We start from the raw sequence: 53,093 nt of genomic DNA, 5'->3' as shown, positions 1-53,093 counted from the left end.
ACCAGCCGGCCCACCACCCCGCCCAAAAGGACCAGGCCCAGGAGGTTGGGGAGGGCCATGAGGCCGTTTAGGGTGTCGGAGATGGCCAGGAAGGCCTCGAGGCCCCCAAGGGGCCCCACGAAGGCGAGGGTGGCGAAGGCGAGCCGGTAGGGCCAGCGCACCCCCTCCCCCAGGAGGAAGGCCGCCGCCTCCTCCCCGTAAAACCCCCAGGAGACCATGGTGCCCAAGGCGAAGACCGCCACAGTGAGGGCGAGGACCACCCCGCCCAAGGGGTGGGACTGGAAGAGGGCCTGGGCGGCCTCGGCGGCGCCACCTCCCTGGCGCCAAAGCCCGGAGGCGAGGAAGGCGAGGGCGGTGAGGGAGGTCACCAAAAAGCTCACGAGCATCTCCGCCACCCCCCAGAACCCCTGGCGCACGGGGTGGTCCACCTGGGCCTGGGCGTGGGCGATGGCCGCCGAGCCCAGCCCCGCCTCGTTGGCGAAGATGCCCCGGCCAAGCCCGGCGTTGAGGGCGGCGAAGAGGCTATAGCCCGCCGCCCCCCCCAAGGCCGCCTCCGGGGTGAAGGCCGCCTGAAAGACCAGGGCCAAGGCCTGGGGGATCTGCCCGCCGTAGAGGATCAAAAGCGGCCCGACGGCCACCAGGAAAAGGAGGAGCTTCAAGGGCACCACCACCTGGGCGAAGCGGGCCACCCAGACGATCCCCCCGCCCAGGACCACCCCCACCAGAAGGGCCAGGAAGAGGCCCACCAGGGCGGGCGGCGCCCCCAAGGGGGCCAAGGCCCCGCCCACCGCCCCCGCCTGGGAGAGGTTGCCGATGCCGAAGGCGGCGATGGCGGCGAAGAAGGCGAAGAGGTGGCCCAAAAAACGAAGCCGGGGAAGCCCCCGGGAAAGGTAGTACATGGGCCCGCCGGAGACCGAGCCGTCAGCGAAGCGGCGGCGGAAGTGGACCGCCAGGGTGGCCTCGGCGAACTTGGTCCCGGTGCCGAAGAAGTACCCCATCCACATCCAGAAGACCGCCCCCGGCCCCCCCAAAAGCACCGCCGAAAGCATCCCCAAAAGGTGGCCCGTGCCCAAGGTGGCGGAGAGGGCCACCATGGTGGCCTGGTAGGGGGTGATCTGGCCCCCAAAGGCATAGGCCCGCTCCCGCAAAGCCCCGAAGGTCTCGCTAAAGGTCACCCGCATCATCCGGAGGGGAGCGTGGAACCAGCGGATCTGGAAAACAACCAGATAAATCCCCACCAGAAGGTAAACAAGCTTCGCAGGAAAACCATAGACAACCCGGTTAAGGTGCTCGTTGAGCGCCAGGATATCCATGCTAGACCTCCGGCACCACCCTTACCCTATCCCCCCGCCGCAGGCGGAGGCGCCTCAGGTCCTCCTCCAAAAGGCCAAGCCGCCCCGGGATCTGGGGCCTGGGGCGGACCTCGATGCCCACCTCCTTGTCCAAAAGCTTAAGGCGGAAGGCGTGGCGGATCGCCCGGGCCCACTCCCCGTAGAGGCCCTCGTCCACGTAGGCCACCCCGGAACCCGCCCCGTAGATGGGAAGGACGAGGAGCTCCGTTGGCGGAAGGTCCACCTTGGGAACCGCCTCCAAAGCCCCCATCTGCAAAAGGGTGTGCAGGACCCGGGCCAGGCGCAAGACCCCGGGGGCCACCAGGACCTCGGCGATGCGCTTCCCCTCCACCTGGGTGAGGACCCCCAAGGACTCGGCGCCCAGCTCCACCTCCTTCCCCTCCCGGGGAAGCCTAAGGGCATACCCCCAGTCTGGCGGCAAGGCCAGGCCCTCCCACGCCGACTGGGCCTGGGCCAAGCGGGCGGGCACGGCGAGGCCCCCAAGGAGGGTGGCGTGGGGGGGAAGGACCTCGGGCTCAAAGGCGAAGGGGGCCCGCTTGAGGCCCACCAGAAGGTCCAGGGCCTCCTCGCCCTCCAGGGAACGCCCCCCAGTCCGCACCGCGGCGTGGACCACCTGCCCCCCCTGCAGGTACACCTCGGCCTCCAGAAAAAGGGGGGTTATCCTAAGCCGCCCGGTGCGCCCGGCGTTCATCAAAGCGCCCACAAGGGAGGGGAAAGGAAACTCGGCGAGGTTTCCCGCAAGCATTCCCCTCCTTTTTATCACGCCTCCCCCAGGCCGTCCAGGCAGGGTATTTTGGGGTATGCACCTCCTGCTCCTGCACGGCTTCACCTCCCACCCCGTCCTCACCCTGGGCCCCCTGCCCGGGGTCCTAAGGGAAGCGGGCTTTTCCGTGGTCCAGCCCGCCCTGCCCGGCCACGGCACGAGGCCCGAGGACCTCCTCGAGGTGCGCTTTGAAGACTGGCTCCGGGTAGCGGAAAAGGCCTACCTGGATCTTCCCGAGCCCCGGGGGGTGGTGGGGCTTTCCATGGGGGGGCTACTGGCCGCCCACCTGGCGGCCCGCCACCCCACCAAGGCCCTGGTGGCTCTGGCCCCCGCCTTCGCCCTGAAAAACCCCCTGGCCCCCTTAGCGCCCTACCTTTACTGGCTCATCCCCCGCTTCCCCGGCCCCCCGTCCATTGAGGACCCGGCCCTCCGGCGGCAAAACCCCAACTACCCCTACTTCCCCACCCGGGCCGTCCGGGAACTCCTCGCCCTCATCCACCAAACCCCGGAGGTCCTCCCCCGGGTAAAGGCCCCGGCCCTGGTGGTGGAGGCAGGGAAGGACCGGGTGGTGAAGGGGGTGCGCCGCTACTACGAGCTTCTCGGAAGCCCGAAGAAGGCCTACCGGGTCTTCCCCCAAAGCGGCCACGACCTCCTCCTGGACCGGGACCGGGAGGCGGTGGCCCAGGCGGTGCGCGACTGGCTTATTGCAACCAGTAATCACTTGCAATAAGATGGAAGGGGTATGGAGGCCTTACCCGTCTCCCCCTTTAGCGTTTTCCTCTACGCCCTGCTCACCGCGGTGGCCACCGGGCTAGGGGCCCTTCCCTTCCTCTTCACCCGGGGAATTCCCCGGAGGTACCTGGGCCTGGCCAACGCCGCCGCTGCCGGGCTCATGGTGGCCGCAAGCTTCGGCCTCATCTACGAGGGGGTGGGCTATAGCCTCGGGCGCACCCTCCTCGGGGTGGGGCTAGGCCTCGCCTTCATCCTCCTTTCCCACCGGTATTTGGAGGGCCGGGAGGTAAGCTTCGGCGACCTCAAAGGCCTGGACGCCCGCAAGGCCCTCATGATCGTGGGCATCATGACCCTCCACTCCTTCGCCGAGGGCGTGGGGGTGGGGGTGGCCTTCGGGGGGGGTGAGGCTTTGGGAGTCTTCATCACCCTGGCCATCGCCGTGCACAACATCCCCGAGGGGCTCGCCATTAGCCTCGTCCTCATCCCCCGGGGGGTGAGCGTGGCGGGGGCCGCTTTTTGGAGCGTCTTCTCCAGCCTGCCCCAGCCCCTCATGGCCGTGCCCGCCTTCTTGTTGGTGGAGCTCTTTAAGCCCGTCCTCCCCGTGGGGCTCGGTTTCGCCGCCGGGGCCATGATCTGGATGGCGGTGGCCGAGATCCTGCCCGACGCTCTAAAAGAGGCCGAGGCGGACAGGGTGGCCACGGTGCTCACCCTAGCCGCCGCCCTGATGGTGGCCTTCCAGATCCTCCTCGGGGGGTAGCCAGACCCAGGGCAAGGGGGCTTCCACCGCCAAGGCCTCCAAGGATGGCCGCACCCGGAAGGCAAGAAGCCTAACCCCCGCCCCTTCCGCCTCCCGGGCCGCCTGGTAGAGGGCGCGATCCTTAGGGTCCAGGGCGAAGGCCTCGGCCAGGGGGTGCTGCACCAACCAGACGGCGTAGGCCCCGTAGCCCTCCCGGGCCAGGGCGGCGAGAAGCCGGAGGTGGCGCGCCCCCCTTGGGGTGGGGGCGTCGGGGAAAAGGGCTAAGGTGCCCTCCAATCGGTTGGCGTTTTTGGCCTCCAGGAAGGCTTCCCTTCCCCCAAGCCGGGCCCAGAAGTCTAGCCTCTCCCCCCCGATCCGCACCTCCCGCCTAAGCTCCTGGCAGGGTCCCAAGACCCCCTCCCGCAGGAGGAGCTCCAAAAGGGGGCCCGCCAGGCCCGCGTCCACCCCCACCCAGACCCCCCGGCTTTCCACCAGGAGGAGGCGCCCCAGGGTCTTGGGGGTGGGCTTGGGGTGGTACCAGCAAAAGGCCCCGGGCCGGAGGAGCTCCGTTAGGCGCCCGGAGTTGGCGAGGTGCAAGGGCCCCACGTCCGCTTCCACCAAAAAGCGGTTCTTGCGCCTTAGGAAGCGGCAGGGCCTCGAGGGGGGCAAGGGAAGGGCGATCACGGGAAAAGGATACGCCCGGCCCTTAGGCCGGGCCCTTGGCGGAGAGGGCGGGATTCGAACCCGCGGCACCGGTTATCCCGGTGCAACACCTTAGCAGGGTGCCGCCTTAGACCACTCGGCCACCTCTCCAAGCCCTTGGCGGAGGGTGAGGGATTCGAACCCCCGGTGGGCCCAAAGCCCACAGCGGTTTTCAAGACCGCCGCCTTCAACCGCTCGGCCAACCCTCCAAGGTATGGCCGCAAGCCTTACTATGCGGCAAAGCCCCCTTTCTGTCAAGGCCGAAGCCAAAACAAGATCAACCGCTCCACCCAAGCCTCCATGGCGGGCACCACCGCGTGGTGCAGGTCGGGGAAAAGGATCAGGTGGTCCTCCCCCCAAGGGCCAAACCCAGTGGGCCGAAGGCAGGCCCGCCCCTTGGTGAGGGGCCCTGTCCAGGGGGTCCCCTCCCGGGTCAAGGCCACCTGGTAGACCCGGCGCCCCGCCCCTTCCCGCACGTCCCTGAGGCGGCAGGCCTGGTCCGGGGGGATCAGGGGGTCGTTGCCCGCCTGGAAGACCCACAGGGGGGCCCGCAGGCGGGCGGCCTCCGGCAGGGGGCTTTGACGGGCGTAGCAGGCGGGGCACTCCTCGGGCAGACCGCCGAAGACCTCCCGCCAGCGCTCCAGGGCCTCGGGGCGGCTTCGCCGGAGAAGGGCTACCTGCTCGGCGAAATCCACGGGGCCGATGACGAAGGCCACACCCCGGGACGCCCCTTCCCGGGCCGCCGCCTTCAGGGCCACGCAGGCCCCCAAGGAATAGCCGGCGTAGGCGTGCCGAACCACCCCCAGGCGGGGCAGAAGGCGGGCCAGCTGGGCCACGTCCTCCGCCTCTTCCAGGCAGCCCGTGACCCTTCCCCCGCTCTTCCCCCGGCCCCGCAGGTGGGGCACCGCGGCCAGGAGGCCCTTGGCCGCATACCGGCGGCACCGCTCCCTCATGCTCCCCGTGGGCGGGCCAAACCCCCCCGGCACCAGGAGCACCGCCGCCCGGGCCGCGCCCTGGGGACGGCAAAGCTCGGCGTAAAGGGGCACCCCATCCCGGAGGTACCGGATGCCCGAGCCCTCGAGGCGGAAGGAAGGGGCTTCCCCAAGCCCCAGCACCCCGAGAAAAAGGAGGAGCCAAAGCCGCCTCATCGCCCGAAGACCCACCGGGAAGCGCCTACCCGGGAAAGGAAGTGGGCCAGGAAAAGGGGCAGGGCCAGGGCCAAGAGGTAGTAGGCCAAAAAGGCAGGTTTGAGGCCCAAGGGCTCGGGGAAATCAGGGTACTTCTCCAAAAGCCGCACCACCATGGGGTGGACCAGGTAGATCTGCAAGGAATAGCGTCCCAGAAAGGCCAGGAAAGGCCGGAGGCGGCTTTGGTCCAGCCGGCGGGCGAGGAGGAAGAGGAGAAAGGCCATCCCCGAGGTGTAGATCCAGTGGAAGGCCTGGTAGTGGAAGGTGTCTACCCGAAGGCCCTGGAGGACGGCCAGGGCCAAGGGCAGATACCCCCCAAGCCCCACCCCCACGAGGAGGAGGGAAAGGGGCCAAAGGCGGAGGATCTGGGGAAGGCGTTCCAGGCGGCTTGCCAGGTAAAGCCCGAGGGCGATGGCGGGAAGGTACCAAAGGACAAAGCTTCCCGGGTAGGGCAGGAAGCGGTAGGCCCGGTTCAGGAAGTAAAGGGCCAGGGTCCCCCCCACGCCCAAGAGGAGGAACCAGGCCCCGTGGGGCCGCCTGAAGAGAAGGGGGCGGAAAAGGGGAAGGAGGAGGGCGAGCTGCAGGGCTACGGCCAAAAAGTAAAGGTGGAAGTAGGCCTTCCCCCAAAGGAGCTGGTGAGGAAGGCGCTCCGGCTGGAAGGCCCCCGTGTCCCAGTAGCGGAAAAGGAGGTAGATCCCGCTCCAGAGGAGGTAGGGCCAAAGGAGCCTTAGGGCGCGGTTTTCCAGGTAGCGCCCCAAGCGAAACTCCCGGTAGAAGCTCGCCCCGATCACGAAGGCGGTGAGGAAGAGAAAGGCGGGGACGGCGAAGTGGAGGGTCCGGTTCACCGCCGCAAGGAAGAGCCACTCGGGGCTTCCCTGGGGCAACTCCCGCAGGAAGCGGCCCGAGACGTGGTGCAGGACCACCTCGAGGATGGCAAGCCCCCGGAAGACCTCCACCCAGGAGAAGCGCTCCACCCCCCCATTCTTACCCAAGCAAGGGGGAAAGCTCCTCCTTTAGGGTGTACCGCCTAGGGTAGGCCCGGACCAAGCCCCAGGCCGCCTCCCGGGCCGCCTTGGGGTCCAGGCGGGCCGCCCTTTGCAAAAGCTCCGCCGCCTCCCGGTAGCGGGCCCTCCCCCCCGCCTCCACGAGCCCCTCCGCCGCCCGGAGGTAAAGGCGCAAGGCCTCCTGGGGAAGCTTTTCCTCCAGGACCTCGGCGAGGGCGGGGTAGGCCCAAGGGGGGGCCCGTTTGAGGAGGCGGTCCAAGGCCTTCCAGTCTTCCTCCAGGAGGTGGATGCGGGCGAGGAGCACGGGGTCTTGCACCTGGCGGAGAAGCCCCGGCCTCTCCTCGGCGAAGCCCCGGCCCAGCTTGGCCTTGAGGGCCAGATAGTCCTCGAGGTTCGGCCATAGGCGAAAGCGGGCCCGGTGGTCCTCCACCCTACCCCGGTGGGCCACGAGGAGGTCCAGGAGGGGAAGGAGCCTCGGGTCCTTGCCGAACCAGGCCACGGCCTCCTCGGCGTAGCGGAGGGCCTCTTCCGTGCACCCCAAGGCCAAAAGGCGCTCCACGAAGGCCAGGTAGTCCTCCACCCCTTCAAGCCCCTCCCGCAAGACCCCTAGGGCCTCCTCCACCCGCCCGAGCCGGAAGAGGAGCTCGGCCTTTAGGCCCCGCTTCAGGGGGTCCTTTCCCCCAAGGAGGGCGAGGGCCTTTTCCGGCTCCTTTTCCCCCAGGGCCAAGAAGGCCTCCCCCAGGGCCTCAAAGGGGTGGCGGAGGTAAAGCTTGAGGAGGAAGGAAAGGTCTCCCCCAAGGGCCCTATAGCGCTCCAAGACCGGGCCCAGGTAAGGCCCGGGGTCAAAGGGGGCCTCGAGGAGGGCCTTCAAGAGGGCCTCCACCTCCTCCTTCCCCGCCTGGGGAAGCCTGAGGAGAAGGCCTTTTAGCTCCTCCTCCCCCCCGCCCAGGCGGAAGGCCTGCGCTAGGCGCCTCACCCCCTCCAAAAAGGCCTCCTTGGGGGCAAGGAGTTCCTTGAGGAGGAAGGCCACCTCGGGGAGGGTAGCAAGCCGCAGGAGAAACTCCTTGGCCTCCTCGGGGGAAAGGGCCTCGAGGCGCGGCCTAAGGTCCTCGGGGCGCCTTTCCAAATAGGCGTAGAGGAGGGCGGCGGCGTGCTTGCAGGGGAAGGCGGGGTAGGGGCAGTCGCACCGCCCGCTAAGCCCGGGCCCCACCTCCACCCGGTAGGGCCTGGGTTCCGAGCCCTGCACCTCCCCAAGAAGCCTCTCCCCCACCCGGAAGACCCGCCTTACCCGCCCCTCCCTTGCGTAGGCCAGGCCCCGGCGCAGGACCTCCTCGGGGAAATAGGGGGCGAAGTCCTCCTCGGACCGGGGAGGGAAAGGGGCCACGGGTCCAGTCTAGGCCACGGCCTTCCGGAGTAGAAGCCTTGGGAAAGCCCACCCAAGCGCCCCAAAGAGGGTCCTGGGGCGGGACCTCGGCGAGGGCGACGCCTAAAGCCGCAAGAGGGGGCGGAACCAGGGAATGGAAAGGAGGAGGGCAAGAAGGGCCAGGGCGAAAAGAAGCCGCGCCCTGGGCTTTTGCCTGCGGGCCTGGGCGAGCCCGGCGTGGGCCAGCCCCAGGGCCACAAGCCCCCCCACCCAGTGCTCCGCCACGAAGAAGCGGGCCTCGCCCCCCGCCCGCATGGCCTCCCCCATGGCGGAAAGGAGGCCCTGGAAAAAGGGGCTCACGAAGGCGAGAAGGACCCCAAGCCCCACCTGCAGGGTGAGGGTGTGGGCGAAGAAAGCCCCGGGCCGGGCCTCGGGCCTAAGGAGGGCCCAAAGGCCGAAGAGGAGCACCAGCCAACGCACCCAGCTGTGGAGGAAAAGGAGGGCCTCGTACATGGGGAAAGCCTACCGGCCGGGCCGGGGAGGTTCAAGAAACGGATCACAAAAGGGCCAGGGCCTCCCTCAGGTCCCTCACCTCCAGGTGGGCGGGGTAGCGGGGGTCGGGCTCGCGGAAGCCCCGGTCCACGAAGACCGCCCTAAGTCCCGCCTCCAAGGCCCCCCGGATGTCCCTTTGGGGGTTGTCCCCCACCATGACCGCCGCCTCCGGCCCCGCGCCAAAGGGGCAGAGGGCCATGCGGAAGAGCCTGGGGTCGGGCTTGCCCAGGCCCACCTCCCCGGAGACCAGGGTGAGGTCAAAGGCCTCTGAAAGCCCCGCCCCCGCAAGCTTCTCCCGCTGCAGGTCCGGCACCCCGTTGGTGAGGAGGACCAGGTGGGCCCCCTTTTCCCGCAAGGCCTCCAAAAAGTCCGGTACCTCGGGGAAGAGGGGAAAGCGGCGCCGCTCGGAAAAGAAGGCCTCGGCCAGGGCCCGCGCCCGCTCTATAGGGCCCCCCAGAAGGGCCAGGGCCTCCCGGAAGACCCGCTCCCGGAAGGGCCAGGCCCAGTCCGCCAGGGCCTCGAGGCCCGGGGTGGAGTACCGGGCCCAGAGGGCCTCCAGGGCCGAGTGGCCGATCCTTTCCGCCCACGGGTAGAAGGGGGCCTCCCGGAAGAGGGCCTCGGCCCGCTCCCGCACCGCCAGGAAAAGCCCCTCCACCCCCACTTCCCTTCCCAAGGCCTCCAGGACCTCCCGGCTCACCCCGTGGTCCATAAGGAGGGTGTCGTCCAGGTCTAAAAGCCAGACCCTCGCCCCCACCTACCCCTCCCGCACCAAAACCGGGTTCTCCCCCGGGTCAAAGAGGAGGAGGAAGTCCTCGGCCTCCCGGAAGGCCAGGCCGTACTTGGCCAGGCGGAGCTTCTCGTGGTCCAGGCTTTCCACCCAAAGGACGAGCCGCCCTTCCTCCCAGGAAAGCCGGGCGAAACCCTGGCCCTCGGGGCGGGGCCGGGAAGGCCCCTTTTCCACACCCCCCCCACCGGGCTTGAGGAGAAGGAGGGGGCCTTCCATAGGGGCCAAGAGGGCCTCCTTCCCGGGGATGAGCTCCTCCAGGAAAAGGCCCAGGGCCTGGTAGAAGCTCGCCCCCTGGCCCAGGTCCGGCACGTAGACCAAAAGGGTCTCCCTCATAGGCTCCTTAGGAAGCGGCGCAGGTCCTCCTCGTCGGCCACCACCTGGAGGAGGGCCAGGTCCTCGGGGGCGATCTCCCCGTGGGCCTTGAGTAGATCAAGCCAGTAGGGGTCCACGGCCAGGGGCCTTCCCAGGCCCCGCCTCAGGTAAAGGAGGTTCCAGGCCAAAAGGAGCTCGGCCAGGGTCCCCACCCCCCCGGGCAGGGCCAGGTACCCCGCCCCCAGGTCCAAAAGGCGGCCGATCCGCTCGGGGAGGCTATGGGAGGGAAGCTCCAGGTCCACGTAAGGGTTCGGGCCCTTCCGCTCGGGGAAGAGGGCGGGGGCGGTCACCCCCACCACCAGCCCCCCCTTGGCCTTCACCCCCTTGGCCAGGGCCTCCATCCCCCCCTGGTACCCCCCCGAGGCCAAGCCAAACCCCTCCTCGGCCAGCACCTCTCCGTAGCGGACAAGCCGGGCGTAAAGGGGATCCCCCGGGGAGAGACGCGAGGAGACGAAGACGCTAAGAAAGCGCATCTAGCGGCAGCGCACCACCAGGACGGGGACGGAGACCCGGTGCAAGACCCCTTCCGTCACCGAGCCCAAGAGGAGCTTATCCAGGCCCGTCCGCCCGTGGGTGCCCATGACCACCAGGTCAAAACCCCGGGCGGCCTCCACGATGGTGGGAATGGGGGTCCCCTCCTTCACCTCCCCCGTGGCCTCCACGCCCTTCTTCCGGGCCAGCTCCAAGGCCTTCCCGATGGCCTCCTCCCCCGCCTTCCTGAGGTCTTCCAAAAGCTCCAGGCCGTAGGGAACGCTCTCCGGGGCGATCCAGATGGCCTGGGCGGGGTTTTCCAGGACGTAGAGGAAGTGGACCTTGGCCCCTAGGGCCTTGGCCAGGTCCAGGCCGTGTTCCAGGGCCTGGAAGCTACAGGGGCTCCCGTCCGTGGGCATGAGGATCCGCTGGTACATACAAGGCCTCCTTCCCCCTCATCATAAGGCGTAGACTCGGGCCATGTGGATCTACGGGAGGAACCCGGTCCTCGAGGCCGTCCGGGAAGGCCGGGCCCAAAGGGTCCTGGTGGCCAAGGGGGTGGAGGCCTGGCTCATCCGGGAGCTGGAGCGGCTTGGGGCCCCCTTGGAACTGGTCCCCCGGATCGCCCTGGACACCCTCCTCCGCACCACCCACCACCAGGGGGTGGCGGCGGAGGTGGAAGAACCCCCTTACGCCACCTTAGAAGACGCCCTGGCCCTGGCGGAAGCCCGCAAGGAGGCGCCCCTCCTCGTGGCCCTGGACGGGATCACCGACCCCCGGAACTACGGGGCCATGATCCGGAGCGCCCTGGCCCTGGGGGCCCACGGGGTGGTCTCGGAGGAACGGCGGGCCGCCCCCCTTTCCCCCCTGGCCTTAAAGGCCAGCGCCGGGGCCGCCCTGAAGCTTCCCTTGGTCAAGGTGAAGAACCTGCCCCGGGCCCTAAAGGAGCTGAAGGAGCGGGGGCTTTGGGTCTACGGCCTGGACGTCCGCGGGGAGAAGGCCCCTTGGGAGCTGGACTTCAAGCGGCCCCTGGTCCTGGTGGTGGGCTCGGAAGGAGAAGGGATGCGGAGGCTCGTCCGGGAAAGCTGCGACGAGCTTTTCCGGATCCCCATCCGGCCCGAGGCCGAGTCCCTGAACGCCTCCGTGGCCCTGGGGATCGCCCTCTACCAGGCCGGGCTCCTTCGGGGTGTAGGATAGGGGCGTGGACTGGGTAAGGCTCCTTTCCCGCCTCCTCCAGGCGGAAAGCCTCCCCGGGCAGGAAGGGGAGGCGGCCGCCCTCCTCCTCGAGGCCTTAAAGGGCCTCGGGCTTCCCGCCTGGCTGGACGAGGCGGGCAACGTGGAGGCCCTCCTCGGGGAGCGGGAGCCCGAGGTGGTCCTGGCGGGCCACCTGGACGTGGTCCCCGTGGGGGACCTAAGCCACTGGCCTTACCCCCAGGGCCACCTGGCCCAAGGGGCCCTCTGGGGCCGGGGGGCGGTGGACATGAAAGGCCCCCTGGTGGCCATGCTCCTGGCCCTGGAAGCGCTTTCCCAAAAGCCCCTCAAGGGCCGGGTGCGCTTTTTGGCGGCGGTGCAGGAGGAGGTGGGGGGCCTGGGAAGCCGCTTCGCCGCCGAAAGGCTTTCCCCCCTGGCCTTCGTCCTGGGGGAGCCCTCTGGGGGGAGGCTCATGCGGGGGCACCGGGGCCGGGCCGAGGTCTGGGTGGACCTGGAGGGGGAGGAGGCCCACGCCGCCCTCGCCGGGCCGGAAAACCCCCTCTTTGACCTGGGGGAGTACCTCCTCGCCCTAAGGGACCTTCCCGTGGGCCCGGGCCTCAAGCTCACCCCCACCCGGGTGGCCAGTTACCCCGCCGCCACCAACCAGACCCCGGGGGTGGTGCGGCTTTACCTGGACGTGCGCTACGAGCCCGAGGCGGACCTCGAGGCCCTTTTGGAACGGCTCAAGACCCTGGGCCCCGCCTCGGTCTACATCCCCGAGGAGGAGCGGGCCTCGGGGGAGGTGCGCCTTAGGATCCCCGCCCTCTGGCCCCCCTACCGCCTCCCCGAGGACCACCCCCTCTTGCGGGTGGCCCTAAAGGCCTTGGGCCAGGAAAGGGCGGGCCTATGGCCCTTCACCACCGACGCCCCCTACCTGGGGACCAAGGCCCCGGTCCTGGGCTACGGGCCGGGGGACCCCGCCTTGGCCCACACCCCCAAGGAGCACATCCCCCTGGCCGAGGTGGAGGCCGCGGGAAAGGCCTATGCCCAGCTGGTGGAGGCCCTATGGAACGCCGCTTAGTGGCCGGAACTCTCTACCGCAGGCTCCTCACCGCCCCCAGGCCCGTGGCCGAGGGGCTCAAGGCGCGCCTTATGGCCCGGGGCATCCCCGTCCTTCTGGAAAGCCCCTTCGGGGAGCTTCCCGAGGCCGCCTTGGGCACCTACATGGGGGACGTGAGCCTCTTCGTGCCCGAGGCCTTTTGGGGCGAGGCGGAGGCAGTTTTGGAGGAGGAGGTGCCATGAGGGTGGTGGGCCTGGACCTGGGCGGCACCAAGATCGCCGCCGGGGTTTTTGACGGGGAAAGGCTCCTTTCCAAGGTGGTCCTCCCCACCCCCAAGGAGGGGGGGAGGGCGGTGGTGGAGGCCCTGGCGGAGGCCGCCAAGCGGGCCGAGGCAGAGGCCGGGGTGGAGGCCCAGGCCATCGGCCTCGGGACCCCGGGGCCTTTGGACTTCCGCCAAGGGGTCATCCGCTTCACCCCCAACATCCCGGGCCTCGAGGACTTCCCCATCCAAAGGCTTCTAGAGGAGGCCACGGGAAAGCCCGTCTACCTGGAAAACGACGCCAACGCCGCTGCCCTAGCGGAGCACCACCTGGGGGCGGCCAAGGGGGAGAGGAGTTCCCTCTACCTCACGGTCTCCACCGGGATCGGAGGGGGCGTGGTCCTCTGGGGAAGGGTGCTAAGGGGGGAGCGGGGGCAAGGAGGGGAGCTGGGCCACATGACCCTGCTCCCCGGGGGGCCCGCCTGCGGGTGCGGGCTGGAGGGGTGCCTCGAGGCCCTGGCGGCGGGGCGGGCCCTGGAGAGGGAGGCGGCCTACGCCTTCCAGCGCCCCGTCTCCACCCAGGAGCTCTTCCGCCTTTTCCAGGAGGGGGACCCCAAGGCCCGGCGCATCCTCCTCCAGGGGGCGCGGTACGTGGGCGTGGGCCTCGCCAGCCTGGTCAAGGCCTTTGACCCGGGGGCGGTGGTGGTGGGGGGAGGCCTGGCCCTAAACGCCCCCGAGGCCTACTGGCAGGCGCTGGAAGAGGCCTTTCGCCACTACCTCGAGGGCTGGGAACGCCCCCCTTTGCGCAAGGCCCTCCTGGGGGGCGAGGCCGGGCTTTTGGGGGCGGCCCTCACCGCCTTTTTGGAGGTGCGGGATGGAGGTGGGTAAACTTCTCCTCTACCTGGGGCTTTTCCTGGCGGTCCTGGGGCTTCTCCTCCTCTTTTTCCCCAAGCTCTTCGCCTGGTTCGGCCACCTGCCGGGGGATATCCGCATAGAGCGGGAGGGGCTTAGGGTGTACATCCCCATCACCTCGGCCCTCCTCCTCTCCTTGCTCCTCTCCCTTCTCTTAAACCTTTTGGGCCTCCTCCTCAGGCGGTAAGGCCCAAAGGGCCTCCTCTCCCTCCTCCAGCCGGTAGGCGCCAAGGGTGAACTCCACCACCCCGAGGCCCCTGAAGCCGAGCCGGAAAGGCCCCGCAGGCACCCGGAGCCTTAGGGCGAAGGCCCCTTCTCCCAAGGCCAGCCAACCCTCCCGCCCCCCGGACCTAAGGCCCAGGTAAAGCGCCCCGTCCTCCGGGGCCCAGGCCTCTCCCCGGACCTCCCAAAGGGCCTCCTCGCCCAAGGAAGGCACCGCAAGCCAAGGGTTCTCTCCCGGGTTCAGGAGGGCCACCGCCCACCCCTCCCCCAAGGGGTCCACCCCCTTCCCTTCCGGGGGGAGGGAAGCCCGTTCCCGTCCCCGCCTCCCCCGGAGGAGCACCAGGGAGGGCCTGGGAAGGGCGCCTCGAGGAAGCAAGCCTTGAAGCCTCTCCCAGACCCGCTCCCTTTCCCCAGGGGGCAAGGCGGTGGCCAGAAGGCGCCTTTCCGCCTCCTGGGCGAAACGGTACCCGCGGCCCGGGTCGTAGACCAACCACCCCTTGCGCTCCAAAGCGGCCAGATGGGGTGCGGCCTCCAAAGCCTCCGCCACCTCCCGGGAAAAGAAGCCCGGCACCTGGGCCAACCGCTCCAGGGCCTCCCGGGCGGGCTTAGGGAGGAGCCGGGCGAAAAGCTCCAGCTGGGCCAAGGGACGCCTTGGGGTCTTGGGGGCGCTTAGGAACTCGGGAAGCCACTCGGGCTGGCCGCCGGAGAGGAAGTAGGCCCCGGCGGCCTGGGAAAAAGGGAGGCCTTGCAACCAGGCCTTCCGGGCCTCGGCCCAGGTGAGGGGGGGAAGGTCCACCACCCAGGTCCGCTCCGCCCCGTACCGGGCCCTGAGTTCCAGGAAAAAGCGGGGCTCCTCCCCCGGCAGGAGCCAGAGGACCAAAAGGGCCCGGCCCCGCAAAAGGGTTTCCAGATCCTCCTCGGGATAGGGGGGCTCCAGGTAAACAAGCCCCGTGGAATGAGGTCTCGGGCGGTAGGGAAGGTCCCGCCTCCGGGCCAGCTCCTGGGCCACCCCCTGCGCCCCCGAGCCCAGCCTCCCCCGGAGGACGAGAAGCCCCGGGGGGGCCATGCCCTCCAAGGCCTCCAAAAGGGCCTCCCGCCCGCAGGGCTTGGGGGCCTCCAGGGCCATCCTCACCCCCTGGACCCACTCCTCCAGGCCCCCCACGGCCTCCAGGCCCCCAAGCGCCTCCCCCTGCCCCTCCTTCAGGAGGAGGATCCAGGGGGGCAGGACCAAGGGGTCCTGGCCTTTGGGAAAGGGGGGGCGGCCCAAGGCCTGGGCCAGGCGGTGGAGTTCCACCCGGAGGTTCTGCAAAGAGGCGGCGTGGCCATAAAGGAGATCCGCCAGCCGCATGCGGGAGGTGGGCCCCTCGAGGGCCAGGTAGTAAAGCAGGGCCAACCCCTTCCGAGAAAGGGGCACCTCCTTCCCCTCGCCAAGCAACCGGGCCTTTCCAAAAAGGGGGAGGACGTAACGGGGATCGTTAAGGGGACGTTTCCACCCGTTACCCACGATGGCTTAAGCTTAGCGCAGGTTCCTTTTTTTTGGAAGAGCCAAGGCCCTGGGTTGTAACGCCGCCGCAACGCCCCCCTGGCTAGGGTGAGAGGGTCCTAAGAGGCCACCACCTCTGGGCTTGCCTTGCAAAGGTCAGGAGGATGGGTGTATATCTCCCTCCTGATGGGCAAGCGAGGCTTTGCTCGCAGGGAGGCAAGCCCCAAGGAGGTCCTGGAACACGGCCTGCGCCTGGCCCGGGAGGTGGCCCCTCCCACCCCCAAAGGCAAGCGGGGCCGCCCCTGGCGCCACGACTACGCCCGCAAGGCGTTCTCCTGACGGGGAAAGAGTTATCTAGCCACCTTCCTCCCACCTTCCTCAAGTGGAGGTGCGGCCGGTGATCTGGCTTCGTGGCGCGGGCGCTTTTGGAGCTCATCGCCTACGGCCTTAGGGTTCTTCTCTCCCTCCTCCCGCCCCCTCCGGGGTACAAGGCGATTTGCTAGGCAAGCCCACCACCTCTTGGGGCGGATTAAAGGAGGCCCATATGCGTAAAGGAATTACGGCAGCAGTAACCTTGGCCGCGGCGTCCTTGGCACTAGCCCAGGCGCCCACCGTGGCCCCCACCCGGGGCAACGGCCCCGACGCCTACGCCAAGGGCGCGGATTCGGCGGCGGTCAACCAGACCATTGAGCTCATCCTGCCCAAGGCCACGGCCCTCCACCTGGACGTGACCACCCTGACCTTTGACCTCACGGGCCTGGACGGGGCCAGCTGGCCCAACTCCACCCCGGACTTCGGCGGGCAGATGGTGTGCGTCTACGGCGATAGAGACCAGGATGTGAAGACCCAGCTGGGGAACAACTTCTACAACCAGGTGCAGACCCTGCCCCTGGGCACCAGCTACAGCGTGGCCACCTGGCCCAACGTCACCATCAACGGGGGCAGTGCGGTGACCGCCTACCCGCCCATCAAGCTGGACAATGATGGCGAGCTGGTCCCGGGTAGCAAGAACTACTTCGTCTGCTACCGCAGCTTCATCCTGCAGAAGTTCTCCAACGGCAAGCAGTGGCACCTCACCGTGAACCGCAACGACCCCGAGAGCGCCCAAGGGATCCAGCACCTCTACATCCAGGACAACCCTTGCGACACCTTTGGCGCGGCCACGGGTCTTTTCGAGCTGCCCAACGGAGCCAGCCTGGAACTGGTACCCCGGAACCTGCAGGCGGGCCCCACGGGAACCCGCTCCGGCAACAACCCCGAGCGCTGCGGCTACAAGAGCTGGCTGGACGACCTGGTGGTGGTGGCCGTCAAGGTCAACAGCGACCTCTGGGGCAAGAGCACCGCTAACCTCACCTACACCCTCGCCACCACCGCCTGGTAAGCGGTCTTTGGGCCCGGCCCTAGGGCCGGGCCCTTCCCTTTTGGGGTGAACCATGAAACGGCTTTTTCCCCTCCTTCTCTTTCCGGCCCTCGGCGCCCTGGCCCAAAGCACCCTAGGGGTGGAACCCCCGGTCCTCCTCAAGGAGGCCAACCCCGGGACGGTCCTCACCCAAACGCTACAGGTCTACAACGTGGGTACCCGCCCCGTTCGGGTTAGGGCCAGCCTGGGGGACTGGACCTACGACCCCATGGGGAAGATCCAGTTTCTTCCCCCAGGGAGCCTGAAGGAAAGCGCAAGCCCCTGGGCCACCTTTTCCCCTGCGGAGTTTGTGCTGGAACCCAAGCAAAACCGCCCCCTTACCTACTCCCTCACCGTCCCCCCAAACGCCACCCCCGGCACCCACTGGGGTGTCCTCTTCCTGGAATCCGAGGACCCCAACCCGCCTCCCGGGGTACCCCTGGCCACCTTCCGGGTCCGCATGGCCCATGTCTTTTACGTGAACGTGCCCCCCTTGCAACCCGGGGGGCGCATCGCCGGCATCGTCCCCAGCGCCCCCAAAGACCCCAAGGACCCCTACCGCTTCGCCGTGCAGTACCAGAACACGGGCAACGCCGCGCAGAAGCTTTCCGGGCGCTTTGAGGTGCGGGACGGCCAAGGCCGCAAGGTGGCGGAGGTGGCCATAGAAGAGGTGGTGGTGTTACCGGGCCAGGTGCGCCTTCTGCCCATCGCCCTGGTGGGCCCCCTCCCCGCCGGGGCCTACACCGCCTTGGCCATTTTGAACTATGGCGACGCCAGCAAGGACGTGGCGGCGGACCTCCCCTTCACCCTACGCACCCCCCTGGCGGCCCCACCCGAACCACCCCCTCAAGAGGGGGAAAAAGGAGGTTCCCCGTGAGAAACCTACTGGCTGCCCTGGCGCTTACCCTGGCCCCGGCCCTGGCCCAAGCCACCTGGGTCCTCCAGACCCTGATCCCGGAAACCGTGGCCCTCCGCACCCCCACCACGGAGATCGCCTTTGACCTGAAGGACTACCCCCCCAAGGCCTTTCCTGCCACCTTCCCGGCCAGCAACCTGGAGGGAGGTTTTCTTCCCGTACAGGTCTTTGCCAACGCCCCCGGGGTCTGGAGCCTTTTGCTCCAGATCCCCGACCTCAAGGACGAAACCGGGGCCATCCTGATCCCCGCACGGCAAGTGCTCTACCGGGTGAACGGGGGCCTGTGGCTTAGGGCCGACGGCACGCCCCAGATCGTCTACACCCAGTCGGGCCCCACGGGGGATTGGCTGGAAATCCGCCTGGAGTTCGCCCTGGAGCTCCTGGGCACGGAGCGGGCGGGAAGGTACGTGGTCCAGGCCCTGGTCACCGCCCTGAGGCAACCCTAGCGATGCGAAGCCTCCTGGCCCTCTGCCTCTTCCTGAGCCTGGCTTGGGCCCAGGTGCGCCTCCTTTCCCCCCCAAGCCTCGCCGGCATCCCCGGGGAGTACCTGACCCTGAGCCTAGAGGTGGAGGGCCAGGGCCCGCTTGTCCTCCGCCTTTTCCCTCCCGAAGGCTGGCAAGCCCTCTCCCAAGAGCGAAAGGCGGGGCTAGAGGGCGGGCGGGAAACCGTAAGCTTCACCCTGCGGGTGCCTTTCCTCCCCGCTGGCACCCAGAGCAAGGCGGAGGTGGTGGCCTACCTGGGGGAGAAGGAAGCGGCCCGCGCCGAAGTGGCGCTTTCCGTGCTCCCCTTGGTGCAGATCGCCCTCTCCGCGCCCGCCACCCTCGAGGCCCAGCTGGGAGGCCCCTTTGAGTTCCCCGCCTACGTGCAAAACCGCTCCAACCAGCGGGCAAAAGTGCTCCTGGAAGCCGAGGCCGCCATGTTCCAGGTTTTCCTAAACCCCCAGGGTCTAGAGCTGGCCCCCGGGGAGACGGGGGTGGTCCGGGTCTTGGTCAATCCCCAAGGGGAGATCTCCGCCGGCTACCGCTTTTACCTAAAGCTACGGGCCACCCCGGAGGGGAAGGCCGAGGCGCGGAAGGAGGCGGGGGTCATCGTCCTCTTTCAGGAAACCCTGGGGGCTAAAACCCAAGGTAAGGACCCGAGCCTAACCCTCAACCTGGGCCTGGGCCTCAGCCTCGGGGCCAACCTGGAGCGGGGGCAGCTTACCGGGCAGGTGGGCTACCTGCTGGCCCCAAGCCTCACCGGGGCCCTTTCCGATTACGTGAACCTCACCGCTACCCCTAGCCCCCTCACGGAGAGCCTCTCGGATCCCTGGCCCTCGCCCCAGACCCTGGCCCTAAGCCTCAAGGGGGAAGGGTGGGAAGCCCGGGCCCAAGGGGGAGGGGGTGGCCTTAGCGCCGGGGGAACCTTCCGCCTGGGCGATGCCCGGCTTGGGTTGGAAGGAAGCTACCGCCCCCAGGCCCTAAGCCTCCGGGCCAGCGCCGCCAGTCTGGACAGCAACCTGGACCTGCAAGGGAGCCTCTCCACCCAGCTCACCCCCGCCGGGCGCCAGGACAACCTGAACCTGCGCTACCGCCTCCCCCTGGAAAGCGGGCTCACCCTGGGCCTGGGCACCGACCTCGCCGGGCAGACCCAGGGAGCCTACGGCCTCTCCTTGGGCTTGAGCCAGAACCTCACCTGGCAGACCCAGGAACTGGATCTAGTGCAAAGCTATGCCGGCGTACCCTTGGCGGGCCTCCACGTTCTCGGCCTCACGGGGGGAACCCGCAGCCTCTACCCCTTGGGCCTCCGGGGGAGCACCAGCCTGCAGTTGGGATCCCTTCCCGCCTTGTGGCAGAACCAGGCCAGCCTCTATTACCAACCCTGGTCCGGGACCTTTCTCAGCCTGACCCTGAGCTACCGCCAGCAAGGGGAAGACCGGGGTCTGGGCCTAAACCCAGGCCTAGCCACCGCTTTCGGAGAACCCGGGGTCTATGCGGGAAGCTTGAGCCTGGGCTACGGCCTCCAACGCGCCCTATCCGGCCAGGCCCCGGAAAGCCAAAGCTACCAGGGTAGTCTTTCCTTGGGCACCAAGGATCTCAGCTTTTCCGGCTTTTTGCGCTACCTCCACCAGGCCCAGCCCTACCTGGAAGGCAACCTCCTCCTCCGCCTGGTCCTCCCGGCAGGGAGCCTCGAGGGCTCCTACCTGGTCAAGCAGGGCAACGACCAGCCCCTCACCCTCTACGGGGCCGCCTGGAACCAGCTCTGGCCAGGAAGCCTGCAAAGCCGCCTCTTCTACGAGTACCGCCAGGAGGCTTCGCCCAGCCAACGCCTGGGGCTTGGCCTCTACCGGCGCAACTTCCTGGAGCCGGGTCTCTCCCTGGGGGCCTCCTACACCCTGATCCTCCAGGCCGGGGAGGCCCGCCACGCCTTTGGCCTCACCCTCTACTACGCCCAGGCCCTCAGCTTCGCCACGCCCCGGGAGGTGGTGGACCTCTTCGGGGGACGCAAGGGGGGCGAGGTGATGGGCCAGGCCTTTCTGGACCCCAACCTAAACGGCCGCCTGGACCCCGGGGAGTCCCCCTTGGCCGACCTCAAGGTCTGCCTGGGCCAGGTCTGCGAGGCCACAGACGCCCAGGGACGCTACCGCCTGGTGGCCGCCTCCGGGGCAGGAACCCTCCGGTTCCTGGGGCTTCCCGCCACCTTGGCCCTGGTGGGCGAGGCGGGGGTGGATGTTCCCCTAAACGCCCGGCTGGAGAAAAACCTCCCCTTTGCCCCGGCCACCACCTTGACGGTACGGGTCCTGGACGGGGAGAAGGGGTCCGGTCTGGCCTACGCCGGGGTCTGCGCCGAGGGGCCGGTAGGGCGCTGCACCCGGGCGGACGTCAACGGCAACGCCCTGCTGGGCGACCTCTTCCCGGGCACCTACCGCCTCTACCCCGACCCCCGCTACCTGCCCGAAGGCTACCGGGCGGAAAAGGAGGCCCAGGTCCGGGTGGAGCTGAAGCCCCTCGAGGCCCCCCCTCTGGTGGTCCTCCCCCCCAAAAGGGAGGTAGTGGTCACCTACACCGCCGAGCGCCTCAGCCTGGTGGCCACCGCCGATCCCCCCACGGCCCTCGCCGGGGCCGAGGTGGAGGTGAAGGCTTTGGTCCAGGGGCAACCGGAGCGCCTCTGGCTAGACCTCCCTTCGGGCCCCGTATCCCTCCAGCCCCAGGAGGACAACTACTACGCCATCCGGATCCGCCTCCACCTGCCCCCCGGCCTCCACGCCCTACGGGTACGGGCCAGCGCCCAAGGCCAGGAGGCCGAAGCACCCCTTTGGCTCCAGGTGGTCCCCGGGGCCCTCTTTGAGCCCCAGGTCGTCAACAGTCCTAAGGTCCACCTCACCCTGCGTTTCCGGGCTACCCAGGTCACCCTTCAGGCGGAAGGGCAGGCCTTCCCCCTGCAAAGCCAAGACGGCTACACCTGGACCGGGGAAGTCCCTTTGGGCCCCGGCCAGCACACGCTTTTGGTGTTCGCGGACGGCGAAGCTTTAGGCCCGGTGCGCCTAGACCTTCCCTCCGAGAGCGCAACCCAGTAGGGAGGTGTTTTATGCGGTATTGGTACGGAGTTCTTTTGACGGCAAGCCTCTTGGCCGCCTGCTCCCAGGCTCCCCAAGGGGTCACCCCCCAAGCGGTGGTAACCCCCGAACCCTCGGTGGTGGTCACCAAAACAGCGATGCCTACCTTCAAGCGGGTCTACCGCTGGACAATCCAGAAAAAGGCAACAGACCCAGGAAACGGTACCCTCACCCTCGCGGCAGGGCAGAGCTACACGGTGAAGTACGCGGTGAGCCTGGTGGGTACCCCAACAGGCCAGGACTTCAAGGTAGAAGGGGAGGTGCGCATCCAAAACACCGGCGACATCCCTGTGGTGTTGCAGGCCCCTACCGACACCCTCTCCACCGGGGAGAACGTGGCCCTAAACTGTGGGGTCAGCTTCCCCTACACCCTGGCGGAAGGTGCAAGCCTGACCTGTTCCTACAGCCAAACCTTGCCCGACGGGCGGGCCCGGACCAACGCCGTTGCCGTGACTTGGACCTCGGGGGAACAAAGCGGCACCGTCACCGCTCAGCAGGGCTTCACCTTCACCACCCCTACCCAGGTGGTGGATGGAGCGGTCACCGTGGAAGACCCTTCGGCCATGTTGACCAATGCGATCAGCGGCATAGACCCCCAAGGCGTGATCTCCCAAACCTACTTCTTTGAGCGGCTGGTCCGCTTTGACCAGTGCGGCACCTACCAGGTGGAGAACACCGCCACCTTCACCACCAACGATACCAAGACCCAAGGAAGCGCCTCGGCCAGGGTAGCGGTGAACGTGCCCTGCCAAGGGTGTACCCTGACCCAGGGCTACTGGAAGACCCACTCTCGCTACGGCCCTGCTCCTTACGACGACACCTGGGCCCAGATCGGAGAGGACACGGCCTTCTACCTTTCCGGTCAGAGCTACCACCAGGTGCTTTGGACCTCCCCTAGCGGAGGAAACGCCTACTACATCCTGGCCCACCAGTTCATCGCCGCCAAGCTGAACCTTCTAAACGGAGCCGCCTCCACCCCCACCGTGGACGCGGCCTTGGCCTGGGCGGCCAGCTTCTTCGCCACCTACACGCCGAGCACCATCCCTAAGAGCACGGCCAGCCAGGCTAAGGGCTACGCCGCCATCTTGGACGACTACAACAACGGCCGCGTGGGTCCGGGCCACTGTTCCAAGTAGGCCGCTTAAAGGTCCCATGGAGAAAGACATGAAACGCACCCTTTGGCTTTTTCTGCTGGCCCTCGCCGCCTGCTCCGCTCCCCAGGGCATCCGCACCACGGGAAGCCTGCGCATCCAGTCGGTGCAGCCGGACGTGGTGGCGGGCTGCGTGGTCCGGGCCGGGGACTGGATGGCCCTTAAGGGCAACACCTTTGGCACCCAGGCGGCGTGGGATGCGGGCACCAACCACGCCCTCTTTCCCCCGGGTATCCCCGCCCAAGAACCCGAGATCACCCAGCCCCAAGACCCTGCCACCCTCTTGTTCCGAGTACCCCAAGGGGCGGAAAGCGGCCTCCTCCGCCTCCACGTGGAAGGGGTGGGGGATGCGGAGATCCCCATAACGGTGGCCCCGCTGACCCCCCAGATGGCCGTGCCTACGTGCGAAGCCCCTTTACCCCCTAAGCCGGAGTAGCCGGAAGGCCAGGCCTCCCCGCCCCAGGCGGGGAGGTTTACTTGAGGTGGCTCAAAAACTCCTCCCGGGTCTTCTGGCTCTCCCGGAAGACCCCCAGCATGGCGCTTGTGATGGTGCGGGAGTGCTGCTTCTCCACCCCCCGCATCATCATGCAAAGGTGGACCCCCTCCACCACCACCCCCACCCCCTGGGGCTCCAAAACCTCCTGGATGGCCTCGGCGATCTGGACCGCCAGGCGCTCCTGCACCTGGAGGCGGCGGGCGAACATGTCCACGATGCGGGCGAACTTGGAAAGGCCCAGGATCTTACCGTCGGGGATGTAGCCGATGTGGACCTGGCCGAAGAAGGGAAGGAGGTGGTGCTCGCACAGGGAGTAGAACTCAATCCCCTTCACCACCACCATCTCGCTCCCCTCCGCCTGGAAGACCGCCCCGTTGACGATGGCCTTTAGGTCCTGGCGGTAGCCCCGGGTGAGGAAGGCCCAGGCCTTGGCCACCCGCTCCGGGGTCTTCAAGAGGCCCTCCCGCTTGGGGTCCTCGCCGATGGCCAAAAGCCAGTCCGCCGCCAGAGCCTGGAGGCGGCCCAGGTCCAGCTCGGTTTCAAAGGAAAGCCCGGTCTCCTCTATCTCCACCATCTTGCGCTCCATCTTGCCCCCCTTACCCCCCGCCTTCTGTGGCCCCGGGCTCACTCGGGGGCGATGAGGCCCTCCTCCAAGAGGGGTCTCGCCTCCTCCGGGGCCAAGGGGAACCCCTGGGCCACCCGGCGGAGGTGCTCCAGGGCCTCCTTGCGCCCCCGCTTCAGGCTCAGGTGGAGCTCGCTAAAGGGGTTCAGGGCGTCCTGGCCCCGCAAGGTGAGGCGGTAGCGCCGGGGCGGGTCCAAGGGGAAAAGGCCCTTTTGGTAGCGCGCCGCTAAGGCCCGGTAGCGGGGGGCGTTCCCGGGGGGGTCTATGGGGCGCACCACCCGGGCCGGGACCCCTAAGGCCAGCATCCCCTCGGGGACCTCCATCCCCGCCGGCACCACCGCCCCCGCCCCCACCACGGCGTTTTTGCCGATCCTAGCCCCGTTTAGCACCACCGCCCCCATGCCGATCAAGGCCCCCTCCTCCACCACCGCCCCGTGGACCACCGCCCGGTGCCCCACGGTGACGGAGGGCCCGAGGAGGCAGGGAAAGCCGGGGTCGGCGTGCAGGACGGCCCCGTCCTGGACGTTGGTCCCGGGGCCCACCACCACCCTTTCCAGGTCCCCCCGCACCACGGCGCCGAACCAGATGGAAGCCCCCTCCCCCACCTCCACCGCCCCCACCACGTAGGCCCCGGGAGCGAGGAAGGCGGTGGGGTGCACCTTGGGGGCCTTGTCCTCAAAGCGGTAGGCGCTCAAGGGCCACCTCCAAAAGCCCCAGGTCCTCGGGGAAGGCGAGGAGGGCCCGGGCCTCCTCGAGGGCAAACCACCCCGCCCCGCTCATCCCCGCCTCGAGCCTGGGCTCTCCCTCGCCCCGCATGAGGAACCAGTGCACCTCCCGCTCCACCCCCTTGGGGTTCACGTAGCGGGTGGGGTAGAGGGGGGCGAGGATCTCGGCCCTAATCCCCGTCTCCTCGTAGACCTCCCGCACCGCCGCCTCCTCGAGGCTTTCCCCCGCCTCGGGGTGGCCCTTGGGGAAGACCCAGAAGCCCATGCGGTCGCGAAGGAGGAGGACCTCCCGTTTGGCGTTGAAGACCACGCCCCCAGCCCCTAGCTCCATCCATACCTCCCTTTGAGGTAGGCCAAGGTGGCCTCGTCCACCTCCGGCCCCCCTTGGTAGCGCTCCTCCAGGTTCTCCATGCCCACGAGGGCCAAAAAGGCACGCTCCGTCTCGGGGTCAAAGCGGCCGTGGACCTCTCCCCCGTAAAGGCCAAGCCCCTTAAGCACCCCTTGCAACCAGCGCACCTCCTCCTCCCTTAAGGGGCGCTTCGCCTTGGGCCTTTCAAAGAGGAGGCGGTGGAGGGCAAGGAGCCGGAAAAGCTCCTCTATGGGCTCGGGGTGGTCGTCCACCCGCTTGCTGGCCACGGCCACGCCCAGGTCCCCCGTGTCCGGGTCCTGGGCCACCAGGGAGAAGGTGGCCACCATGCCCTTATGCTACGGGGCACGGCGAAAAAAAGGAGGGGGAAACCCCCCTCTCCTTTGGGCTTGGCCTACTCCTCTTCCCGCTCGCCGTAGGTTTCCATGGCCTCCTGCCAGGCCTCGCTGATGGCTTTCCCTTGCTCCATGGGGCACCTCCTTAGCCTCCAAGGTAGGGAAAACCCAGGGCCCGGCGGTGGCTCTAAGGGGAAAACCCGTACACCCCTTGTCGGTGTAGGAACATGGTGGCTACACCGCTGAGCGGCCGCTTTTGGGGCCCCCGCCGCTGGGGGTACTTAAGCCTGGAGCAGGGCCTCCGCCTCGAGGCGGGCCAGAACCCGCTCCAGGCTCCCTCCCCGCCACCGCTCCACGGCGTAGGCGGCCAGGGGAAACCGCTCCCTCAAGCGGCGCAAAAGCCCGGCGGCGTCCTCCGCCCGCCCCCCCTGGAGGACCAGGAGGTAGCCCCCCTCCAGCCGAAAGGCCAAGTCTCCCCGGCGAAGCTCCCCCAAAAGGCGCTCGGGGGGCACGGGGGAAGCCAGAAAGACCAAGACCAGCTCCCGCCTCAGGGCAAGCCCCTCCAAGGCCCCGGAAAGCCGCCTAAGGTCCTCCCGGCTTCCCACCCCCTCCAAGGCGGGGAGCAAGGGGGCCTCCCGCCCGGTGCCCAGGAGGAAGACCACCCCCAGGGCCAAGGCCCCCAGAAGCCCCCCCAAGGCGACGTACCCGGGGGCCTCCGCCCCGGTGAGGAGGAAGGCGGCCTCGAGGGCGAACTGGAAGGCGAGAAGCCCAAGGCCCAAGACCAGGGCCAGCTGCACCCGAAAGCCCACGGGGAACCGGGAGTAGAGGCTCGCCACCCCGGCGAGGACCACCCCCACGAGGAGGAGCCCCATCCCCCGGCCCACCGCGCCCCCTAAGGGGGAAAGGAGGGCCAAGGGGGAAAGCCCAAGGAGGAAGAGGCCCCAGGGCAAAAGGAAAAGCCCCCGCATTCCCCCCTAGGCTACCACGGGCGTAGCATGGGAGGCGTGGAACCCCTGGCGGAACGCCTCCGCCCCCGAAGCCTGGACGAGGTCTTGGGCCAGCCCCACCTCACCGGGGAAAGGGGCCTCCTCCGGCGCATGCTGGCCGAGGGGCGCCTGAGCTCCATGGTCCTCTTCGGCCCCCCGGGGACGGGCAAGACCACCTTGGCCCGCCTCCTGGCGGAAGGGGTGGGGAGGCCCTTCCTAAAGCTTTCGGCGGTGGAGGCGGGGCTTAAGGAGGTGCGGCAGGCGGTGGAGGAAGCCCGGGCAAAGGGCGGCCTCGTCCTCTTCCTGGACGAGATCCACCGCTTCAACAAGGCCCAGCAGGACGCCCTCCTCCCCCACCTGGAGTCGGGCCTCCTCACCCTCATCGGGGCCACGGCGGAAAACCCCGCCTTCCACCTCACCCCCGCCCTCCGCTCCCGCCTCCGCCTCCTGCCCCTGCGGCCCCTGGGCGAAGAGAACCTCCTCGCCCTCCTCCGGCGGGCCCTCACCGACCCCCGGGGCCTCCCGGGCACCCCCTACGAGGAGGAGGCCCTGCGGCTTTTGGCCCAGGCGGCGGGGGGCGACGCCCGCTTCGCCCTGAACACCCTGGAGCTGGCCGCCGCCTTCGGCAAGGTGGACCCCAAGAGCGTCCGGGAGGCCTTGGGCGCCGAGCGCTACGCCATGGACCGGGCGGGGGACCGTTTTTACGACCTGGTCTCCGCCCTCCACAAGTCCCTGCGGGGAAGCCACGTGGACGCCGCCCTTTACTACCTGGCGAGGCTCCTTGAGGGCGGGGCCGACCCCCTTTACCTGGCCCGGCGCCTCATCCGGGTGGCCCTGGAGGACGTGGGCCTCGCCGATCCCCTAGCCCTCCGCCTCGCTGTGGCCGCCAAGGAGGCCTACGAGGCTTTGGGGAGCCCGGAAGGGGAGCTCGCCCTGGTGGAGGCGGCGGTCTACCTGGCCTTGGCTCCCAAGAGCAACAGCCTCTACACCGCTTGGAAAAAAGCCCAGGAGGCAGCCAAGGCCCACCCCGAGGCCGAGGTCCCCCTGAACCTGAGGAACGCTCCCACCAGCCTCGCCCGCGCCCTGGGCCACGGGAAGGGGTACGCCTACTACCACGAGGACAAGGAGGGAAGCTTCGCCCAAAGGTACCTGCCGGAGGGCCTCGAGGGCCTAAGGCTCTTTGAAGCCACGGGAGAAGGCTGGGAGGAGCGGGTCCGGGAGCGGCTTAAAGCCCTCAGGGAGCGGTTCCGGGAAGGCTAGCCCTTAAGCCCCTCCTCAAAGGTGGCCACCACCCGCCTTTCAAAGAGGAGGTAAAGGAGGGCGACGGGAAGGACGCTCAAAAGGGCCGCCGCCGAAAGGAGGCCCCAGTCTGTGGGGTACTTGCGCTGGAGGTCGGTGAGCCAGGTCTGGATGGTCCAGAAGCGGGGGTCGGAGACCATGACCCGGGGGTAAAGGACCAGGTTCCAGTGGGCGGCGAAGGCCAAAACCCCGGCCGCCACCAGGGTGGGCCGGATAAGGGGGAGAAGGATGCGGAAAAGGAGCACCCCATGCCCCGCCCCGTCCAGCTTGGCCGCCTCCAAAAGCTCCTCCGGCACCCCCCGCATGGCCTGGTAGACCAGGTAGACGATGAAGGGGCTTGCGGCGAAGGGCAGGACCAGGGCCCAGAAGGTGTCTAGAAAGGAAAGGCTCTTAAGGATCCCGTAAAGGGGCACCAACAAGAGCTCGGCGGGGATGGCCATGAGCACCAGGTAAAAGGGCAGGAGCCCGAGGCCCACCCGCAAGGGGTAAGCGGCTAAAAGGGCCGTGAAGAGCTGGAGAAAGGCCACAAAGGCGGAAAGCCCCAAGGAAAAGCCGAGCCTCCCCCAAAAGCCCTCCCGCCCCAAGGCCCGGACGTTCTCCAGGCTGAGCCCGAAGGCGAAGAGCTCCCCCGCAAACACCGCCTCCTTGGGAAGAAAGGCGGCGTAGGCCATCCAGAGGAAGGGCAGGGCCACGAAGAGGAGGACCCCAAAGACCACGAGGTGCCGGAGGAAGCGCCCCACGCCCCCACTATAAGGGGTTAGGATAGCCCCCATGGAACCCCTTGCCGGCATCCAGGTCCTGGACCTCTCCCGGGTACTGGCGGGCCCCCTCTGCACCCTGATCCTGGCCGACCTGGGGGCCGAGGTCATCAAGGTGGAACCCCCTTGGGGGGATGAGACCCGGGGCTGGGGGCCGCCCTTCGTGGAGGGGGAAAGCGCCTACTTCCTGGCGGTGAACCGGGGAAAGAAAAGCGTGGCCCTGGACCTCAAGCGCCCGGAGGGCCAGGAGGCGGTGCGCCGCCTTGCCCAGAGGGCCGATGTCCTTGTGGAGAACTTCAAGACGGGGGACCTCAGGCGCTACGGCCTAGACTACGAAAGCCTAAGGGCCCTAAACCCCCGTCTGGTCTACCTCTCCATCACCGGCTTCGGCCACACCGGCCCCCGGGCCCAGGAACCCGGCTACGACGCCGCCCTTCAGGGCTACACCGGGATCATGTCCGTGACCGGGGAGCCCGAAGGCCCCCCCATGAAGGTGGGGGTGGCCTGGATTGACGTGATGACGGGGATGATGGGGGCCTTGGCCGTCCTCGCCGCCCTTTGGGAGCGGGAACGGAGCGGGCTTGGCCAGCACATAGACCTCTCCCTCTTTGACGTGGGGCTTTTCGCCCTGGCGAACCTGGGGGAAAGCTTTCTCCTAACGGGCAAGCCCCCCAGAAGGCTCGGCAACGCCCACCCCCAGATCGTCCCCTACGGGGCCTTTCCCGCAGAGGACGGCTGGCTCATCCTGGCGGTGGGCAACGACGAGCAGTTCCGGAGGCTTTGCCAGGTGGTAGGGCTTCCCGACCTCGCCCTGCGCTTTCCCACGAACGCCCTCCGGGTGGAACACCGCAAGGAGGTGGTGGAGGCCCTGGCCCAGGTCCTCAAGGCCCGCCCCCGGGCCTACTGGCTTGCAAGGCTCAAGGAGGCGGGCGTCCCCGCGGCCCCCGTGAACGACCTGGCCGAGGCCTTCCAGGACCCCCAGGCGAGGGCCCGGGAAGCGGTCTGGACCCTGGAGCACCCTCTTCTTGGGGCGCTTCCCACCCTGGCCAACCCCTTGCGCTTCCTCTCCCGCACCCCCGCAAGGCCCTCGGCCCCCCCGCCCCTTTTGGGGGAGCACACGGAGGAGGTTCTGCGGGAGGCGGGCTTCCCGGAGGAGGCGGTGCGGGCCCTTGTGGAAAAGGGCGTGGCCAAGGTCCGTCCCCGTGAAGGGACGAGATAGGAAAAACGCCCTTCTAGAGGGCGCTTCGGCGGAAGAGCGGCTTGGGTAGGGCCTCGAGGGCCTGTGGATAACCCTGTGGATAACTAACCCCCGGCTACCCAGCATCGCCCGGACCGTGGCGCTTAGGGCTGCTTCCTTCCGGACCTGACCCGGTTCACGCCCGGCCCGCCGCGCTGGACCGGGGGCTTAGGTAGTATAGCATCCATGGAAGCCCTAAGGCTAGAGGGCCTCGGCAAGCGCTACGGGCGCAAGCCCGTGCTCCAGGGGGTGAGCCTTTCCGTGAGGCCAGGGGAGGTCTACGCCTTGGCGGGGCCCAACGGGAGCGGCAAGACCACCCTGATCCGCCTGATTACCGGTCTCGCCTTCCCCACCGAGGGGAGGGCCCTCCTCCTGGGGGAGGACGTGCACAAGAGCCCCAAGGCCCGGCGCCACCTGGGGGCTTTGGTGGAGGCCCCCGCCGCCTTCTACCCCTACCTCACCGGCCGGGAGAACCTTAGGATGCAGGCCTTTTTGGCCGGGGTGCGGGAAGAAGGCCGCATCGGGGAGGTCTTAGCCCGCCTCAAGCTCCTCTCGGTGGCGGACCAGAAGGTGGGAAGCTACTCCCTGGGACAGAGACAGCGCCTGGGCCTCGCCGCCGCCATCCTCCACCGCCCCAAGGTCTTGGTCCTGGACGAGCCCACCTCGGGCCTGGACCCCGAGGGGGTGGCCCTGGTCCACGGGCTTCTCCAGGAACTGGCCCAAGAAGGCGTGGCGGTCCTCCTCTCCACCCACCACCTCCAGGAGGTGAGCCCCTACGCCCACAAGGTGGGGATTCTGGGCGGGGGGCGGCTTCTGGACGAGGTGGCCCTTTCCGGGCGGGAGGTCTTCCGCCTCGAGGCCCACCCCCCGGAAGGAGCCCTGGCCCTCCTCAAGGGCCTCCCCCAGGTGGCCTCGGCGCGGCTCCAAGGCGAGGCCATCCTCTTTGAGGGAAACCCGGAGGCGGTCCTGGAGGCCCTCCTCAAGGAGGGGTACCGGGTGAAGGCCCTCCACCCGGAGCGGTTTGACCTCCTAAGCTACTACCAGGAACGGGTGAGGCATGCTTAGGCTCTTCTTCTTTGAGTTCTACAAGCTTTTCCGGCTTCGCTCCGTGGGGCTTGGTCTCCTCTTCGCCTTTCTCCTCCCCTTCCTCTGGGCTTTGGCCCCCGGGCTTAAGAAGGTCTACGGCCTGGTCCTGGCCTCGGGGTGGCAGGTGATCTCCCTAAGCCTCCTCGCCGGGATGGAGTTCCTCTTCCCCTTCCTGGTGGTCATGGCCGCCAGCGAGGCCTTGGGCAGCGAGGTGGCCCAGGGCACCCTGAAGACCCTCCTCTTAAGGCCCCTGCCCCGAAGCCTCCTCCTTCTGGCGAAGCTCTTCGCCCTCCTCCTCTACCCCTTCCTCCTCCTCTCGGTGAGCTTCCTGGGCGGGCTTTTGGCGGGCCTTCCCCATGGCCTCGGCCCCTTCTACGGGGGGACGGGGCTCGGGGAAGGGGGGTTTGCCGGGACCGGCCTCCTGCCCCCAGGCACCGCCTTGGCCGAGCTCCTAAGGGCCCACCTTCTGGCGGGGGCGGTGCTCCTGCCCCTTTCCGCCCTGGCCCTCCTCTACGGGGTGCTCTTCCTCTCCACCACGGCGGCGGCCCTGGCGGCGGTGGCCACCCTCCTCCTCATGCGCCTCCTGGTGGCCTTCCCCGCCCTCACCCCCTTTCTCCTCACCACCTATTTGGACCTCCACCTGCGGCCGCAGGCGGCGGGGCTTGGGCTTTCTCTCCTCCTCATCTACACGCTCGGCTTCGCCCTCCTGGCGGCCTTGGTCTTTGAGCGCAAGGACCTCTAGACGAAACGCCCCTCCACCAAAAGGGGCTCATCGTCCACAAGGAGCCTCCCCTCCCTCAGGGAAAGCACCAGATCCCAGTGGAGGGCGCTTTCGTTTTTCCCGCCGGTTTCCGGGTAGCTTCGGCCCAGGGCCAGGTGGACCGTCCCCCCCATCTTCTCGTCCAGGAGGATGAGGCCCGTGGGCCTATTTAGGCCAAAGTTGGTGCCGATCCCCACCTCCCCAAGCCGCCTGGCCCCCGCGTCGGTGGAAAGGGCCTCCTTCAGGTAGTCCTCCCCCACTGCCGCCCGGGCCTCCACCACCTCCCCCCGGTGGAAGCGGAGGTAGACCCCTTCCACCCGCCCGCCCCCCACGAAGGCGGGCAGGTTGAAGCGCACCTCCCCCTCGGCCGAGTCTTCCAGGGGGCCGGTGAAGACCTCCCCCGAGGGCATGTTGCGCCGGCCGTCGGAGTTCACCCAGGTGCGCCCCTCCACGGAAAGCCGTAGGTCGGTCCCCGGGGCCAGGATGCGGAGCTCCTTCCCCTGGGAAAGCCTCCGGATGAGGCTTTCCTGGAACGCGGAAAGCGCCCTCCAGGCGGCCACGGGGTCCTCTTGGTCCAGGAAGAGGGCCCTTTCCAGGTAGGCCCGGAACGCCTCCGTCCCCATCCCCGCCCCCACGGCGTAGCCCGCCGTGGGGTAGAGGGTGAGGGTCCAGCGCTTCCTGAGCCGGATCTCCTGGAGGGGGCGCCAGGCCCGCTGGTGCTTGAGGAGAAGAGCGGGGTCCAAGGAGGCCGTCTCCAAGGGGTTTTCCGCCGAGAGGATGCGCAGGAACTTGTCCGCCTTCTCATAGAGGGCCCGCTCCGCCTCGGGGACCTCCTCCAGCCAGCGGCCTCCAAAAAGGAGGAAGTCCCGCCCCTCCCCGGGGTAGCTCAAGCGGAAAAGGGGGTAAGCCCCCCGCGCCAAAAGGGCCCGCTTCAGGTGGGGAAGGAGGGGGAGGGCCGTGGTTTCCGCCTCCACCAGAACCGTCTCGCCGGGGCCTGCCTCGAGGCAATAGCCTGCCAAAAGCTCCGCAAACCGCGCCTCCACCCTGCTATCATAGGGCCAAGATGGAAGAACCCAAAATCACGCCCCTCGCCCGGCGCTTGGCCGAGGAAAACGGCATAGACTGGCGCCAACTCCAAGGCACGGGCCCCGACGGGACCATCGTGGAGCGGGACATCCTGGCCTACCTGGCCAAGGTGATGGCCGGGGAGGTGGACCTCCCCCCCATGCCGGAAGCCCCCCCGCCCCTCCCCCCGGAGGCAGAGCTCAAGCGCGCCCAGGAGGTCCTGGGCCGGGAGGGGGTGGACCTGGAGGAGCTCATCCCCAAGCCCCAGGAGGCGCCGGCCCCGGGGGACTTGGCCCTGGAGGAGGACCTGGTCCTGGAGGAGGAGGCCTTGGTCCTAGAGGAGGACCTGGCCCTAGAAGAGGACCTTGCGGTCTTGGAGGAGGACCTGAGCCTGGAAGAGGCGCCGGTCCAGGAAGGCCCCGCCCCGGAGGCGCCCCTTTGGGCGGAGGCCGAGGCACCCCCCACCCCCCAAGAGGAACCCCCCCTCCTGGAGGACTGGGCGGAGGACCTCCTGGAAAGGCCTGGGGAAGAGGCCCCACAGGAAGCGCCGCTTCCGCCCCCCACCCCCGCCTTAGGCCTCACCCCGGCCCCCCTCGAGGCGGCGGGGGTTCGGGTCTTCCGGAAAAGGCTTTCCTTGGACGCCTTGGAAGAGGCCCTGGAGCGCTTCCAGGAGGTCCACGGGGTGCCCCCAAACCCCCTCCCCTTCCTCCTCCGGGCGGCGGAAAGGGCCCTAGGGGAGCTCGGCCTGCCCTATAGGGCCCTCCTCGGCCGGATGGAGGGGGAAAAGCCCCTGGGCCTCAGGCCTGTCGCAAGCTTCCTCGCCCTCTTCCGCCAGGAAGGGGGGGAGGAGGAAGAGGGCCTCCTCTGCTTCTACGGGGAGGAGGAGTTTCACACGGGCCGGCCAAGCCTCTTCCTCTCCCCGGAAGGGGTCCTGGCGGCCTCGGGGCTTCCCCCGGAAGCCGCCAAGGGGCTTCTGGAGCGGGTGGCCCGCTACCTGGAAAGCCCCGTCCTCCTCCTCGCCTGAGGGCGCGCGCTTTAGGGCCCCCGCCGCGGCTTTCGCTGCGGTGGGGTCTTCACCGCTTTTTCCGCTTCCGCCGCCCCCCGGGGATGGGCTCGGGGGTGTTCACGCCCTGGAGGCGGGCCTCCAGGGCCCTTAGCTCGTCCCGAAGCCTCGCCGCCCGCTCAAAGTCCAAGGCTTCCGCCGCCTGCCACATGAGAAGTTCCAGCTCGGCGATCCTCTCCTTCAGGTCCTCCCGGGAAAGCTCGGCCTCGAGGGGGGCCTCCCCGTACCCCTCGGGGCGGATCACCGCCCGCACTCCCTTCTTTACCGTCTCCGGGGTGATGCCGTGTTCCCGGTTATAGGCCTCCTGGAGGGCCCGCCGCCTCCTGGTCTCGGCGATGGCCCGCTCCATGGCCTCGGAGACCCGGTCGGCGTAGAGCCAGACCTCGCCCCGGGCGTTCCTCGCCGCCCGGCCGATGGTCTGGATGAGGCTCCGTTCGCTCCGCAAGAAGCCCTCCTTGTCGGCGTCCAAAATGACCACCAGGGAGACCTCGGGGATGTCCAGGCCCTCCCTCAAGAGGTTGATCCCCACCAAGCAGTCGTAGTGGCCAAGCCTTAGGTCCCGGATCAGGGCCTGGCGCTCAAAGGCGTCCAGCTCGTGGTGGAGGTAGCGGGCCCGGATCCCGTGCTCCACCAAAAAACTTGTGAGCTCCTCCGCCATGCGCACGGTGAGGACGGTGACCAGGGTGCGCTCGCCCCTTTGGGCCCTTTCCCTTATCCCTTCCATGAGGTCCAGGACCTGGTTCTCCGTGGGCTTCACCACCACCAGGGGGTCCAGAAGCCCCGTGGGGCGGATGATCTGCTCCACGATGCGGCCCGAGTGTTCTAGCTCAAAGGGCCCCGGGGTGGCGGAGACGAAGACCACCTGGGAGACCCGCTCCAAGAACTCCTCAAAGCGAAGGGGCCGGTTGTCCAGGGCCGAGGGCAGGCGGAAGCCGTAGTCCACCAGGGTCTTCTTGCGGGCGTAGTCCCCCCGGTACATCCCCTGAAGCTGGGGCACGGTGACGTGGGACTCGTCTATGAAGACCAGGAAGTCCTCGGGGAAGTAGTCCAAGAGGGTGTAGGGGGGTTCCCCGGGGGCCTTCCCCGTGAAGTAGCGGGCGTAGTTTTCCACCCCCGGGCAGGTGCCCATCACCCTTAGCATCTCCAGGTCGTAGAGGGTGCGCTCCTTAAGGCGCTGGGCGTAGAGGATTTCGCCCCGTTCCTCAAAGTAGCGGACCCTTTCCCAGAGTTCCTTCTCTATCTCCTTGAGGATTTCCTCAAGGCCTTCCGGGCTTAGGTAGTGGGTGGCGGGGAAGAGGACGAAGCCGGGAAGCTCCCTTAGCCTTTCCCCGGTAATGGGGTGGACCTGGAGGATGCGCTCCACCTCGTCGCCGAAAAGCTCCACCCTAAGGGGCTCGGTCTCGTAGGCGGGGAAGATCTCCAGGACCTCCCCCCTCGCCCGGAAGCGGCCCGGGGCGAGGTCTATCTCGTTTCGCTCGTAGCCGAGCTCCAAAAGCCTCTCCAAAAGGGCCTCCCGGGGGTAGCGGCTTCCCCTTTCCACCACCAGGTTCCTGGCCCGGTACTCCCTCGGGTCCCCGAGGCCGTAGATGGCGGAGACCGAGGCCACCACGATCACGTCCCGCCGGGTGAGGAGGCTTCGGGTGGTGGAGTGGCGTAGGCGCTCAATCTCGGGGTTGATGGAGGCGTCCTTCTCAATGTAGAGGTCCTTCCCCGGCACGTAGGCCTCGGGCTGGTAGTAATCGTAGTAGCTGATGAAGTACTCCACGGCGTTTTCCGGGAAAAGCTCCCTAAACTCCGCCGCAAGCTGGGCCGCCAGGATCTTGTTGGGGGCGAGGACCAAGGCGGGCCTTCCCAGGGCCTCTATGACCTTGGCCATGGTCACCGTCTTCCCCGTGCCCGTGGCCCCGAGGAGGGTGACGAAGCGCTCCCCGTCCCCCAGGGCCTCCACGAGCTCCCGGATGGCCTTGGGCTGGTCCCCCTTGGGGCTTGGCCCCCGGTAGCAGAAGGTCATCCCTTTAGTCTAGCTCAAAGGAAAACCCCCCGCCTTTGGGCGGGGGGAAGGCCCTAAGGAGCCTTAGAACTTCAGGTCGTAGCTCACCTTGAAGGCCCGGCCGTAGGACAGGACGTTGTTTGCGCCGTCCAGGAGCACGGCATCCAGGTAGGCCACGGTGAAGTCGTAGTACTTGGCCTCTACGTAGATGCCGTCCACGCCGCCGGAGCGGACGTTGCCCGTAGCGGTGAGGTTCCAGGGGAACTGGACCTCGCCGGGGTAGGTGAAGAGGCGGTCGGTGGTAGCGCTCAAGGAGAAGTCGCCGAAGCCGCGGTTGACGGAGGTGAAGGGGGCACCGTCGGGGTTGGCCACGTTCTCGCCCCGGTAGCGGGCGTAGCCCACCTTGACGCTGGCGCCGGGGGCCAGGAACTCGTTCAGGGCGAGGCCCACCCGCCAGTAGGTCTCCTTGGGATCGTTGTTGCCGGTGTAGGGGGAACCACCAGGAGCACGGGTGATGTCCGTGGAGCGGGCGGCGTAGACCCCTTCCAGGCTGGGCTTCAGGGGGATGGCCAAGGGATCGGTGGCCACCTTCACCCCGTACTTGAGGGTGGTGTAGTCGTAGGTGGTCCTACCAGAAGCAATGCTTTGCGGATCGCCGTAAACGTCGGGCCCACCAGGGTTAGTGTCCTTGAAGCTGTGGTAGCGGACGTAGGGGCTCAGGCTCAGGGGGCCGAGCTTGAGGTCGTAGGTGGCGTAGGCCACGAGGTCCTGGAGGTTGTAGGCCCCGCTGGAGTCGGCGAAGACCTGGTAGCCCACGGTGAGGCCGAGGCCGGGGATGAGGGCGTTTTGGGCCTTGGCGTCGTGGGTGAGCTTGACCCCCAGGCTGGAGGAGTAGCGGCTGTCCTGGATGTTGTAGATGTAGTAGCTGTAGTTGTAGTTGGCGATGCCGTAGCTAGCAGAGCCCCGGGTATCCCCTTCTGCGCTATTGCTGAAGAAGAGCTGGTTCCAGTAAGGGTTCAGGGCAAAGCCGCGGAAGAGTTTGAGGGTGGCCCCCACGCCGTAGGCCTGCTGCTGGTAGCCGCCATTGGCATTCAGCTTGACGCCGTTGTAGTCATGGGCGTTCTCGTAGTAGCCCCGGACCTCGAGGCCCTCCAAAAGCCCCAGGTTCACCTTGGCGTCCACGCCAAAGCCCCGGTTGTCGGGGGCGTAAGGCGCGGTGCCGTTGCCGCCCACGCCGAAGTAGTAGTAGGCGTAGTTGGCGGAAAGGCCCGCCACGCCGTCTTCGTAGTCCGGGTCAATGGCCCGGTAGTTGGCGGAGAGGGTGAGAGGGCCAAGAACAGCCTCGCCCTTGACGTAGTAGGCCCAGTCGGAGAGGGTGCTGTCAAAGAGATCGGAGACGGGCTGGCCCCAGGGCTTGGTGGTGTCAAAGACACCCGTGAGCTTCACCGGGCCCACAGAGGCGGAGAGGTCGGCGCCCACGCCGTAGCGGATCCCCTCGGCCCGGACGTAGTTCAGGCCCAGGGTGATGCCCTCCAGGGGCTTGAGGGCGGTGCGGATGCCGAAGTAGTCGGCTGTAGCAGCCCCAAAGGGCTGGGAGCCTGCGGGGTTACCGTTGTCCGTAGCCTGTCCCGCCACCACGGTCACCTCGGGAGCGAGGGGGAACTTGGTGGCGGAGAGGGTGGCCACCACGCCCCGGCGGGAGACCGCCTCGTCGTCGTCCTTGTTGTTGGCGAAGAGGTAGTCGTTGAAGAAGAACTTGCTGTTGGACTCGCTGTAGACCACGCTGAAGGGCTGGCCGTCCACGTTGCCCTTAAGGGTGGCGCTCTCCAGGTTGAGGCTGATGGAGGGGAAAGTGTCGGCGTAGAGGGTGACGCTGGCCTCGGAGACGTTCACGCCCTGCTGGCCGGGCTCGGCCACCTTCACGCCGAAGGTGAGGTTGGCGGAGCCTCCGGTGAAGGTCTGGCCGAAGTCACCCCGCCGCTGGGCCACGCGCTTGCGGTAGGGATTCCCACCATAGTCCTGCTGGTCGGCCCCGGAGGAGACGGCGTTGCCCGGGAAGAGGCGGTCAATGTCAAAGTCCTGGCCCGTAGCGGTCGCGGTGCCGTAGGTGGCGGAGAGGCTACCGGAGATGGAGTAGCGCACCTTGTTGAGCTCGGCCACCTGGCCCTCCAGCTTGGTGACCTTCTCGGAGAGGCCCACCAGGTCGGAGCGGAGGGCGGCGGCGAACTCCTGGACGGCGGCCACGTCCTCCTTGGTGGCAAACTGCGCCAGGTCGGGAAGCTCCTGGCCGCCCGAGACCAGCTTCTCCAGGTTGGTCACCCGGTCCTGAAGGGCCAGGACGTCCTGGTTCAGGAGGGCAGCGAGCTCGTTGAGGGCCTGGATGGCCTCGGCGTTGGCCTCCACCTGGGTCTGGAGGCCAGCCACGTCCTGGGAGAGGGCCTGGAGCTGCTCGGCAAGCTGCTGGGCCTGGGCCAAGGCGGTGTCGGCGGCCACGGAGGCGGCCTCCACCCGGTCGGCGAGGTCCTTAAGGGCGGCCTGGTCCATGCCGGGCTCGCCCACGGGCTTCTTCAGCTCTTCAATGGCCGCCTCGAGGCGGGCAATGTCCTCCTTGGTGGCGGCGCTGTCCTCCAGGGCGGAGACCCGCACGCCCAGGGCGGCGAGCTCAGCGGCCAGCTCCTGGACGGCGTTCTTCAGGGCCTCGAGGTCCTCGGCGGACAGGGCCTCCATGGTGGGAGAGGTGCCCTTGGCCTTCAGCTCCTCCTGAATCTGCTGCAAAAGCCGGTAGATGAAGAGGGCCGCCTGGTAGCGGGTGAGGTTCTCGTTGCCCCGGTAGGTGCCGTCCGGGAAGCCTACGATGATGCCCTTGGCCGCCAGGCTCTCCACGGCCTCCTTGGCCCAGTGCCCGGCGGGCACGTCGGAGAACTGGGCCAGACCGAACCCCATGGAGAGGACGGTCAAGAGCCCTGCCAGTAGCGCCACAAGCCTTTTCTTCATACGCCTTCACACCCCCTTCTAGGGTTTTGGGGGCCATGGGCGGGCGAGTTGCCGCGTTTCCTCTCCGCTTAGACCCCCTGGATGCCCGGCAAGGCGCCAAAAGCCCAGTTGCCCGGACATCCGGGGCTATCATAGAAGCCTCACACAGGGCTTGTCAAGGGCCTGGGCCTTTAGATTTGCTATACTCCCCCCGGGGGAGGTGGGACGGCGGAAAAAACATCGGTCGGGATGGCGGGAAGCGCAGGGGGCCTTTGGCCTCACGAGGTGGCGGACCCCGCAAAGGGGATAACCGGCTTGGGCCGGGAAAGATCGAGGGATCCGCGGATGCCGCCCGGGGTGTGCCCGCCCCGCCCGCCTGCGAAAAGCCCCAAGGGAAAGCCGCCCCCGCAAGGGGGGGACAACCAAGGGGCAGGGCGTCTTTAAGGGACAAAACAAGCTCGGAAAGGGAACCGCATGTGCGGCATCGTGGGGTATATCGGCTTTAGAAACGCCACGGACGTGCTCTTAGACGGTCTAAGGCGGCTGGAGTACCGGGGGTACGACTCCGCCGGGGTGGCGGTGAGGACCCCGGAGGGGCTAAGGGTGGTGAAGCGCTCGGGGAAGCTTTCCGTCCTGGAGCAGGCCCTAAGGACGGAGCCCTTGGCGGGGCACCTGGGGGTGGGGCACACCCGCTGGGCCACCCACGGGGCCCCCACGGACCCCAACGCCCACCCCCACGCCACCGAGGACGGAAAGCTGGTGGTGATCCACAACGGGATCTTTGAAAACTACCTGGAGCTCAAGGAAGCCCTCCTGGCCCGGGGCCACCGCTTCGCCTCGGAGACGGATAGCGAGGTCTTAGCCCATCTCCTGGAAGAAAAGTACCAGGGGGACCTCTTCCAGGCCCTCAGGGAGGCTCTAAGGGAGGTGCGGGGGGCCTACGCCGTGGTGGTGGCCCACCAGGACCACGAGGAGATCGTGGCCGCCCGCACGGTGAGCCCCCTGGTGGTGGGCCTTGGGGAAGGGGAGAACTTCTTGGCCTCGGACGTGCCCGCCCTCCTCCCCTACACCCGCCGGGTCATCTTCCTGCACGACGGGGACGTGGTGCGCCTCACCCGGGAGGGGGTGGAGATCACCGACCTGGAGGGAAGGCCCATCCACAGGGAAGCGGTGGCGGTGGACTGGACCCCGGAAGCCGCCGAGAAGGGGGGCTTTCCCCACTACATGCTGAAGGAGATCTACGAGCAGCCCTGGGTTTTGGAGAACACCCTGGGGGGAAGGCTTCAGGAAGAGGCGGGGGAGGTGGCCTTGGGCCTCGCCCTAGACCCCCTGGCGGTGGAACGGGTCCACTTCCTGGCCTGCGGGACGGCGGCCTACGCCGGGTGGTACGGGAAGTACCTCCTGGAGATCCTGGCCCGCCTGCCCGCCGAGTGGGAGGTGGCCAGCGAGTACCGCTACCGCGACCCCGTGGTGGACGGGAAGACCCTGGCCGTGGTCATCAGCCAGTCGGGGGAGACCATTGACACCCTCGAGGCCCTGCGGGAGGCCAAGCGCAGGGGGGCCCGCTCCTTGGGGGTGATCAACGCCAAGGGGAGCACCCTCACCCGGGAGGTGGAGGACGTGCTTTACATCCACGCCGGCCCGGAGATCGGGGTGGCCTCCACCAAGGCCTACACCGCCATGCTCGCCGCCATGGCCCTCCTCGCCCTCTGGTTCGGCCGGGCCCGGGGCACCCTGGCCAAGGAGGAGGCCCAAAGGCTCATCCGGGAGATGCGGAAACTCCCCCGCCTGGTGGAGGAGACCCTGGAGCGAAGGCCCCTCGTGGCCCACATCGCCGAGAAGTACCACCAGGCCCGGGACTTCCTCTTCCTGGGGCGGCACGTCCAGGCCCCCACCGCCTACGAGGGGGCCTTAAAGCTCAAGGAGATCAGCTACATCCACGCCGAGGCCTACCCCGCCGGGGAGATGAAGCACGGGCCCATCGCCCTCATTGACGAGCACCTCCCCGTGGTGGTCCTGGCCACCCGGGGGCCCCTTTACGAGAAGACCCTTTCCAACATCCAGGAGGTGCGGGCCCGGGGCGGGAAGGTGATCGCCATCGCCACGGAAGGGGACGAGGAAATCTCTAAGCTCGCCCAGGACGTGATCTACGTGCCCGAGGTCCACCCCCTCCTCGCCCCCATCGTGAGCGTGGTGCCCCTGCAGCTCCTCGCCTACGAGATCGCCGTGCTCTTGGGGAGGGACGTGGACCAGCCCAGGAACCTGGCCAAGAGCGTCACCGTGGAGTGAGGATCTCCAGAAACTTGGCCACCACCTCCGGGTCCAGGGTCCTGCCCGCCTGGGCCCGGAGTTCCTTTAGGGCCTCCTCTTTTGTCCAGGCCCGCTTGTAGGGGCGCTCGGAGACCAGGGCATCGTAGACGTCCACCACGGCGAAGATGCGGGCCTCCAAGGGGATGGCCTCCCGCCTCAGGCCAAAGGGGTACCCCGAGCCGTCCCAGCGCTCGTGGTGGTAGAGGACCACGTTCAAGGCGGTGGTGGAGAAGAAGGGAAGGGTCTTGAGGATCTCGTACCCCACCTGGGGATGGGTCCTCACCAGCTCCCACTCCGCCGAGGAAAGGGTGGTGGGCTTCTTCAGCACCTCGTCGGGCAGGGCCAGCTTGCCCAGGTCGTGGAAGTAAGCCCCTAGGCGAAGCCCTTCCCTATCCTCAAAGCCCAAAGCCTCCGCCAAGCGGAGGGCGAGCTCGGCCACGCGCTCGGTGTGGCCCTGGGTCTCCAGGTCCCGGTACTCCAGAACCCGGGAAAGGGCCTTGAGGGAGGCCTCCTTGACGTTTTTCAAGTAGTTAAAGTGGAAGAGGCGCTCCAAGGCGTCCTCCAACCGCTTGGCCACCAACCGAAGGAGCGCCTCGTCCTCCTTGCGGTAAGGGATGGCCTGGCCGAAGGAACCCAGGGCCAGGATCCCGTACCGCCTCCCCTCGGGCCTCAGGGGGACCAGGAGGGCCGATCGGAGCCTCGCGGCCACGTAAGGTTCCAAGGCCCCGGGAAAGCGGGCGTAGTCCTCCACGTACACCGGCCCCTCCCAGAGCCTGGGATGGCCTAAAAGCCCCTGGCCGAAGCGGATGGGATGGGTGGTGTAGAGCTCGGGAAACCCTTCGGGGACACTTCCTGCGTAAACGGCGGGGCGCACCACCCCGCTCTCCCAAAGGTAAAGCGCCCCCCCGTGGTAAGGGGTGAGCCGGAGGAGGGTCTCCAGGGCCTCCCGGGCCATGGCCAAGGGGTCCCGGCTCGCCTCTAAGGAAAGGCTTAGGTCCAAGAGGGCCCGGTACCTTTTGGCCTCCTCCCGCGCCTGCTCCAGGGCGTGGATCCGGCCCAGGACCACCCCGGCCGCCTCGGCCAGGGCCTCGGCCCAGAACCGGTCCTCGGGCACCACCTCCCCCTCCCCGCCCACGGTGTCCATGGAGAACACCCCCACCACCCGGCCCAGAGGGTCCCGCAGGGGCACCCCCAGGTAGGCCCCCTTTTCCTCCCGGCCCAGGAGGAACACCACCCGGGGGTCCTGCCACACATCGGGGAGGTAGACCACCTCCCCTCCCTCCAGCACCTCCCAGGAGATGCCCTGGCCCCGGGGCAGGCGAAGCCCCACCTTCTCGGCGCTAAGCCCGCTGGCGGCCACCAGCTCCAAGGCATCCTCCTCCGGGCAGTAGAGGAAAAGGAGGGCCGAAACCGCCCGGGTGGAGGCCATGAGGGTCTCCACCACCACCTGGGCCACGGCCTTGGGGTCCTCCAAGGGGGCAAGAAGGCGCCAAGCCTGGACCAAGACCTCGAGGCGGCGAAGCTCCAAAGCGGCACGGGCCATGATGGCCTACTTTAGCAAAGGAAGCCCCCGGTCCGGCCCCAAGGAAAGCTCCCCCCAGGCCTCAAAGGCGCGGCGCCAAGGGAAGAAAAGGGCCTTTAGGTCCACCCGTCGGCCGTCCAGCTCCAGGTAAGGCCAAAGGCCAGCCACGGCCAAGGCCTCCTCGGGCAGGGGCTCGGGGAAACGGGCCCGCACGAAAGGCCTCCCCACCTCCCCCCACCAGTAGGCGAAGTAGGCCTCGGCGAGGCGCCCCAAGCGCCCTTCCCGGTCCTTTAGGAAAAGCCCTCCCTGGGCCAAGGCGCTTCCCAGGTTGTTGGCCGGGGTGCCCCAGGCGGCGTAGGCGGCAAGCCGCCCGTAAAGCCCCAGGGCCTGGAGGTAGTCCATAAGGCGGCCATCCCCCCGGTTCACCCGGGAAAGGTCCGCCAGGGCCACGGGGTGGCGGGCCATGAGGGCCATGAGCCGCAGCACCGCCCGCCTCGCCTCCCCGCCCCCGTGGAGGTAGAGGACGAGGTCGGGGCCCTCCTCGAGGGCCACCTCACGGGCCCCTCCGCTTTGGAGAAGCCGGGCCACGGTCTCCCCCAAGGGAACCCCCTCGTAAGGGGTGACCCGCCCCGGGGAAAGCCCTTCCCCGTAGACCACGGCCACCCGCAGGCCCGGGCGCAGGGCCCGAAGGAGGAGGACCTGCCCCGCTTCGTCCGCCCCCGGACGGCTCGGGTAGGGCAGGGAGGCCGCCTCTTTAGGGGCGGGGGACCCCCGGATGGCATCGTCCCAAACCACCTCTAGATAAACCCCCTTAAGCCCCGCCCAAGGGGCGAGGCGCTTGAGCACCCGGAGGTTCCGCTCCCTCTCCGTGGCGTCCCAGCGGGGCACCACCCCGAAGAGGAAAACCTCTCCCCCAAACCGCGCCTTCCAGGAAAGGAGGGGCCCAAGCCGGGCCAGGGCGTCCTCCGCCGGCAGGGGGAGGTGGCGGCTCTGGAGGAGCCCGCCGTAGGCCAAGGCGTCCAGGCTGGCCACAAGCCCCTCCCCCGGGGTGGCAAGGAGCCAGCGGCGAAGCGCCCCAAGGTCCGCCCCCTCCGGGCCCCTGTAGGCCTCCTGGGGCGGGCAGAGGACCAGGCCCCAGGCGCAGGGGGCGAGGTTCGGGGGGCGGTCGTCTAGGGGGAGGTAAAGAAGAGCGAAAAGGAGACGAAAGGCGGCGAGAAGCCGCCTCAACCTAAGTACCCCACCGCGGCGAAGGCCCCAAAAGGGACTTCCCAAGCCCCTTTTCGGACACCCCGTGTGGCGAAACCACCGGGCGGCCACTTAGCCTCTCTGGGGCTCCTTCTGGGCCCTTTCCGCCAGGTACCGCTCCACGGCCATGGCCGCCCGGGTTCCCGCCCCCACGCTGGTGGTGAGCTGGCGGTAGACGGGATCGGCCACGTCCCCGGCGGCGAAGATCCCGGGCACCGAGGTGTAGACCTCGTCCCGCACGGCCACGTAGCCGTCGGGCCTGAGCTCCACCACTCCCTTCAGGAAGGCGGTGTTGGGCTCGTGGCCGATGAAGACGAAGACCCCGTCCGTGGGGTAGACGTACTCCTCTCCTGTTTTAAGGTTCTTAAGCCGCACCCCCGTTACCTGGTCCTCCCCCAGGATCTCCGTGACCACATGGGAGAAGAGAAAGTGCATCTTGGGGTTCTGGAAGGCCCGCTTCTGGGCCACCTTGTTGGCCCTAAGCTCATCCCGGCGGTGGACCAGGGTCACCTTTCGGGCGAACTTGGTGAGAAAAAGCCCTTCCTCTACCGCGGCATCCCCCCCGCCCACCACCACCACCTCCTTGTCTCGGTAGAAAAAACCGTCGCAGGTGGCGCAGGTGGAAACGCCCCGGCCATAAAACTTCTCCTCTCCCGGCACCCCGAGCTTCCTCGGGTTGGCCCCCGTGGCCAGGATCACCGCCCTGGTCCGGTAGTTCCGCTCAAAGCCCCTGACCAGGAAGCCCTCCTCCAGGCGTTCCAAACCCTGGACCTCGTCCATCACGATCCGGACGCCGAACTTCTCCGCCTGCTGGACCATGCGGGCGGCAAGCTCCGCCCCCGAGATCCCCTCGGGAAAGCCCGGGTAGTTCTCCACCTCCTCGGTCTGGGCGATCTGCCCCCCGGGGAGGCCCTTCTCCACGATCACCGTCTTGAGCTGGGCCCTACCCGTGTAGATCCCGGCGGTGAGGCCCGCAGGCCCCCCGCCCACGATGACCACATCGTACGCCTCCTCAGGCGTGCCGCTTCCCGCAAGGCCCGTGAGGTTGAACTCCATGGCCTAGCCTCCTCCCTTTCAGGCTACACCCCCATATACCTAGTGGGGGTATGCCTTCCCCAGTCTGGGACACCGGGGCCCGGGGTGTCAAGGAAAAGCAATCCGAGCCGCCTCTGGTGACCCCAGGGGGATTCGAACCCCCGTCTCGGCCTTGAGAGGGCCGTGTCCTAGGCCTCTAGACGATGGGGCCGCGTGCGGCTCGGATTGCCTTGGTGACCCCAGGGGGACTCGAACCCCCGCCGCCGGCTTGAAAGGCCGGTGACCTAACCGCTAGTCGATGGGGCCAAGTTTGGCTGGGGTGCGTGGATTCGAACCACGACCGGCGGATCCAGAGTCCGCTGTCCTACCCTTAGACGACACCCCAGCGGCGGGTGCCCGATCCCTCGGGCAGACGATATGGTACACTTTGGGAGGCGGATTGGCAAGCCCCACTATGGAAGCCGATCTCGTAGCTCTCCTAAGCCAATATCTCTCCCGCCAGGCGGTGGAAAACCTCCTTCAAAGGGCCAAGGGCCGCCTCGAGCCCAAAACCCCCCAGGAGTGGGCCAGGCTGGTGGAAGAGGTCCTCTGGCCCGAGCTCCAGACCATCCTTCCCTTCCGGGAGATGCCCCCGCCCCTCAAGGCCTGGGTCCGGGCCCTCAAGGCCACCCCCTCCGCCTCCCCGCCCGAGGAAGCGGGAAGCGAGGAGGAAGAACCCTTCCTGGAGGAGGCCGTGGACCTGGAAGACCCCCAGACCCGGCAACACCTCCTCCAACGCCTGGCCCGCCTGGAGGGGGTCTTGGGGGTGGTGGTGGCGGGAAGGAGCGGGAAGGAGGAGCGCTTCGCCGGCGAGGCCCTCCCCCTGGATCCCTTCCACCTCCTTCTCCGCCGCCAGGGCTACGAGGCCTTTTACGTGCGGGTAGGCCACGGCCTTCTGGCCTTGAGGCCCGTGGGGCCGGGGTACGTGGGCCTTTGGGCCCGGAAGGAGGCCAACATAGGCCGTCTCCTCCACGCCCTGAGGCGGCTTGTTCCCCTTGAGGAGGTCCCGGAATGAAGCGGAGCCTAGCCCTCTTGCTCTTGGGCCTGCTGGCCCTTGCCGCCCCCCTAACCGAGGTTTACGACCGGCTGGAAGCGGTTTTCCAGCGGATCTCCCTCGCCAACCCCACCCAGGCCCTCGCCGCCTTGGACCAGGCCCAAAGCCTCCTCCGGCAGGCCGAGGACCTCCCCCCCGTGCTGCGGGACGCCGCCTTGGCCAACCTCCAGGAGGCGCGGCAAGGGGTGGTGCGCCGAAGCCCGGCGGACCTCGAGGCCCGCCTCCTCCTGGTCCGGCACCTCCTGGCCAAGGCCTTCCTGGACCGGGCCCTAAGCCTTCCCCCCGGGGAAAGGTCTTCCTACCTGGAGCGCCTGGGCCGGGCCACGGGGCTTAAGGAGGTGGAAAGCCTAGAGGGGCTTGCGGCCGAGGCCTTGAGGAGGCGCCTCGAGGTCCTCCTCCTCCAGAGGATGGCGGAGGACCTCTCCCGGGCCCTCCTGGCCTCCTCCCGCCCCGAGGCCTACCTGGCCTTAGCCCGGGCCTACGCCCGCTTTCTGGTGATCCAGGACAGCCCCCAAAGCACCCTAAGGGCCCAGGCCTTCGTTCAGGCCCTGGCCAAGATCTCGGGGGGGGAGCCCTTCCGGCCGGAGGTCCAGGGGCTCCAGGCCCAGGTGGCCCGTTGGCGGCAAAACCTCCTTACCCCCACCCCAAGGGCCCAGCCAGGCGCCCAGGCCAGCCCCTCCCCTGCACCCCCCTCTTCCCCACCCCCCTCGCCCACCCAGCTCCGGATCTCCGAGACCGCCCTTCCCGAAGGGATCCGCGAGGAGATCGGCCTCTTACGGCTGGACCCCGCCACGGCCGCCCGGGTTGGGGAGGCCCTGCAGAGGCTGGCCCTTCCCAGCCTGGTCAACTGGCTGGACTCCCTGGACGAGGTGCGCGGCATCCTCGCCCAGGCCCAGCTCTACACGGAAACCGGGCAGTACCCGCGGGCCCGAACCCTGCTGGCCTACGCCTACAGCCGCTTTCGCCTCAAAATCTACCCCGTGGTGGGCGCCTACGCCCCCGAGCTGGCCGAGCGGGCAGACCGCCTTTTCCTCCTCATGCAAAACGCCGTGGGCCTGCGCACCGTGGACTTTACGGTGCTCCTGGGCGAGATCCAGGAAATGGAGGAGCGCCTCCTAGGGGGCAGCCTGGGCTTCTGGCACACCCTGCAGGTCCAAATCCAGCTCTTCTTCCTGGGCATCCCCCGGGCGGTCTTCTTCCTCCTGGCGGCGGCCCTAGCCTTCTTCCCCCTCTACCTCCTGCGCCTCACCTTCGGGGGCCGGAACGTGTACTGGAACCTCTTGGGCTTGGCCTTTCTCTTCCTGGTCCTGCCCATCATGGTAGAGGGGCTTTCTTATATGGGCTCCATCCTGGCCGAGTACGGAGGCCTCCCCTTCCTGGGTGTCCTGGCCAACCTCTCCGTCGCTCAGGCTCTCCTTCCTTACCTGGCCTGGGGGCTTTCCGCCTTCCTGGTGGTGGCCTTCGCCGGGGCGGGCCTAAGGGGGATCGCCGCCCAGTTCGGCCTCCTCAGGGAGCGGGGGGCGGAGGTCACCTCCACGGCGCAAACCCCTCCCACCGCCCTCACCAGCGAGACCATCGTGGAGTGGGACGAGGAGTTCTAAGCACCCCACCCTGGCTTTCGCCGCGGTGGAGCTAGGCGAGCCGGGTCCCCGGGCCCACCCCGTACCCCCGGGCCCAGTCGGCGGCGGGCATGGGCCTTTTGCCCTCGGGCTGCACCTTAAGGAGCCGGATAAGGCCCTTCCCCGTGCCCACCAAGACCCCCTCCCGGTCCACCCCCTGCACCACCCCGGGCTCCCCCTCTCCGGGCTCTGGGCGCAGGGCCAGGACCTTGACCCGCCTATCCCCGTGAAAGAAGTAGCTTCCCGGCCAAGGCTGCACGCCCCGGTGGCGGTTGTAGATGGCCTCGGCGCTCTCGGCGAAGCGGATCCGGCCCTCCTCCTTGGTGAGGAGGGGGGCGTAGGAGGCCTCCCCCTCCTGGGGGGTGGGGGTGAGGCGGGGGAGGTCTTCCAGGACCCGGAGGAGGAGTTCTATCCCCTTGTCGCGAAGCCTCTCGGAAAGGGCCACGGCGTCCTCCTCCGGGCCGATCTCCGTGCGCCACACAGCGTAAAGGGGCCCCGTGTCCAAGCCCTCCTCGGTCTTCATGATGGAAACCCCCGTCTCCTTCTCCCCTCGGATCAGGGCCCACTGCACGGGGGCGGGGCCCCGGTACTTGGGCAGGAGGGAGGGGTGGAGGTTGAGGAAGCCATGGGGGGGCACCTCCAGCACCTCCTTGGGCAGGATCTTGCCGTAGGCGGCGGTGACCGCCACCTCGGGGGCGGCCTCCCGGAAAGCCCTTAGAAAGCCCCCGTTCCCTTTAAGCCGCTCGGGCTTGAGGAGGGGAAGCCCATGGGCCTCGGCGTATTGGGCCACGGGGCTTGGGGCGGGCTTTAATCCTCTGCCCTGGGGCTTATCGGGCTGGGTCACCACCAGCACCACCTGGTGGTGGCGGTTTAGGGCGTCCAGGACCGGCACCGCCCAAAGGGGCGTGCCGAAGAAGGCCACCCTCATCGCCCGGCGAGCTCCTTGAGGAGGGCCTTGGCCTCCTTCTGGAAGCGGGCGAGCTCCGCCCGGTGCTCCTCCAAAAAGGCCTCCCGCTTGGGCTTAGGCAGGCGCTCAAAGAAGAGGATCCCGTCCAGGTGGTCTATCTCGTGCTGGAAGACCCGGGCCATGTAGCCCTCCAGCTCCAGGGTGCGCCGGACCCCCTCCTCGTCCTGGTACTCCACCCGGATCCGCTCCGCCCGGGGCACCTCCTCGGAGTAGAGGCCGGGGAGGGAGAGGCACCCCTCGGTGCCCTCTACCAGGCCCTCCCGGTGGGTGATCACGGGATTGGCCACCACATAGACCCGGCGCACCAGGTCCCGGAGGGGTCTTTCCTCCTCGTCGGGCTCGTCGGCGTACTCCACGGCCACGAAGAGGCGCTCCGAAAGGCCGATCTGGGGCGCCGCCAAGCCCACCCCCCGGGCCTCAAACATGGTCTCCAGCATGTCCTGGGCCAGCTCCTTGATCCGGGAGAAGTCCCGCACAGGCCTGGCCCGCTTGCGAAGCACCGGGTCCCCGTAAAGGCGGATGGGGTAGATCATCCTAGTCATTCTAGCGCAAGGCGAAGCCTGGCCCAAACCCGCCCCACCGCCTCCACCCCGGGGGGTAGGCCGAGGTCCAGGGCCACCTCCACCTCCCCGGGGGTAAGGCGCCCCTGGGGCCGGGCCTCCACCTCCTGTAGCCCCTCCAGGAGATCCCTAGGCCCCACCACCCTCAGGGTCTTGGGGGTGTAGTCCAGGAGGCGGAACCCTTCGGGAAGGGCAAGCTTTAGGGCCACCTCCTTGGCAAAAAGAAGGGGCCTTCGCGCCACCACCCGAACCCGTTCGGGGCTTAGGACCACCTGGGGCAGGGGGCCTTGGGAGCTGAAGGCGGTGAGGAGGACCTCCTCCGCCCCTAGGTCCAGGCCCAGGGCGCTCACCGCCACCTCCACCTGGCTCCTGGGCCCCCGGGCGGTGACCGCCTTGGGCTCGGTCTCCACCAGGAAGCCCGGGGCGTGGACCTCCACGGGAAGGGTGCGGGCGAGGAGGGCCTCCACCCGGCCCTCCACCCGGGCGGGGCGCACCTCCACCACCTCCACCCCCTGGGGCACCACCACCCGCACCTCCCGGTTAAACCCCCCGTCCACCTCGGAGAGGTCCAGGTAGGCGGAGACGGGCAGGTTCTCCCCTTCCACCAGGGGGGCGGGCCCCCGGAGGCGGAGAAGCACCTCCCGGGGCACGCCCTCCGCCACCGCCTGCTCCTCGAGGCCCACCACCTGCAGGGGAACGGAAAGGGCCCGCTCCACCACCGGGGCCTGCTCCCGAAGGGACTGCCAGAGGGCAAAGGCTATCAGCAAGGCCAGGAGGAAGCCGAGCCAGTCACGCACCGAGCACCTCCTTGAGGCGCCGCCTTAGGGCCTCGAGGCTCTGGGGCGGGGAAAGCCTCCCCCCTTCCGCCACCCGGATGGCCCCCGTCTCCTCGCTCACCACGATCACCAAGGCGTCCGAGACCTCGGAGAGGCCCAAAGCCGCCCGGTGCCGGGTGCCGAGGCCAAGCCGCACCTCGGAGAGGGGGAAGACGCAACCCGCCGCCAGCACCCTGTCTCCCCGGAGGATCACCCCGCCGTCGTGGAGGGGGGTGCCGGCGTAGAAGAGGGTCTCCAGGAGGCGGGCGGAGAGCCTGGCCTCCAGAAGCTCCCCCGTGGCGGCGTACTCCCCCAAGGGGGTGCGCCTCTCTAGGGCGATGAGGGCCCCGTAGCGCTTTTCCGAGAGGCGCCTTAGGGCGAAGAGGAGCTCCTCGAGGCTTAGCGCCGGGGGGCGGAGCTGCTGGCCGCGGCCAAGCCGCTCCAGAAGCCCCCGAAGCTCCGGCTGGAAGACCACGATGAGGGCGAAGGCCCCCAGGGTGGCGGCGTTGCCTAAAAGCCAGGCCAGGGTGGAAAGGCCCAGCCGGTCGGCAAGAAACCAAACCACCAGGTAGATCAGAACCCCCCGGACCAGGTTCAGGGCCCGGGTCCCGGCGATGAGCCGCCAGAGGTAGTAGAAGAGGACGGCGACCAGAAGGATGTCCAAAAGGTCGCGCCAGGTGATGGGCATGGTTAAAGGAGGCTCGTCCCAGGCCCCTCCCAAGCAAGGCCAAAAAGCTTCGCCCAGGTGGCCCCGAGGTCCGAGAAGGTCTCCCGGGTGCCCAGGTCCCCCTCCACCCCCGGCCCCACCCAGAGGAGCATCCCGTACTCCCGGGTGTGGTCGGTGCCGAAGAAGGTGGGGTCGTTGCCGTGGTCGGAAACCAAAAAGAGGTGGTCTTCCGGCCCCAAGGCCTCAAGAAGCCTAGGCAGAAAGGCGTCCACCTCCAAAAGGGCCCGGCCGTACCCTTGGGGGTCGCGGCGGTGGCCGTACTTGCTGTCAAAGTCCACCAGGTTGGCGAAGACGAAGCCCCGGAAGTCCTCCTTAAGGAGGTCCAAGGTCTTCTTTAGGCCATCCCCGTTGTCCTTGGTCTTGAGGGTGCGGGTGAAGCCCCGGCCCGCGTAGATGTCGGGGATCTTGCCCACGCCCACCACCTCGAGGCCCCCTTCCTTCAGGAGGTCCAGCACGTTTCTAGGGGGCTCCAGGGCGAAGTCCTTGCGGAGGTGCTCCAGCCGGTAAAACCCCCCGGGCTCCCCAGCGAAGGGCCGGGCGATGACCCGGGCCACCTGGTGCTCCCCTCTAAGCATCTCCCGGGCCACCTGGCACCACCGGTAAAGCTCCTCCACCGGCACCACGTCCACGTGAGCCGCCACCTGGAAGACCGAGTCCGCCGAGGTGTAGACGATGGGGTAGCCCGTCTTCAGGTGGGCCTCCCCGTAGTCCCGGATGGCCTCGGTGCCGGAATAGGGCTTGTTGAGAAGCCACCCCTTGACCCCGATGGCCTCCGCCCAGGCCCTAAGAAGCTCCTCGGGGAACCCCTCGGGGTAGGTGCGAAAGGGCGTGTCCAGGTGGATCCCCACGAACTCCCAGTGCCCGGTGGTGGTGTCCTTCCCCGGGTTCACCTCCCTCATCCGCCCGAAGGCTCCCCTGGGCTTCGGGCGGGGTAGGGTGTGAACCCCCGCCACCCACCCAAGCCCCAAGGCCGCCAGGTGGGGAAGGGCGATCCCCGTCTTGAGGACGGTGTGGTCCAGGGTGTCCGCCCCCTCGTCGCCAAAGCGGGGCGCATCCGGCAAATAGCCCAGGCCCACCGAGTCCAGGACGATGGCCACCACCTTCATCAGGAGCGAAGCCCTCCCTCTTCCTCGTCCTCCTCCGCCAGGGCGGCGAGCTCCTCCGGGGTCATCTCGGAAAGCGCCCGCACCGCCTGGAACTCCTCCACCAGGCCCTGGATCTCCTCCATGGCCTCCTTTAGGGAAAGCTCCCCGTCCCGGTACTCGTCCAGAACCTCCTCAATGGCCTCCAGGATCCCCACCGCCGCGCTGGCCTGGGAGAGGGCCTGGGCCAGCTCCGAAAGCCTTTCCGCTAGGTCCATGCTCCCATCCTACCCCAAGAGCTCGGCCAGGCGGGAAAGGGCGCGGCCGTACTTCTTGGCGAAGGCCCCGTGGCGGTAGGTCTCGGGGAAAAGGCTTTCCAAAGGGGCCCCGGAGGCCACCAGGGAAAGGCCCAGGTTATAGAGCTGGTCCACGAAGTGGACGAAGCGGAGGGCGTCGTTCTGGTCGGGGATGGGCTCTAGCCCCTTCAGGTAGACCACCTGGAGGCCCCCGAAGAGGTAGCGGTAGCGGATGGGGTGGAGGGCGCGGAGGTGGGCCAAAAGCTCCGGGAAGGCGTCCAGGCTCTTGGGCCTGGGGTCTTCCCGGAAACGGGCGGAAAGCTCGGCGTCGGAAAGGGGCCTGGGCAGGCGCCCGGGGTCCCGGTGGCGGAAGTCCTCCCCCTCAATCCGCTCCACGGCGAAGCGCTTGGCGAGGCTTTGGATCTGGTGCTTGAACTGCTCGGCGTTGAACCGCCCCTCCCCCAGGGCCCCCGGGGGGGTGTTGGAGGTGGTGGCCACCCTGAGGCCCCGCTCCATGGTGAGGGCCAGGAAGTGAGCGGCCATCTGGGCGTTCCCGGGGTCGTCCAGCTCAAACTCGTCTATGAAGAGGTAGCGGAGGGCCGAGAAGCGCCTGGCCCCCTCCCGGAGGCCCAGAAGCCCCAGGGTGTAGGTGAGCTCCTCAAAGGTGAGGAAGGCTTTAGGAGGGGGGGCCTCGAGGTAGGCGGCCACCAGGAGGTGGGTCTTCCCCACCCCAAACCCCCCGTCCAGGTAGATCCCCTGGGGCCCGGGCATCCTTTTGCGGAAAAGCCCCTGGGGGCGGTCGTGGACCCAGCGTCTTAGCCTCTCCTTGGCCAGGGCCTGGGAGGGGTAGCGGGGGTCGGGGCGGTAGGTCCCAAAGGTGGCCCCCCGGAAGCGGGGCGGGGGGGCGAAGCCTTGAAGCAGGGTCTCCAGGTCCACCTCGGGGTGGCGTTCTGTGAGGCGCATACCCCGGATTGTACGGGCTTTTGCTACCCTATAGGGGTATGGTGCGGGTCTACGGCATCCCCGGTTGCGGCCCCTGCGAGATCGTGAAGATGTTCCTGGCGCAAAAGGGGATCCCCTTTACCTTCGTGAACGCCCGGGAGGACGAGGAGGCCCTCAGGAAAATCACCGCCCTGGCGGGAAGCCCCACCGCCGGGGTGGTTCTGGAGTGGGAAGGGGGCACGGAGGTGATCCGGGGGGTTTCCCCGGCGCGCCTCCACGCCTGGCTCGCCCGCTACCGGGAAGCCTCCTGAAGGGCCTTTAGGTGGTGGGCCTCGTGGTAGGCGGCGGCCCTAAGCCAACCCAAGGGGTTTAGCTCCCCGAAGAAGGGGTGGGGGAAGGTGGCGGGGTTTTGCGGGTCCGCCTTCGCCGCCTCTTCCAGGAGGAAGGCCCGCGCCCTTTCCAAAAGGGCCAGGACCTCCTCTAAGGAAAGCCCCCCTTTGGGCCGCACCCCTTCCGGGGCCTGGGGCTTGCCGTCCTTGAACTCCCCGGGCTTTACGGGAACGGGGGGCAGGTTCTCCCCCGCCGCCATCCGCCTCAAGCGCCTCAGGACCCGGGCGGTGGAGTCCTCCACCAAGGCGATGTGCTCCGCCACCATCAAGGGGGTCCAGGCCCCCTCCCTTATGGGGGTGGAAAGCCAATGGGAGTCCCCCCCCTTAAGGAGGGCGAGGAGGGCCTTGCGGCTTTCCTCCAAGGCCTTCAGGGCCTCTTCCCAAGCGCCGTAATCCTCTAACCGGACCACGTCTCAGTATAACGAGGCCCTTCCTGGCACAGGAAAGGGCTGTAGTCGGTCAGCACATCTGAGACTCTGCGGGGACCGTCTCCCCCCGTATTCTAGCCAGGTACTCCAAA

Annotated in this window: 55 protein-coding genes, 5 tRNA genes, 1 other RNA gene and 1 pseudogene (1 of these 62 running past the window's edge); 24 read left to right on the top strand and 38 right to left on the bottom strand. The window is 68.3% G+C overall.

Going from position 1 to position 53,093, the window contains the following annotated elements; translation table 11 throughout:
* Positions 1-1,313 carry the 5' portion of an alanine/glycine:cation symporter family protein gene (locus IEX93_RS07060; RefSeq protein WP_188847513.1) on the bottom strand. It extends 43 nt beyond the left edge of the window, so the window shows 1,313 of its 1,356 coding nt (coding positions 1-1,313); the start codon lies at positions 1,311-1,313; its stop codon lies beyond the left edge, outside the window.
* A 1-nt stretch (position 1,314) separates the two neighbouring features.
* On the bottom strand, positions 1,315-2,097 hold the full coding sequence (locus IEX93_RS07055) for a DUF4388 domain-containing protein (protein ID WP_188847512.1): 783 nt from the start codon (positions 2,095-2,097) through the stop codon (positions 1,315-1,317).
* A 55-nt stretch (positions 2,098-2,152) separates the two neighbouring features.
* Between IEX93_RS07055 and IEX93_RS07050 the strand changes: the two genes are divergently transcribed.
* Positions 2,153-2,845, top strand: a complete 693-nt coding sequence (locus tag IEX93_RS07050) for an alpha/beta hydrolase (RefSeq protein WP_188847511.1) — start codon at positions 2,153-2,155, stop codon at positions 2,843-2,845.
* 12 nt (positions 2,846-2,857) lie between these two features.
* Complete coding sequence (locus IEX93_RS07045) at positions 2,858-3,604, top strand: ZIP family metal transporter (RefSeq protein WP_188847510.1); 747 nt, start codon at positions 2,858-2,860, stop codon at positions 3,602-3,604.
* Here IEX93_RS07045 and IEX93_RS07040 read toward each other — a convergent pair.
* The 11 genes from IEX93_RS07040 to IEX93_RS06990 all read right to left on the bottom strand — a co-directional run bounded on the left by IEX93_RS07040 (position 3,557) and on the right by IEX93_RS06990 (position 10,458).
* Complete coding sequence (locus tag IEX93_RS07040) at positions 3,557-4,264, bottom strand: DNA/RNA nuclease SfsA (protein ID WP_188847518.1); 708 nt, start codon at positions 4,262-4,264, stop codon at positions 3,557-3,559. The two genes, IEX93_RS07045 and IEX93_RS07040, sit on opposite strands and share 48 nt — an antisense overlap.
* Before the next feature lie 39 nt (positions 4,265-4,303).
* A tRNA-Ser gene (locus tag IEX93_RS07035) sits at positions 4,304-4,396 on the bottom strand.
* Between the two features lie 7 nt (positions 4,397-4,403).
* Positions 4,404-4,494 (bottom strand) — tRNA-Ser (locus IEX93_RS07030).
* 45 nt (positions 4,495-4,539) lie between these two features.
* The gene (locus tag IEX93_RS07025) at positions 4,540-5,433 is read right to left on the bottom strand and encodes an alpha/beta hydrolase family protein (RefSeq protein WP_188847509.1); all 894 of its coding nucleotides are present in this window, start codon (positions 5,431-5,433) and stop codon (positions 4,540-4,542) included.
* Positions 5,430-6,446 (bottom strand): acyltransferase family protein, encoded by a 1,017-nt coding sequence (locus IEX93_RS07020; protein ID WP_188847508.1) that lies wholly within the window; start codon positions 6,444-6,446, stop codon positions 5,430-5,432. Before IEX93_RS07020 ends, IEX93_RS07025 begins: the two co-directional genes overlap by 4 nt.
* Before the next feature lie 10 nt (positions 6,447-6,456).
* Entirely contained in the window at positions 6,457-7,860 is a 1,404-nt protein-coding gene (locus tag IEX93_RS07015) for an SWIM zinc finger family protein (protein WP_188847507.1), read from the bottom strand.
* Positions 7,861-7,962: 102 nt separating this feature from the next.
* Complete coding sequence (locus IEX93_RS07010; protein ID WP_188847506.1) at positions 7,963-8,352, bottom strand: hypothetical protein; 390 nt, start codon at positions 8,350-8,352, stop codon at positions 7,963-7,965.
* A gap of 43 nt (positions 8,353-8,395) precedes the next feature.
* Positions 8,396-9,145, bottom strand: a complete 750-nt coding sequence (locus tag IEX93_RS07005; protein WP_268239053.1) for an HAD family hydrolase — start codon at positions 9,143-9,145, stop codon at positions 8,396-8,398.
* A complete protein-coding gene (locus IEX93_RS07000) occupies positions 9,146-9,511 on the bottom strand; it encodes a hypothetical protein (RefSeq protein ID WP_188847505.1) in 366 nt (121 codons plus the stop codon).
* A complete protein-coding gene (locus IEX93_RS06995; RefSeq protein ID WP_188847504.1) occupies positions 9,508-10,023 on the bottom strand; it encodes an LOG family protein in 516 nt (171 codons plus the stop codon). Before IEX93_RS06995 ends, IEX93_RS07000 begins: the two co-directional genes overlap by 4 nt.
* Positions 10,024-10,458 (bottom strand): universal stress protein, encoded by a 435-nt coding sequence (locus IEX93_RS06990; protein ID WP_188847503.1) that lies wholly within the window; start codon positions 10,456-10,458, stop codon positions 10,024-10,026.
* 43 nt (positions 10,459-10,501) lie between these two features.
* Between IEX93_RS06990 and rlmB the strand changes: the two genes are divergently transcribed.
* The 5 genes from rlmB to IEX93_RS06965 are packed head-to-tail and all read left to right on the top strand — an operon-like array spanning position 10,502 to position 13,630.
* A complete protein-coding gene (gene rlmB / locus IEX93_RS06985; protein ID WP_188847502.1) occupies positions 10,502-11,218 on the top strand; it encodes a 23S rRNA (guanosine(2251)-2'-O)-methyltransferase RlmB in 717 nt (238 codons plus the stop codon).
* A 4-nt stretch (positions 11,219-11,222) separates the two neighbouring features.
* Complete coding sequence (locus tag IEX93_RS06980) at positions 11,223-12,293, top strand: M20 family metallopeptidase (RefSeq protein ID WP_188847501.1); 1,071 nt, start codon at positions 11,223-11,225, stop codon at positions 12,291-12,293.
* The gene (locus IEX93_RS06975) at positions 12,278-12,514 is read left to right on the top strand and encodes a hypothetical protein (RefSeq protein ID WP_188847500.1); all 237 of its coding nucleotides are present in this window, start codon (positions 12,278-12,280) and stop codon (positions 12,512-12,514) included. Before IEX93_RS06980 ends, IEX93_RS06975 begins: the two co-directional genes overlap by 16 nt.
* Positions 12,511-13,419 (top strand): glucokinase, encoded by a 909-nt coding sequence (locus IEX93_RS06970; protein WP_188847499.1) that lies wholly within the window; start codon positions 12,511-12,513, stop codon positions 13,417-13,419. Before IEX93_RS06975 ends, IEX93_RS06970 begins: the two co-directional genes overlap by 4 nt.
* The gene (locus IEX93_RS06965) at positions 13,406-13,630 is read left to right on the top strand and encodes a DUF2905 domain-containing protein (RefSeq protein WP_188847498.1); all 225 of its coding nucleotides are present in this window, start codon (positions 13,406-13,408) and stop codon (positions 13,628-13,630) included. Before IEX93_RS06970 ends, IEX93_RS06965 begins: the two co-directional genes overlap by 14 nt.
* Here IEX93_RS06965 and IEX93_RS06960 read toward each other — a convergent pair.
* Positions 13,598-15,079, bottom strand: coding sequence for a hypothetical protein (locus tag IEX93_RS06960; protein WP_229906117.1), 1,482 nt, complete (start codon positions 15,077-15,079; stop codon positions 13,598-13,600). The genes IEX93_RS06965 and IEX93_RS06960 overlap by 33 nt on opposite strands.
* 237 nt (positions 15,080-15,316) lie before the next feature.
* Between IEX93_RS06960 and IEX93_RS06955 the strand changes: the two genes are divergently transcribed.
* The 8 genes and pseudogenes from IEX93_RS06955 to IEX93_RS06920 all read left to right on the top strand — a co-directional run bounded on the left by IEX93_RS06955 (position 15,317) and on the right by IEX93_RS06920 (position 22,645).
* On the top strand, positions 15,317-15,487 hold the full coding sequence (locus IEX93_RS06955) for a hypothetical protein (protein WP_188847519.1): 171 nt from the start codon (positions 15,317-15,319) through the stop codon (positions 15,485-15,487).
* Between the two features lie 71 nt (positions 15,488-15,558).
* Positions 15,559-15,651: pseudogene (locus IEX93_RS06950) on the top strand (IS5/IS1182 family transposase); the annotation flags it as partial.
* Between the two features lie 41 nt (positions 15,652-15,692).
* A complete protein-coding gene (locus tag IEX93_RS06945; RefSeq protein ID WP_188847496.1) occupies positions 15,693-16,529 on the top strand; it encodes a hypothetical protein in 837 nt (278 codons plus the stop codon).
* Positions 16,530-16,581: 52 nt separating this feature from the next.
* A complete protein-coding gene (locus IEX93_RS06940; protein WP_188847495.1) occupies positions 16,582-17,424 on the top strand; it encodes a fimbrial biogenesis chaperone in 843 nt (280 codons plus the stop codon).
* Complete coding sequence (locus tag IEX93_RS06935) at positions 17,421-17,909, top strand: hypothetical protein (RefSeq protein WP_188847494.1); 489 nt, start codon at positions 17,421-17,423, stop codon at positions 17,907-17,909. Before IEX93_RS06940 ends, IEX93_RS06935 begins: the two co-directional genes overlap by 4 nt.
* 2 nt (positions 17,910-17,911) lie before the next feature.
* A complete protein-coding gene (locus IEX93_RS06930; RefSeq protein WP_188847493.1) occupies positions 17,912-21,019 on the top strand; it encodes a hypothetical protein in 3,108 nt (1,035 codons plus the stop codon).
* A gap of 11 nt (positions 21,020-21,030) precedes the next feature.
* Positions 21,031-22,194, top strand: coding sequence for a hypothetical protein (locus IEX93_RS06925; protein WP_188847492.1), 1,164 nt, complete (start codon positions 21,031-21,033; stop codon positions 22,192-22,194).
* A 28-nt stretch (positions 22,195-22,222) separates the two neighbouring features.
* Complete coding sequence (locus tag IEX93_RS06920) at positions 22,223-22,645, top strand: hypothetical protein (RefSeq protein ID WP_188847491.1); 423 nt, start codon at positions 22,223-22,225, stop codon at positions 22,643-22,645.
* 37 nt (positions 22,646-22,682) lie between these two features.
* Here IEX93_RS06920 and folE read toward each other — a convergent pair whose 3' ends face one another.
* The 5 genes from folE to IEX93_RS06895 form a co-directional block, all read right to left on the bottom strand.
* On the bottom strand, positions 22,683-23,291 hold the full coding sequence (gene folE / locus IEX93_RS06915) for a GTP cyclohydrolase I FolE (protein WP_188847490.1): 609 nt from the start codon (positions 23,289-23,291) through the stop codon (positions 22,683-22,685).
* A 38-nt stretch (positions 23,292-23,329) separates the two neighbouring features.
* Positions 23,330-24,022, bottom strand: coding sequence for a gamma carbonic anhydrase family protein (locus IEX93_RS06910; protein WP_188847489.1), 693 nt, complete (start codon positions 24,020-24,022; stop codon positions 23,330-23,332).
* A complete protein-coding gene (locus IEX93_RS06905) occupies positions 24,003-24,383 on the bottom strand; it encodes an NUDIX hydrolase (RefSeq protein WP_188847488.1) in 381 nt (126 codons plus the stop codon). Before IEX93_RS06905 ends, IEX93_RS06910 begins: the two co-directional genes overlap by 20 nt.
* On the bottom strand, positions 24,374-24,748 hold the full coding sequence (locus tag IEX93_RS06900; protein ID WP_371863157.1) for a putative peptidoglycan binding domain-containing protein: 375 nt from the start codon (positions 24,746-24,748) through the stop codon (positions 24,374-24,376). The genes IEX93_RS06905 and IEX93_RS06900 overlap by 10 nt, the downstream gene beginning before the upstream one ends.
* A gap of 287 nt (positions 24,749-25,035) precedes the next feature.
* Positions 25,036-25,722 carry a hypothetical protein gene (locus IEX93_RS06895; RefSeq protein ID WP_188847487.1) on the bottom strand — a complete coding sequence of 229 codons (687 nt, stop codon included), beginning with the start codon at positions 25,720-25,722 and terminating at the stop codon, positions 25,036-25,038.
* A gap of 27 nt (positions 25,723-25,749) precedes the next feature.
* Here IEX93_RS06895 and IEX93_RS06890 point away from each other — a divergent pair, with 27 nt between their 5' ends.
* Entirely contained in the window at positions 25,750-27,000 is a 1,251-nt protein-coding gene (locus IEX93_RS06890) for a replication-associated recombination protein A (protein WP_188847486.1), read from the top strand.
* Here IEX93_RS06890 and IEX93_RS06885 read toward each other — a convergent pair.
* On the bottom strand, positions 26,997-27,779 hold the full coding sequence (locus tag IEX93_RS06885) for a carbohydrate ABC transporter permease (RefSeq protein ID WP_188847485.1): 783 nt from the start codon (positions 27,777-27,779) through the stop codon (positions 26,997-26,999). The two genes, IEX93_RS06890 and IEX93_RS06885, sit on opposite strands and share 4 nt — an antisense overlap.
* A gap of 31 nt (positions 27,780-27,810) precedes the next feature.
* Here IEX93_RS06885 and IEX93_RS06880 point away from each other — a divergent pair, with 31 nt between their 5' ends.
* A complete protein-coding gene (locus IEX93_RS06880) occupies positions 27,811-29,016 on the top strand; it encodes a CaiB/BaiF CoA transferase family protein (RefSeq protein WP_188847484.1) in 1,206 nt (401 codons plus the stop codon).
* An 84-nt stretch (positions 29,017-29,100) separates the two neighbouring features.
* Here IEX93_RS06880 and ffs read toward each other — a convergent pair.
* Positions 29,101-29,201: signal recognition particle sRNA small type (gene ffs, locus IEX93_RS06875), an RNA gene on the bottom strand.
* A 19-nt stretch (positions 29,202-29,220) separates the two neighbouring features.
* Here ffs and IEX93_RS06870 point away from each other — a divergent pair.
* Together IEX93_RS06870 and IEX93_RS06865 are read left to right on the top strand one after the other, a co-directional pair.
* Positions 29,221-30,099 (top strand): ABC transporter ATP-binding protein, encoded by an 879-nt coding sequence (locus IEX93_RS06870; protein WP_188847483.1) that lies wholly within the window; start codon positions 29,221-29,223, stop codon positions 30,097-30,099.
* Complete coding sequence (locus tag IEX93_RS06865; protein WP_188847482.1) at positions 30,092-30,862, top strand: DUF2705 family protein; 771 nt, start codon at positions 30,092-30,094, stop codon at positions 30,860-30,862. Before IEX93_RS06870 ends, IEX93_RS06865 begins: the two co-directional genes overlap by 8 nt.
* Here IEX93_RS06865 and IEX93_RS06860 read toward each other — a convergent pair.
* Positions 30,859-31,923 carry an aminopeptidase gene (locus IEX93_RS06860; RefSeq protein ID WP_188847481.1) on the bottom strand — a complete coding sequence of 355 codons (1,065 nt, stop codon included), beginning with the start codon at positions 31,921-31,923 and terminating at the stop codon, positions 30,859-30,861. The two genes, IEX93_RS06865 and IEX93_RS06860, sit on opposite strands and share 4 nt — an antisense overlap.
* A 20-nt stretch (positions 31,924-31,943) precedes the next feature.
* On the opposite strand from IEX93_RS06860, the gene IEX93_RS06855 reads away from it, so the two are divergent.
* Positions 31,944-32,969 (top strand): E3 binding domain-containing protein, encoded by a 1,026-nt coding sequence (locus IEX93_RS06855; RefSeq protein ID WP_188847480.1) that lies wholly within the window; start codon positions 31,944-31,946, stop codon positions 32,967-32,969.
* Positions 32,970-33,018: 49 nt separating this feature from the next.
* On the opposite strand, the gene uvrB is transcribed toward IEX93_RS06855, so the two are convergent.
* Positions 33,019-35,019 carry an excinuclease ABC subunit UvrB gene (gene uvrB / locus IEX93_RS06850; protein WP_188847479.1) on the bottom strand — a complete coding sequence of 667 codons (2,001 nt, stop codon included), beginning with the start codon at positions 35,017-35,019 and terminating at the stop codon, positions 33,019-33,021.
* A gap of 63 nt (positions 35,020-35,082) precedes the next feature.
* On the bottom strand, positions 35,083-37,992 hold the full coding sequence (locus IEX93_RS06845; RefSeq protein WP_188847478.1) for an S-layer homology domain-containing protein: 2,910 nt from the start codon (positions 37,990-37,992) through the stop codon (positions 35,083-35,085).
* A gap of 453 nt (positions 37,993-38,445) precedes the next feature.
* Here IEX93_RS06845 and glmS point away from each other — a divergent pair, with 453 nt between their 5' ends.
* A complete protein-coding gene (gene glmS, locus IEX93_RS06840; protein WP_188847477.1) occupies positions 38,446-40,260 on the top strand; it encodes a glutamine--fructose-6-phosphate transaminase (isomerizing) in 1,815 nt (604 codons plus the stop codon).
* On the opposite strand, the gene IEX93_RS06835 is transcribed toward glmS, so the two are convergent.
* The 6 genes from IEX93_RS06835 to IEX93_RS06810 form a co-directional block, all read right to left on the bottom strand.
* Positions 40,247-41,824 carry an HD domain-containing phosphohydrolase gene (locus IEX93_RS06835; RefSeq protein WP_188847476.1) on the bottom strand — a complete coding sequence of 526 codons (1,578 nt, stop codon included), beginning with the start codon at positions 41,822-41,824 and terminating at the stop codon, positions 40,247-40,249. The two genes, glmS and IEX93_RS06835, sit on opposite strands and share 14 nt — an antisense overlap.
* Positions 41,825-41,830: 6 nt before the next feature.
* Positions 41,831-43,030 carry a DUF4127 family protein gene (locus IEX93_RS06830; RefSeq protein ID WP_188847475.1) on the bottom strand — a complete coding sequence of 400 codons (1,200 nt, stop codon included), beginning with the start codon at positions 43,028-43,030 and terminating at the stop codon, positions 41,831-41,833.
* Positions 43,031-43,120: 90 nt separating this feature from the next.
* Positions 43,121-44,104, bottom strand: coding sequence for a thioredoxin-disulfide reductase (gene trxB, locus IEX93_RS06825; protein ID WP_188847474.1), 984 nt, complete (start codon positions 44,102-44,104; stop codon positions 43,121-43,123).
* Positions 44,105-44,218: 114 nt separating this feature from the next.
* A tRNA-Glu gene (locus tag IEX93_RS06820) sits at positions 44,219-44,294 on the bottom strand.
* Positions 44,295-44,314: 20 nt separating this feature from the next.
* Positions 44,315-44,389 (bottom strand) — tRNA-Glu (locus IEX93_RS06815).
* A 5-nt stretch (positions 44,390-44,394) separates the two neighbouring features.
* A tRNA-Gln gene (locus tag IEX93_RS06810) sits at positions 44,395-44,468 on the bottom strand.
* 69 nt (positions 44,469-44,537) lie between these two features.
* Between IEX93_RS06810 and IEX93_RS06805 the strand changes: the two genes are divergently transcribed.
* Together IEX93_RS06805 and IEX93_RS06800 are read left to right on the top strand one after the other, a co-directional pair.
* Positions 44,538-45,137 (top strand): roadblock/LC7 domain-containing protein, encoded by a 600-nt coding sequence (locus tag IEX93_RS06805; protein ID WP_188847473.1) that lies wholly within the window; start codon positions 44,538-44,540, stop codon positions 45,135-45,137.
* Positions 45,134-46,777, top strand: coding sequence for a hypothetical protein (locus tag IEX93_RS06800; RefSeq protein WP_188847472.1), 1,644 nt, complete (start codon positions 45,134-45,136; stop codon positions 46,775-46,777). The genes IEX93_RS06805 and IEX93_RS06800 overlap by 4 nt, the downstream gene beginning before the upstream one ends.
* A gap of 31 nt (positions 46,778-46,808) precedes the next feature.
* Here IEX93_RS06800 and fmt read toward each other — a convergent pair whose 3' ends face one another.
* Genes fmt through zapE form a run of 7 tightly spaced genes read right to left on the bottom strand, consistent with a single transcriptional unit; the run spans position 46,809 to position 52,205 of the window.
* Positions 46,809-47,723 (bottom strand): methionyl-tRNA formyltransferase, encoded by a 915-nt coding sequence (fmt, locus tag IEX93_RS06795; protein ID WP_188847471.1) that lies wholly within the window; start codon positions 47,721-47,723, stop codon positions 46,809-46,811.
* A complete protein-coding gene (def, locus tag IEX93_RS06790) occupies positions 47,720-48,295 on the bottom strand; it encodes a peptide deformylase (protein ID WP_188847470.1) in 576 nt (191 codons plus the stop codon). Before def ends, fmt begins: the two co-directional genes overlap by 4 nt.
* Before the next feature lie 5 nt (positions 48,296-48,300).
* Entirely contained in the window at positions 48,301-49,119 is an 819-nt protein-coding gene (locus IEX93_RS06785; protein WP_188847469.1) for a CdaR family protein, read from the bottom strand.
* Positions 49,112-49,825 (bottom strand): diadenylate cyclase CdaA, encoded by a 714-nt coding sequence (gene cdaA / locus IEX93_RS06780; RefSeq protein WP_188847468.1) that lies wholly within the window; start codon positions 49,823-49,825, stop codon positions 49,112-49,114. Before cdaA ends, IEX93_RS06785 begins: the two co-directional genes overlap by 8 nt.
* Before the next feature lie 2 nt (positions 49,826-49,827).
* Entirely contained in the window at positions 49,828-50,970 is a 1,143-nt protein-coding gene (locus IEX93_RS06775) for a phosphopentomutase (RefSeq protein WP_188847467.1), read from the bottom strand.
* Entirely contained in the window at positions 50,970-51,224 is a 255-nt protein-coding gene (locus IEX93_RS06770) for a hypothetical protein (protein WP_188847466.1), read from the bottom strand. The genes IEX93_RS06775 and IEX93_RS06770 overlap by 1 nt, the downstream gene beginning before the upstream one ends.
* Before the next feature lie 9 nt (positions 51,225-51,233).
* Positions 51,234-52,205, bottom strand: coding sequence for an AFG1/ZapE family ATPase (gene zapE / locus IEX93_RS06765; protein WP_188847465.1), 972 nt, complete (start codon positions 52,203-52,205; stop codon positions 51,234-51,236).
* A gap of 38 nt (positions 52,206-52,243) precedes the next feature.
* On the opposite strand from zapE, the gene IEX93_RS06760 reads away from it, so the two are divergent.
* Positions 52,244-52,495, top strand: a complete 252-nt coding sequence (locus IEX93_RS06760) for a glutaredoxin family protein (protein WP_188847464.1) — start codon at positions 52,244-52,246, stop codon at positions 52,493-52,495.
* Here IEX93_RS06760 and IEX93_RS06755 read toward each other — a convergent pair.
* Positions 52,477-52,983, bottom strand: a complete 507-nt coding sequence (locus IEX93_RS06755) for a DinB family protein (protein WP_188847463.1) — start codon at positions 52,981-52,983, stop codon at positions 52,477-52,479. The genes IEX93_RS06760 and IEX93_RS06755 overlap by 19 nt on opposite strands.
* Between the last annotated feature and the right edge of the window lie 110 nt (positions 52,984-53,093).

The organism is Thermus composti (assembly GCF_014647535.1).
Classification (GTDB): Bacteria; Deinococcota; Deinococci; order Deinococcales; family Thermaceae; genus Thermus; species Thermus composti.
The sequence above is the reverse complement of the archived record's forward strand: the minus strand, read 5'-3'. Positions and strand labels throughout refer to the sequence as shown.

Excerpts from the sequence above, each read along its gene's own strand:
- IEX93_RS07055 (WP_188847512.1), bottom strand. The coding sequence starts at position 2,097 with ATGCTTGCGGGAAACCTCGCCGAGTTTCCTTTCCCCTCCCTTGTGGGC.
- IEX93_RS07050 (WP_188847511.1), top strand. The coding sequence starts at position 2,153 with ATGCACCTCCTGCTCCTGCACGGCTTCACCTCCCACCCCGTCCTCACC.
- IEX93_RS07045 (WP_188847510.1), top strand. The coding sequence starts at position 2,858 with ATGGAGGCCTTACCCGTCTCCCCCTTTAGCGTTTTCCTCTACGCCCTG.
- IEX93_RS07025 (WP_188847509.1), bottom strand. The coding sequence starts at position 5,433 with ATGAGGCGGCTTTGGCTCCTCCTTTTTCTCGGGGTGCTGGGGCTTGGG.
- IEX93_RS07010 (WP_188847506.1), bottom strand. The coding sequence starts at position 8,352 with ATGTACGAGGCCCTCCTTTTCCTCCACAGCTGGGTGCGTTGGCTGGTG.
- IEX93_RS07000 (WP_188847505.1), bottom strand. The coding sequence starts at position 9,511 with ATGAGGGAGACCCTTTTGGTCTACGTGCCGGACCTGGGCCAGGGGGCG.
- IEX93_RS06995 (WP_188847504.1), bottom strand. The coding sequence starts at position 10,023 with ATGCGCTTTCTTAGCGTCTTCGTCTCCTCGCGTCTCTCCCCGGGGGAT.
- IEX93_RS06990 (WP_188847503.1), bottom strand. The coding sequence starts at position 10,458 with ATGTACCAGCGGATCCTCATGCCCACGGACGGGAGCCCCTGTAGCTTC.
- rlmB (WP_188847502.1), top strand. The coding sequence starts at position 10,502 with ATGTGGATCTACGGGAGGAACCCGGTCCTCGAGGCCGTCCGGGAAGGC.
- IEX93_RS06975 (WP_188847500.1), top strand. The coding sequence starts at position 12,278 with ATGGAACGCCGCTTAGTGGCCGGAACTCTCTACCGCAGGCTCCTCACC.
- IEX93_RS06970 (WP_188847499.1), top strand. The coding sequence starts at position 12,511 with ATGAGGGTGGTGGGCCTGGACCTGGGCGGCACCAAGATCGCCGCCGGG.
- IEX93_RS06965 (WP_188847498.1), top strand. The coding sequence starts at position 13,406 with ATGGAGGTGGGTAAACTTCTCCTCTACCTGGGGCTTTTCCTGGCGGTC.
- IEX93_RS06945 (WP_188847496.1), top strand. The coding sequence starts at position 15,693 with ATGCGTAAAGGAATTACGGCAGCAGTAACCTTGGCCGCGGCGTCCTTG.
- IEX93_RS06940 (WP_188847495.1), top strand. The coding sequence starts at position 16,582 with ATGAAACGGCTTTTTCCCCTCCTTCTCTTTCCGGCCCTCGGCGCCCTG.
- IEX93_RS06930 (WP_188847493.1), top strand. The coding sequence starts at position 17,912 with ATGCGAAGCCTCCTGGCCCTCTGCCTCTTCCTGAGCCTGGCTTGGGCC.
- IEX93_RS06925 (WP_188847492.1), top strand. The coding sequence starts at position 21,031 with ATGCGGTATTGGTACGGAGTTCTTTTGACGGCAAGCCTCTTGGCCGCC.
- IEX93_RS06920 (WP_188847491.1), top strand. The coding sequence starts at position 22,223 with ATGAAACGCACCCTTTGGCTTTTTCTGCTGGCCCTCGCCGCCTGCTCC.
- folE (WP_188847490.1), bottom strand. The coding sequence starts at position 23,291 with ATGGAGCGCAAGATGGTGGAGATAGAGGAGACCGGGCTTTCCTTTGAA.
- IEX93_RS06905 (WP_188847488.1), bottom strand. The coding sequence starts at position 24,383 with ATGGAGCTAGGGGCTGGGGGCGTGGTCTTCAACGCCAAACGGGAGGTC.
- IEX93_RS06900 (WP_371863157.1), bottom strand. The coding sequence starts at position 24,748 with ATGGTGGCCACCTTCTCCCTGGTGGCCCAGGACCCGGACACGGGGGAC.
- IEX93_RS06895 (WP_188847487.1), bottom strand. The coding sequence starts at position 25,722 with ATGCGGGGGCTTTTCCTTTTGCCCTGGGGCCTCTTCCTCCTTGGGCTT.
- IEX93_RS06890 (WP_188847486.1), top strand. The coding sequence starts at position 25,750 with ATGGGAGGCGTGGAACCCCTGGCGGAACGCCTCCGCCCCCGAAGCCTG.
- IEX93_RS06880 (WP_188847484.1), top strand. The coding sequence starts at position 27,811 with ATGGAACCCCTTGCCGGCATCCAGGTCCTGGACCTCTCCCGGGTACTG.
- IEX93_RS06870 (WP_188847483.1), top strand. The coding sequence starts at position 29,221 with ATGGAAGCCCTAAGGCTAGAGGGCCTCGGCAAGCGCTACGGGCGCAAG.
- IEX93_RS06865 (WP_188847482.1), top strand. The coding sequence starts at position 30,092 with ATGCTTAGGCTCTTCTTCTTTGAGTTCTACAAGCTTTTCCGGCTTCGC.
- IEX93_RS06855 (WP_188847480.1), top strand. The coding sequence starts at position 31,944 with ATGGAAGAACCCAAAATCACGCCCCTCGCCCGGCGCTTGGCCGAGGAA.
- uvrB (WP_188847479.1), bottom strand. The coding sequence starts at position 35,019 with ATGACCTTCTGCTACCGGGGGCCAAGCCCCAAGGGGGACCAGCCCAAG.
- IEX93_RS06845 (WP_188847478.1), bottom strand. The coding sequence starts at position 37,992 with ATGAAGAAAAGGCTTGTGGCGCTACTGGCAGGGCTCTTGACCGTCCTC.
- glmS (WP_188847477.1), top strand. The coding sequence starts at position 38,446 with ATGTGCGGCATCGTGGGGTATATCGGCTTTAGAAACGCCACGGACGTG.
- IEX93_RS06835 (WP_188847476.1), bottom strand. The coding sequence starts at position 41,824 with ATGGCCCGTGCCGCTTTGGAGCTTCGCCGCCTCGAGGTCTTGGTCCAG.
- trxB (WP_188847474.1), bottom strand. The coding sequence starts at position 44,104 with ATGGAGTTCAACCTCACGGGCCTTGCGGGAAGCGGCACGCCTGAGGAG.
- IEX93_RS06805 (WP_188847473.1), top strand. The coding sequence starts at position 44,538 with ATGGAAGCCGATCTCGTAGCTCTCCTAAGCCAATATCTCTCCCGCCAG.
- IEX93_RS06800 (WP_188847472.1), top strand. The coding sequence starts at position 45,134 with ATGAAGCGGAGCCTAGCCCTCTTGCTCTTGGGCCTGCTGGCCCTTGCC.
- fmt (WP_188847471.1), bottom strand. The coding sequence starts at position 47,723 with ATGAGGGTGGCCTTCTTCGGCACGCCCCTTTGGGCGGTGCCGGTCCTG.
- def (WP_188847470.1), bottom strand. The coding sequence starts at position 48,295 with ATGATCTACCCCATCCGCCTTTACGGGGACCCGGTGCTTCGCAAGCGG.
- cdaA (WP_188847468.1), bottom strand. The coding sequence starts at position 49,825 with ATGCCCATCACCTGGCGCGACCTTTTGGACATCCTTCTGGTCGCCGTC.
- IEX93_RS06775 (WP_188847467.1), bottom strand. The coding sequence starts at position 50,970 with ATGAAGGTGGTGGCCATCGTCCTGGACTCGGTGGGCCTGGGCTATTTG.
- IEX93_RS06770 (WP_188847466.1), bottom strand. The coding sequence starts at position 51,224 with ATGGACCTAGCGGAAAGGCTTTCGGAGCTGGCCCAGGCCCTCTCCCAG.
- zapE (WP_188847465.1), bottom strand. The coding sequence starts at position 52,205 with ATGCGCCTCACAGAACGCCACCCCGAGGTGGACCTGGAGACCCTGCTT.
- IEX93_RS06760 (WP_188847464.1), top strand. The coding sequence starts at position 52,244 with ATGGTGCGGGTCTACGGCATCCCCGGTTGCGGCCCCTGCGAGATCGTG.